The 57,671-nt window shown below is 40.5% G+C and carries 41 protein-coding genes, 2 pseudogenes and 1 riboswitch (1 of these 44 running past the window's edge); of the genes and pseudogenes, 13 read left to right on the top strand and 30 right to left on the bottom strand.

The window, feature by feature from the left end:
* Positions 1 to 802: the 5' portion of an ABC transporter substrate-binding protein gene (locus H6G14_RS08605; RefSeq protein ID WP_190566847.1), read on the bottom strand. Its footprint begins 416 nt before the window's first position; only the first 802 of its 1,218 coding nucleotides appear in the window; its start codon is at positions 800 to 802; the stop codon falls past the left edge of the window.
* A 131-nt stretch (positions 803 to 933) separates the two neighbouring features.
* Here H6G14_RS08605 and H6G14_RS33995 point away from each other — a divergent pair, with 131 nt between their 5' ends.
* Both H6G14_RS33995 and H6G14_RS33525 read left to right on the top strand, forming a co-directional pair.
* Positions 934 to 1,062 carry a hypothetical protein gene (locus tag H6G14_RS33995; protein ID WP_277884307.1) on the top strand — a complete coding sequence of 43 codons (129 nt, stop codon included), beginning with the start codon at positions 934 to 936 and terminating at the stop codon, positions 1,060 to 1,062.
* Positions 1,040 to 1,198, top strand: a complete 159-nt coding sequence (locus H6G14_RS33525; protein ID WP_242053386.1) for a hypothetical protein — start codon at positions 1,040 to 1,042, stop codon at positions 1,196 to 1,198. The genes H6G14_RS33995 and H6G14_RS33525 overlap by 23 nt, the downstream gene beginning before the upstream one ends.
* A 71-nt stretch (positions 1,199 to 1,269) precedes the next feature.
* On the opposite strand, the gene H6G14_RS08595 is transcribed toward H6G14_RS33525, so the two are convergent.
* The 3 genes from H6G14_RS08595 to H6G14_RS08585 all read right to left on the bottom strand — a co-directional run bounded on the left by H6G14_RS08595 (position 1,270) and on the right by H6G14_RS08585 (position 4,990).
* The gene (locus tag H6G14_RS08595) at positions 1,270 to 2,142 is read right to left on the bottom strand and encodes a (2Fe-2S) ferredoxin domain-containing protein (RefSeq protein ID WP_190566844.1); all 873 of its coding nucleotides are present in this window, start codon (positions 2,140 to 2,142) and stop codon (positions 1,270 to 1,272) included.
* Positions 2,143 to 2,215: 73 nt separating this feature from the next.
* The gene (locus tag H6G14_RS08590) at positions 2,216 to 4,345 is read right to left on the bottom strand and encodes a TonB-dependent receptor plug domain-containing protein (protein WP_190566842.1); all 2,130 of its coding nucleotides are present in this window, start codon (positions 4,343 to 4,345) and stop codon (positions 2,216 to 2,218) included.
* A 234-nt stretch (positions 4,346 to 4,579) separates the two neighbouring features.
* On the bottom strand, positions 4,580 to 4,990 hold the full coding sequence (locus tag H6G14_RS08585) for a DUF1636 family protein (protein ID WP_190566840.1): 411 nt from the start codon (positions 4,988 to 4,990) through the stop codon (positions 4,580 to 4,582).
* Positions 4,991 to 5,389: 399 nt separating this feature from the next.
* Positions 5,390 to 5,532, bottom strand: a riboswitch (cobalamin riboswitch).
* Between the two features lie 234 nt (positions 5,533 to 5,766).
* Here H6G14_RS08585 and H6G14_RS08580 point away from each other — a divergent pair.
* Positions 5,767 to 6,915: an endo-1,4-beta-xylanase gene (locus H6G14_RS08580; RefSeq protein ID WP_190566838.1), complete on the top strand. Its 1,149-nt coding sequence runs from the start codon at positions 5,767 to 5,769 to the stop codon at positions 6,913 to 6,915.
* A 329-nt stretch (positions 6,916 to 7,244) separates the two neighbouring features.
* On the opposite strand, the gene H6G14_RS08575 is transcribed toward H6G14_RS08580, so the two are convergent.
* The 11 genes from H6G14_RS08575 to H6G14_RS08525 form a co-directional block, all read right to left on the bottom strand.
* Entirely contained in the window at positions 7,245 to 8,675 is a 1,431-nt protein-coding gene (locus H6G14_RS08575) for a sugar transferase (RefSeq protein ID WP_190566836.1), read from the bottom strand.
* A 255-nt stretch (positions 8,676 to 8,930) separates the two neighbouring features.
* Entirely contained in the window at positions 8,931 to 9,704 is a 774-nt protein-coding gene (locus tag H6G14_RS08570; protein WP_190566834.1) for a WecB/TagA/CpsF family glycosyltransferase, read from the bottom strand.
* Between the two features lie 148 nt (positions 9,705 to 9,852).
* Positions 9,853 to 11,004, bottom strand: coding sequence for a glycosyltransferase family 4 protein (locus H6G14_RS08565; protein ID WP_190566832.1), 1,152 nt, complete (start codon positions 11,002 to 11,004; stop codon positions 9,853 to 9,855).
* Between the two features lie 119 nt (positions 11,005 to 11,123).
* On the bottom strand, positions 11,124 to 12,017 hold the full coding sequence (locus H6G14_RS08560; protein ID WP_190566830.1) for a glycosyltransferase family 2 protein: 894 nt from the start codon (positions 12,015 to 12,017) through the stop codon (positions 11,124 to 11,126).
* Between the two features lie 78 nt (positions 12,018 to 12,095).
* The gene (locus H6G14_RS08555) at positions 12,096 to 13,112 is read right to left on the bottom strand and encodes a hypothetical protein (protein WP_190566828.1); all 1,017 of its coding nucleotides are present in this window, start codon (positions 13,110 to 13,112) and stop codon (positions 12,096 to 12,098) included.
* Positions 13,113 to 13,147: 35 nt separating this feature from the next.
* On the bottom strand, positions 13,148 to 14,401 hold the full coding sequence (locus H6G14_RS08550) for a glycosyltransferase family 4 protein (protein ID WP_190566826.1): 1,254 nt from the start codon (positions 14,399 to 14,401) through the stop codon (positions 13,148 to 13,150).
* Between the two features lie 3 nt (positions 14,402 to 14,404).
* Positions 14,405 to 15,667 carry an O-antigen ligase family protein gene (locus H6G14_RS08545; RefSeq protein ID WP_190566824.1) on the bottom strand — a complete coding sequence of 421 codons (1,263 nt, stop codon included), beginning with the start codon at positions 15,665 to 15,667 and terminating at the stop codon, positions 14,405 to 14,407.
* Positions 15,668 to 15,703: 36 nt separating this feature from the next.
* Positions 15,704 to 16,630 carry a glycosyltransferase family 2 protein gene (locus tag H6G14_RS08540; RefSeq protein ID WP_190566822.1) on the bottom strand — a complete coding sequence of 309 codons (927 nt, stop codon included), beginning with the start codon at positions 16,628 to 16,630 and terminating at the stop codon, positions 15,704 to 15,706.
* 40 nt (positions 16,631 to 16,670) lie between these two features.
* Positions 16,671 to 17,993: a flippase gene (locus H6G14_RS08535; RefSeq protein WP_190566820.1), complete on the bottom strand. Its 1,323-nt coding sequence runs from the start codon at positions 17,991 to 17,993 to the stop codon at positions 16,671 to 16,673.
* Between the two features lie 77 nt (positions 17,994 to 18,070).
* Positions 18,071 to 19,024, bottom strand: a complete 954-nt coding sequence (locus H6G14_RS08530) for a glycosyltransferase family 2 protein (RefSeq protein ID WP_190566818.1) — start codon at positions 19,022 to 19,024, stop codon at positions 18,071 to 18,073.
* 210 nt (positions 19,025 to 19,234) lie between these two features.
* Positions 19,235 to 21,439 (bottom strand): GumC family protein, encoded by a 2,205-nt coding sequence (locus tag H6G14_RS08525; RefSeq protein ID WP_190566816.1) that lies wholly within the window; start codon positions 21,437 to 21,439, stop codon positions 19,235 to 19,237.
* A 1,430-nt stretch (positions 21,440 to 22,869) separates the two neighbouring features.
* Here H6G14_RS08525 and H6G14_RS08520 point away from each other — a divergent pair.
* On the top strand, positions 22,870 to 27,450 hold the full coding sequence (locus H6G14_RS08520; protein WP_190566814.1) for a CARDB domain-containing protein: 4,581 nt from the start codon (positions 22,870 to 22,872) through the stop codon (positions 27,448 to 27,450).
* 101 nt (positions 27,451 to 27,551) lie between these two features.
* The gene (locus tag H6G14_RS08515; RefSeq protein WP_190566812.1) at positions 27,552 to 28,274 is read left to right on the top strand and encodes a PEP-CTERM sorting domain-containing protein; all 723 of its coding nucleotides are present in this window, start codon (positions 27,552 to 27,554) and stop codon (positions 28,272 to 28,274) included.
* A 37-nt stretch (positions 28,275 to 28,311) separates the two neighbouring features.
* Here the strand turns inward: H6G14_RS08515 and H6G14_RS33990 are convergent, their stop codons facing one another.
* From H6G14_RS33990 to H6G14_RS08505, 3 genes are all read right to left on the bottom strand, one after another.
* Positions 28,312 to 28,443: a hypothetical protein gene (locus tag H6G14_RS33990; RefSeq protein WP_277884306.1), complete on the bottom strand. Its 132-nt coding sequence runs from the start codon at positions 28,441 to 28,443 to the stop codon at positions 28,312 to 28,314.
* Between the two features lie 24 nt (positions 28,444 to 28,467).
* Entirely contained in the window at positions 28,468 to 31,569 is a 3,102-nt protein-coding gene (locus tag H6G14_RS08510) for a two-partner secretion domain-containing protein (RefSeq protein WP_190566810.1), read from the bottom strand.
* 483 nt (positions 31,570 to 32,052) lie between these two features.
* Positions 32,053 to 32,841, bottom strand: coding sequence for a DUF1868 domain-containing protein (locus H6G14_RS08505; protein ID WP_190566808.1), 789 nt, complete (start codon positions 32,839 to 32,841; stop codon positions 32,053 to 32,055).
* A gap of 414 nt (positions 32,842 to 33,255) precedes the next feature.
* On the opposite strand from H6G14_RS08505, the gene H6G14_RS08500 reads away from it, so the two are divergent.
* Positions 33,256 to 34,497, top strand: coding sequence for a hypothetical protein (locus H6G14_RS08500; RefSeq protein ID WP_190566805.1), 1,242 nt, complete (start codon positions 33,256 to 33,258; stop codon positions 34,495 to 34,497).
* Between the two features lie 62 nt (positions 34,498 to 34,559).
* Here the strand turns inward: H6G14_RS08500 and H6G14_RS08495 are convergent, their stop codons facing one another.
* The 4 genes and pseudogenes from H6G14_RS08495 to H6G14_RS08480 form a co-directional block, all read right to left on the bottom strand.
* Positions 34,560 to 35,678 (bottom strand): hypothetical protein, encoded by a 1,119-nt coding sequence (locus tag H6G14_RS08495; protein ID WP_190566803.1) that lies wholly within the window; start codon positions 35,676 to 35,678, stop codon positions 34,560 to 34,562.
* 401 nt (positions 35,679 to 36,079) lie between these two features.
* Positions 36,080 to 36,685, bottom strand: coding sequence for a DUF4360 domain-containing protein (locus tag H6G14_RS08490; protein ID WP_190566801.1), 606 nt, complete (start codon positions 36,683 to 36,685; stop codon positions 36,080 to 36,082).
* 838 nt (positions 36,686 to 37,523) lie between these two features.
* A pseudogene (locus H6G14_RS08485) lies at positions 37,524 to 37,895 on the bottom strand (MarR family winged helix-turn-helix transcriptional regulator); the annotation flags it as partial.
* Positions 37,896 to 38,328: 433 nt separating this feature from the next.
* Complete coding sequence (locus H6G14_RS08480; RefSeq protein WP_190566797.1) at positions 38,329 to 38,874, bottom strand: NADPH-dependent FMN reductase; 546 nt, start codon at positions 38,872 to 38,874, stop codon at positions 38,329 to 38,331.
* A 331-nt stretch (positions 38,875 to 39,205) separates the two neighbouring features.
* Here H6G14_RS08480 and ftsH point away from each other — a divergent pair, with 331 nt between their 5' ends.
* Positions 39,206 to 41,107 carry an ATP-dependent zinc metalloprotease FtsH gene (gene ftsH, locus H6G14_RS08475; RefSeq protein ID WP_190567006.1) on the top strand — a complete coding sequence of 634 codons (1,902 nt, stop codon included), beginning with the start codon at positions 39,206 to 39,208 and terminating at the stop codon, positions 41,105 to 41,107.
* A gap of 357 nt (positions 41,108 to 41,464) precedes the next feature.
* Here ftsH and psaK read toward each other — a convergent pair whose 3' ends face one another.
* Complete coding sequence (gene psaK / locus H6G14_RS08470) at positions 41,465 to 41,725, bottom strand: photosystem I reaction center subunit PsaK (RefSeq protein ID WP_011319225.1); 261 nt, start codon at positions 41,723 to 41,725, stop codon at positions 41,465 to 41,467.
* 213 nt (positions 41,726 to 41,938) lie between these two features.
* On the opposite strand from psaK, the gene H6G14_RS08465 reads away from it, so the two are divergent.
* On the top strand, positions 41,939 to 42,862 hold the full coding sequence (locus tag H6G14_RS08465; RefSeq protein WP_190566795.1) for a glutaminase: 924 nt from the start codon (positions 41,939 to 41,941) through the stop codon (positions 42,860 to 42,862).
* On the opposite strand, the gene H6G14_RS08460 is transcribed toward H6G14_RS08465, so the two are convergent.
* The 3 genes from H6G14_RS08460 to H6G14_RS08450 are packed head-to-tail and all read right to left on the bottom strand — an operon-like array spanning position 42,859 to position 46,082.
* Positions 42,859 to 45,198 (bottom strand): glycoside hydrolase family 31 protein, encoded by a 2,340-nt coding sequence (locus tag H6G14_RS08460; protein WP_190566793.1) that lies wholly within the window; start codon positions 45,196 to 45,198, stop codon positions 42,859 to 42,861. The genes H6G14_RS08465 and H6G14_RS08460 overlap by 4 nt on opposite strands.
* 4 nt (positions 45,199 to 45,202) lie before the next feature.
* On the bottom strand, positions 45,203 to 45,784 hold the full coding sequence (locus H6G14_RS08455) for an HdeD family acid-resistance protein (RefSeq protein WP_190566791.1): 582 nt from the start codon (positions 45,782 to 45,784) through the stop codon (positions 45,203 to 45,205).
* Positions 45,785 to 45,839: 55 nt separating this feature from the next.
* Positions 45,840 to 46,082: a hypothetical protein gene (locus H6G14_RS08450; RefSeq protein ID WP_190566789.1), complete on the bottom strand. Its 243-nt coding sequence runs from the start codon at positions 46,080 to 46,082 to the stop codon at positions 45,840 to 45,842.
* A 294-nt stretch (positions 46,083 to 46,376) separates the two neighbouring features.
* On the opposite strand from H6G14_RS08450, the gene H6G14_RS08445 reads away from it, so the two are divergent.
* Together H6G14_RS08445 and H6G14_RS08440 are read left to right on the top strand one after the other, a co-directional pair.
* Positions 46,377 to 47,018, top strand: coding sequence for a bifunctional 4-hydroxy-2-oxoglutarate aldolase/2-dehydro-3-deoxy-phosphogluconate aldolase (locus H6G14_RS08445; protein ID WP_190566787.1), 642 nt, complete (start codon positions 46,377 to 46,379; stop codon positions 47,016 to 47,018).
* Between the two features lie 189 nt (positions 47,019 to 47,207).
* Positions 47,208 to 47,720: a L,D-transpeptidase gene (locus tag H6G14_RS08440; protein ID WP_190566785.1), complete on the top strand. Its 513-nt coding sequence runs from the start codon at positions 47,208 to 47,210 to the stop codon at positions 47,718 to 47,720.
* A gap of 115 nt (positions 47,721 to 47,835) precedes the next feature.
* Here the strand turns inward: H6G14_RS08440 and H6G14_RS33520 are convergent, their stop codons facing one another.
* Positions 47,836 to 48,825 (bottom strand): PEP-CTERM sorting domain-containing protein, encoded by a 990-nt coding sequence (locus H6G14_RS33520; RefSeq protein ID WP_242053385.1) that lies wholly within the window; start codon positions 48,823 to 48,825, stop codon positions 47,836 to 47,838.
* 919 nt (positions 48,826 to 49,744) lie between these two features.
* Between H6G14_RS33520 and H6G14_RS08430 the strand changes: the two genes are divergently transcribed.
* Positions 49,745 to 50,260 carry a L,D-transpeptidase gene (locus H6G14_RS08430; protein WP_190566782.1) on the top strand — a complete coding sequence of 172 codons (516 nt, stop codon included), beginning with the start codon at positions 49,745 to 49,747 and terminating at the stop codon, positions 50,258 to 50,260.
* 208 nt (positions 50,261 to 50,468) lie between these two features.
* Positions 50,469 to 50,960 (top strand): hypothetical protein, encoded by a 492-nt coding sequence (locus H6G14_RS08425; RefSeq protein ID WP_190566780.1) that lies wholly within the window; start codon positions 50,469 to 50,471, stop codon positions 50,958 to 50,960.
* A 448-nt stretch (positions 50,961 to 51,408) separates the two neighbouring features.
* On the opposite strand, the gene H6G14_RS08420 is transcribed toward H6G14_RS08425, so the two are convergent.
* Together H6G14_RS08420 and H6G14_RS08415 are read right to left on the bottom strand one after the other, a co-directional pair.
* Complete coding sequence (locus H6G14_RS08420) at positions 51,409 to 53,724, bottom strand: metallophosphoesterase family protein (RefSeq protein WP_190566778.1); 2,316 nt, start codon at positions 53,722 to 53,724, stop codon at positions 51,409 to 51,411.
* A gap of 507 nt (positions 53,725 to 54,231) precedes the next feature.
* Positions 54,232 to 55,623, bottom strand: a complete 1,392-nt coding sequence (locus H6G14_RS08415; RefSeq protein ID WP_190566776.1) for a malic enzyme-like NAD(P)-binding protein — start codon at positions 55,621 to 55,623, stop codon at positions 54,232 to 54,234.
* Positions 55,624 to 55,957: 334 nt separating this feature from the next.
* Here H6G14_RS08415 and H6G14_RS08410 point away from each other — a divergent pair, with 334 nt between their 5' ends.
* A complete protein-coding gene (locus H6G14_RS08410; RefSeq protein ID WP_190566774.1) occupies positions 55,958 to 57,262 on the top strand; it encodes an agenet domain-containing protein in 1,305 nt (434 codons plus the stop codon).
* A 239-nt stretch (positions 57,263 to 57,501) separates the two neighbouring features.
* Here H6G14_RS08410 and H6G14_RS08405 read toward each other — a convergent pair.
* Positions 57,502 to 57,671 (bottom strand): annotated as a pseudogene (locus H6G14_RS08405) (photosystem II q(b) protein); the annotation flags it as partial.

The raw sequence follows: 57,671 nt of genomic DNA, 5'->3' as shown, positions 1-57,671 counted from the left end.
AACCTACAAATACACTTGGACGGTTTTTCACAGATTGAGCTTTTGCGGCTATTTGTGTATATTTATTCGCAATTTCATTAAATATCTTTTCTGCTTTGGCTTCTTGATTGAAAAACAAAGCCGTAAATTTTAACCATTCACTTCTCCCCAGTGGCGTATCTTCCATATATTCAGCATTTATCCCCACCTTTAACCCAGCCTCTGTGAGTTTGCTATAACTATCAGCTTGGGAATTACCTGTGCCGAAGGTTGTTACTAAGTCGGGATTTAATTCTAATAATTTTTCAATATCTACATTGGAATTATTGCCGATTTGGGTAATATTTGCCGCTTTAATTCTCTCAACTACTTCAGGTGTATTGACTTGTTTAATATTACTCACTCCAATTAATTTATCAACTACACCTAATTTAGCTAAATGGGGTAAATGTGTAGTTGATAAAGAAACTATAGAGTTAATGGGAACTGTAATTACTTGTGCCTGCTTAAATCCTTGGGGTGTGGGAGTTCCGCATTGGACTAAAACATATTGAAACTGAGTTTTAGCATTTTGCCAAGGGTTTTTGATGGTAATTACTTTGTAATGTTTGTGATACTCTACCGCCAAACCTCTGGCATGGGTGATTTTGATTTTATTGGGGAAGTAATCTTGGTTGGGGTTATAGTTTTGAATACAGGCGTTATTATTGGTATTTGTAGGTGTATTAATTACTGTACTATTGCAGGCGATTACTAAAGTCGCAATCAGAAAAAACTGGCATAAAAAAATTATTTTAGAATGAGGCAATTTTACTAAATTCATATTATCTAATTTTTGGTCTATCGGTGGTTAGTGGTGTTCAATAAATTTATTCCTTTTCACCAAATGTTCATTTGTAGGTTGAATGAAGGCTTGCACGCTAAAATAATAGATGTAGTTATCGTTAAAAGCTAATGAATATCAATATTGATATCCCTGATGAGATGCGCGTTTATGTCGAGGCACAATTAATGGCAGGTACTTACTTACAACAGCATCGGCGAGTATTTTCTAGACTTGATGCAGCAAGACAAAAAACGTAAGGCGCAAGCAAAGTTAGAAATGCTGTTACTTCAAGGTATTAACTCGCATACTCAGGAAGTAACACCAAAATATTGGGAAAATTTGCGTTATGCGGTTTTAGATGAAAATATTACAGCAACACAAAGCGACGCATGAGCTATAAGTTAGTTGTCAGAAACCAAGCAACGCAAGCGAATTAGATGAAGATTTTTAACTATAGTTATAATTTAAACAGACTGTGGTGGATAGCAATGTTCAATAACTTTGTTACCGTTCACCAAATGTTCGTTGACGATATTTTCGGCAACGTTGGGGTTAACGCGAGTGTACCAAGTTCTATCATTAGAATAAAAAACTACTGGGCCGAGTTGACATACTTCTAAACAGCCGGATGTTCTAACTTCGATGTCTAAACCTGCTTCTTCTACTGCTGATTTTAAAGCATCAAATGTAGGTTGCCATTTACGGGAAGGTAGACAGCGTGTAGAGGTACAAACTGAAATATAGGAATGTTTGAGAGGATTTTTGCTAAAGGGTATGGGTTTTTTACCTAATACATAAATATCTCGCAAATCTTGATAAAGAGCTAACTTATCTAGATTTGGTTTACCCTCCGGTAATAAATTTTCTCCATCTACCAAAGGATTAGGCAATAAAATCGTCATCAATTGTTCATTCGCACCATTCCAAAACTGAATACCCCAACTTCTAGGATTTCCTTCTGTATTAAACCGCCGATAAAAAGCCGCACGAGAAACTAAACGTTGCTTTCTCACTTCCACAGGAGTTCTGCACAAAGGCCCACCAAAATTAGTATCAATACATAAATGTAAATGCCAACCCTCAGCCGCTACTGTCAAATATCCGTCATAGAGAATACAAAGCTTTGGTGGTACATTAAATTCCAACTCTAAAACACTACCTTGAACAATATGAGCAATTCCCACCTGCTGCCAATTTTGTTCAAACAAAGTATAAACTAACGATGCTAAAACATCACTCCCACAATCAAAATATTCATACTCAACAAACCCCCCCGTAGCTAAATCTTCTTTAACCACCTCATTAACTGGTGTCACCCAACAATTAAACTCAGCCATTCTTAATCCTCCTTTGCGCCTTTGCGCCTACCCTTTAGGTTCCGCTTTAGCGGTATGCGTGAGCTATTTCTTATTAAAATCGAGAACTCAAACCAACCTGAAAAACCCTCCCCCCATCAGGATAACCAGGGAACAACTGATAACGCTGATCGAACATATTATCCAAACTCCCAGTTAAAACCAAACTATCACTAATCGGTACACGCAGCTTGAAATCAAAAGTAGTATACCCCGAAAGAAACTCCGTATTAATATTATTAGTGGGATACCCATTTAAGGAGTTCATCAACACCCCCAAATACCAACCTTGAGGATTTTCATAAGACACACCCAAATTTAATTTATCTGCACCTGCAAACCTTAACTCCTTATCAACCTCCGCCGGATTAGCACTTCTTAAAATACGCGGATCATTCGCCGTATAATTAACAAAAGCATAGACATTCCTCGCCAATTGTAAATTTAACGAAGCTTCAATTCCCGTAGTTTGTACCAACCCAATATTTTCATAAGTTCCCGTATTCCCATTTATAGGAGGTGTGAGTCTTGTAAAGGCGATTGTATCAGAAACTCTGTTGCTAAAAAATGTTAACCTCAGCAAGCCAATATTGCCCAATCTTTGGTCAATTCCCACATCAAAACTATCTCCCTTCTCTGGTTTGAGATCAGGATTCCCGATATTAGTAGGATTATTATTAAATAAATTGACTATAGTAGGCGCGCGGAAGTTTCTGATATAGTTAGTGCGGAGTGTAGTTGAATCTGAAACTGCAAATTTTGCCCCTATAGATGGTGATGTAAATGAGCCATTTACCAAACTACTAAAATCTTGCCGCACTCCTAAATTCATACTAAAGCTAGGAGAAAAGTTAATTTCATATCTGCCAAAAATTGCCCCTTGACCTATAGCATCATCATAATTTTCTGTGGTGATATTTGTACTATACCTAAATGTGGTGTTGCGTACATTGGTATTGCGATAGTCAAAGCCATAAACTAAAGTCTGATTTTTGGCAAATTTCCAGCTATGTGTGGTTTGAATCCCGTAGGAATCTTGTTTAGTATCAAAGCGGTTTTGAGATGTAATTGCACCACTACGATTATCAAAACGAGTGTTGAGAAAATCAGCGTAAACTCTCGCTGTTAACAGTGAATCATCACCGCTTCCTAATTTGGAGTTCCAGGTTAAATCAGTAAGAACTTGGTCTGTGTATTTGCGATTATTATCGGTGAGAGAGTTAAAAAATCCCTGTCCAAATTGGGGTAAAGGAATGGGTACACCTCCAGGTACTCCCTGTTCTTTACCTAAATATAGGGTGGATAGGGTTAAGGTGTTCCGTTTACCTAAATTTGCCTCTAGTTTAACGTTAAAGTTATTAAAGAGTGCGTCATTATTTCTTCTTGTTCCCTCAAAGTTAGCTTCGGGAATAGTAAAGCGATAATTATTTTGTGCTTGAGTCCGGTTGTAACCAACTACCCAAGCAATATCACCTGATTTTCCACTATTCTGAATGCTTTGTTGGTTAAGTCCATAGGAACCGAAATTAACTTTGGTTTCTGTGGTAATTTGCTCTGTAGGACGACGAGTAACAATGTTAATTACCCCACCTATTGCATCTGAACCATAAAGAGTTGAACCACCTCCGGGTAAGACTTCAACTCTTTCAATATTATTAGTGGTAAATTCTGATAAATCGAAACCACCACCACCTAAATTATTAATTGGTCTACCATCCAATAAGATTAAGACTTGACCAGTATTAGAACCGCGAATAAATTGCCCGCTTAAAGCGTTTACTTCTGTCCCAACTGTACCGTCACCTAAAATACCAGGAAGAAATCGCAGTGCTTCTCTGACAGTTCTTGCACCTTGCGCTTCCATTTCTTCGCCGGTAATGACATACACCGGACGGGTGGAATCTTTGACTGTTCCTTCCCGTCGAAAGGGTGAAAACACAGGTTCATTGAGGAGTTTGTCAATAACTGTCAGTTCAATGTCGGGTTCGGTTTCTGTTGTATCTTGAGATCTTACTTCTGCAACTGGTTGTAAGTCTTTGGCGGAACCTTCCTCTTGTGGAAACTGGGATATTTCTAGAACTTCCGTGGCTATAATGCTGGAATTTTCCCACAGCATCCCTGTGGTGATAGTCAAACTAGAAACGATAAGTTGAGTTCCCCATCTGGCAATAAACTGAGTACGCATTGGTAATTGAAGCCACCTGTATAATTAAAAATTTTTCTCAAGTAGAAATTTGAGCTTTTTCGGTAAAAAACTCTCAGCCAGTAGGAAAATTGCTATGTTTAGATAATGATTATTATTATCACACTGATGGTGTAATTTACAAGCTAGTTTTTAAGTTTGTAGTCAGTACTTGAGTGCTGAGAGTTTTGAGGACTAAAGTCCTGACTACGAACTGGATGGACTACTGGTGTTAAATTAACAGCAATTGTGATGGAATTTTGCCCACTTACTTAGGGGTGGAATTTTGGCTAAGATGCCTCTTTTTAAAGCTTCTGGACGTTCTGACCAAGGTAGTAAACCACCAGGGTTGACGTAGTATTGAGTTGCACATTGCAGTATTGCAGATGGACTATCATCAACGGCTAAATTCCCGAATAGATAGGTGAGTTTCGCTTCTGCTTGGAAGGCGACAACGCAAGCATGGTTGCAAGCACTCATACATTCAACGCCTTGAATGGAGAATTGATTTTGCAATTCCCAAGTTTGTGCAAGTGCTTGGAGTTGTTGTAATAGCTGCTGTCCACCACTTTCGCTAACTCGCTTGCCATCTTGCCACACACTGGCGCAGGTCGTGCAGACAAATAAAGTATGTTGTTTTTTGCTCATTGATTTTCAGGCGTTGCTGATTGATAGCATGAATTAGCCTTACGCATTTACCGCTAGGCGTTGTTATACTCCTACACTGTGGGTTCGTGGTAGCGTCTATAAAAGAGAAGCTAACGCAACGAGGAAGCTTAGACGCATTCGCTGTTAAGCGTTTGGTGCAGGTAGGCGTAAAGTTACCTCTAGCTTGGGTAAAGTAAATATGCAAAGCGAAAGATAAAATACAACTATGTTTTCCAGGTTGTATCTATAACCTTCTGTGTAAGTATTGATATCTATAAGGAAATATCTACAATCTCATAGAAATTTGTAGTGTGTGGCGTATATATGACGCTATGAGACAGTGATCCTCTTTAATGGGGAGAGTATTGATTGCTATATTCATCTGTACCTCGCAGATAAGAATTTGTTGTACTTTCGGCGGGCATTCTGACTTTGAGGCATAAGCCCCATTACAGCTGCGGGACAGCGCCGGATTCACACCGGACTTTCCCCGTTACCTCTGATGGCTGACCCCCACCAGAACCGAGTTGTTATTGAGAAAATAGTACCACAGCAATGATGCTGAATTTCAGCCGCTACTTAAAACGTAAAGTAATCCCCAGTGTACCAGAATCAGCAAAAGCTAGGGCGATCGCATAACTAAGTAAAACATTTCATTAATTCCCAGATCATTCTCTGCGTATCTCTACGCTTACCTTTGTGTATTACTGCCCTAAAAACTGTAAAACTTTAATGTGCAATATAATAACTCCTGTATTTTCTATTAGGTATTATTTATGTTCCATCGGAGAAAATTCTTAAAGAGAGCAGGATATACAACTCTATCTGCTTTCTTAACGATGGGGTTTTTACAAAGGGATAAACAGAGGGATATCCGTAGTACTGATATTGCGGCAATTAATACCAATTATCCCTTGAGGCAATTAGCTGCTGCCAAAGGAAAACGCTATGGTGCAGCAGTTGACAGTGAAGCTCTCAAAAAATATCCCGAATACGCAAAATTAATTGCCCGTGAATGCTCAATTGTAACACCCAATGGCGAATTAAAATGGAATGCCACTGAACCGCAGCCTGGATATTTTACTTTTGAAGCAGCTGATGCGATCGCTAACTTCTGCCAAAAGAATAACCTGAAAATGCACGGACATACCCTGTTCTGGAACATGGCAAGACCAGACTGGCTTCCTTACCCTCCTACTCTACCCATGATTGAACGGCACTTTAACGGTGTGATGGGGCATTATCGCAATAGTCAGGTTTTAATATCTTGGGATATCGCTAATGAAATTATTGCCTACAATGAAGACGAAGCTAAGGCCTCTACCTACGGCTTACATAAAGGCGTAAAACCAGAATTAATTCGAGATGTGTTTTTAATCGCCGCCTCGGTGGATAGTAGCAAGAAATTTTACCTCAATGATTTCTCCATTGAAGGTGATACCTGGAGATCCAGGTATTTCCTAAAAATGATTGAGTATCTCAAGAATAATGGCGCAAAGATAGATGGGGCAGGTATCCAGTCCCATATGTGGTTTTCTACCAATTATCCTTTTGATGAAAAAGGATTTGTTGGTGTTTTAAAAAGGCTCAAGGAACTGGAAGTTAAACCAGTAATTACCGAACTAGATATTATTATTGATACCCCTCTACCAGACACTATCGAAAAGCTCGATCAAATGGTGGCAGACTCTTATAAGCGTTATCTTGACTTATGCTTTGCTAACGGAGTCGATACCATCATCACCTGGGGTATTACTGATCGCTATAGCTGGATACGTCACCCTGATTGGATGCCGCAAAAATTTAGAGGAAATCCCAGCTACCATAAGTTTTTGCGTCCACTTCCCTACGACGAGAACCTAAAACCTAAACTTGCTCGTAAAGCGATCGCTCAATCTTTCATCAAGGCCACTTCTTCAAGATGACTCAAATAGGTGCTATCTATTTGCTAGATAATACCCTTCATAAAAGCAGCCTCTTCAAGTCTATTCATATAGGTACTGCATATTTGCTAGATACTAGTAGTCTGCCAAGTCAACTCTGCAAGGTTAATAGGGGCAAAAAAATCGCCTTCTCCGCCTTCTCCCCCTGCTTCCCCTGCTTCCCCTGCTCACCTTAGCCTAGCAATTTTGGGTTGGTGAACTACTAGCCGTCATATTCCTGTTTCCTGCTAGAGCTATAAACCCAAATTTGAGAAGGGTGTAAGCGTTTTAACACCTACACCCCTTATTCAAAACCTTGATGTTGATTCAAATCAATGTGCGCCTGTCTTCTGAATCACAACTTTAAAGGTTTGTAACAATATTCTCCAATCCAGCCAGATAGACCAATTTTCGATATAGTCCATATCTAGTTTGAACGCGTCATCAAAATTATCAATGTTGGAACGTCCAGAAACTTGCCACAAACCAGTGATACCAGGAAGAACTTCTTGGCGAATAAAATGATTATTCTGAAACTTCTGGACATCACGCATAGGTAAAGGACGAGGCCCGACAAGGCTCATTTCTCCCAAGAACACATTAAATAATTGCGGTAATTCATCCAAACTATAACGGCGTAAGAATTTCCCGACTCTTGTGATGCGAGGGTCGTCTTTCATTTTGAAAAACACACCATCTTTCATTTCGTTTTTAGCTTCTAAAGAGGCTTGAATTTTTTCCGCATTGGTCACCATTGTCCGGAATTTCCAAATCTTAAAGGTTTGGCGATGTAAGCCAACACGTTCTTGCTTGAAAAATACCGGGCCAGGAGAATCAAATTTGATCACCAAGGCGATCGCCACATATACGGGTAAAAGTAAGATGATGAGGATGGAGGAAAAGCAGAGATCGAAAAATCGCTTCATCCAAAAATCACCGCCAACAATCAAAGGTGCAGGGATTGTGGGGTAAAAGACCTCTCCAATCATATCGAACGTAGATTTAGGGAGAGAAAATTCACTCATTGTTGGCAACAAACGCAAGGTAATTCCAGCATTGTAAAAATACCAGCAAAGGAACAACCGATTTTTGATAGTATCCCAAGCAATAAAAACTTCATCTACATTTTGAGCGCGAAGATATGCAAAAGTTCTTTCTCTATTAGCTAAATCTAAACATTTAGAGTTAGCATAACCTTGAATTGCAAAGTAATTCTCTCGTTCTAGCAGCTTTACATGATAAGGCTCTTTTTCTTCACCATCAGCAATAATAAAAATCCGGTGACGTACTGCGCCTTTTTGACGGATGGAATTGGTAAAGAAGTTAAATAAATAACGAAAAGTGCAAATGAAACTGATGGACAATAACCAATACACTAAAAAAGTTGTATAGGAAATATAAGTGTTTTGCCCATAGAGAACCTCTACAAATAACAACAATACAGATGATAAAGAAATGGCTTTAACTACCCCTGCATAGTTTCGCCTGTGAATACCTGCTTTATAAAGCCCTGTTGTTTGAAATATAGCGATCGCCAAGCTCAAACTGAGCAGCATAAATGATATGTTATGGCTCGAAATTAATTCAATAGGATTACTAGATAAAACTGCTAGATTCCAGGCGGAGGCTATAAATATTGCGTCCAGAAATACCAGAATTACTACACGCATTAATCTAATAAACAATCCCCTCTGAATTCTAGGACTGTTAGCAGAGCGTAAGTCTGGTTTTAAACTTTCTATGGAAATATTGCCAGAAACCATGAGTATATTATTCCTCCATCTTATATCAGTATTGACAACAAAAAAATATCAGCTATGACTGCAAGATTTATGCAAAATCAATCTTCCTAAAAGTTTTCATAACATCCGTTTATTCTTTGAATAAATCAAATAATCATGTTTTTACTGTTATTTATTTAGGAAAATATTGTAATCATTAGTATTTAAAAACACAGAATTGAATCAACTTTACGTATTGATTACACGAATATCAAAGTCTGGCAAATTAGCGGCAGCTTATTTTGATTGACTAGATAAACTCCAAATTTCTCGTAAGAAGAGAGTGCCTAAAAACCACGGCTCAAGTAAGTAACGTCTCCACAATCTAGTTGGTTCGGTCAACAACCTATACAACCATTCCAGCCCCATTCTTCCCATCCAACGAGGTGGTGTGGGTATCGCTCCTGCCACATAGTCTAGGCAAGCTCCACTGGTCAAAATAGCATTGGGTTGAATACGCTCTAAATTTTGGGAAATCCAATGTTCTTGGCGTGGCATCCCCATCCCCACCATTAATACATGGGGTTTGTATTCATTGATGGTCTTAATAACAGTCAGATTTTCTTCGCTCTCTTCACTAGTATCAAAGTAGCCATGAGAGCAAGTAATTTGTAACCCAGGAAACTTTCGGCGCAAAATACCTGCCCCTTGTTCAGCAACGCCTGGTTTAGAACCTAGATAAAATATCCGCCAACCCTTATTGGCTGCTTCCTCCATGAGAGGCCATACCCAGTCCGCATAGGTTACTCTCTGTTCCCTCTTCATAGGAAAACCTAGAAGCTTGCCAATGAAAACTATAGGCATACTATCAATATGGATGTATTCTGCCTTAGCATAAAAGGCTTGCATTTCTAAGTCTTTGTGAAACAGATAAAGACTGTGCAGGTTGTGATTAGCGATAATCCATTTTTTTCCCTGCTCAATAGACTCTCCAATTAAACAATTTAATTCAGGGATAGAAAGAGCATCTACGCTTACCCCAAGAAGTTTATAAGAAGGCCGCTTCTTCATGACTTATAGCTATTTTGTAACTCTAAGAGTCTGGAACACAAAAAAACCAAGGTTTTTATAATTAATTGGTTAAGTCTATATTATCATTTACCTACGTAAATACACTAAGTTTTTTGGTTAAATATTTTGTGAAGAGAGATATATATTGTTAAGATTCTATGGTCTTCATCAGTATTTCTGCTGTATGTTTAGCCTTGGCACTCCACGAGTATTTTTCTCTAATCAAAAAATATGCTTGTTGGACAAGCTCTTGAGATTCATCAATATTTTTAGTAGCTTCCACAATCGTATTAGCGACTTCTTCGCAGGAGTATCCAGATATTAAAAGATGCTCCTTGTGTTGAAAGTCTTCTAAACCTCGCAAGCCTTCTGGTGTTGAGACAACTAACTTTTTACTGGCAAAAAAATCTAAGGCTTTATTGCGAGCGCCACCCGCTACTGCTTGCTTAGGAAATGGCAGCAAGGCAAGGTCTGCGTATTGAAGATGGTCAAGGAAATCTTCACGTTTAGGTAGAAACCCTAAGAAAGAAATATTAGAGGGAATGGGTTCTGCAATATCGCTACTATCCCTACCAATAACAATAAAATGAATGTTTTGCTGATGACTCTCAAGGGATTTTGCCACCTCCATAGTCATGGATACAGACATATCATTAGTAGGAAACTGAAATGTTTTAGGAGCGATGACGACTACTATTTTGGCTGGTCTCAATGCTTGGTAAGGGTCTTGACCTAAACGAGATTCGTTATTCAGTAAGTCTTCAGCTACTCCATTACCTATACAATAAATATTTTGATGACTCTTACCATACCACTGGGAAATTAATTGAGGTGTTGATTCACCCGCCGCAATTATCGGGCATCCAGATAAAACTAATAGTCCTTGAGCGATATATGTTTTAATTAATTGGGTAAATTCCTTAAAAGGATTGGCTACAGAAAATAAGCGTGTCCAATATTCATACGGAGAAAAAGTATGAAAATCTAATACCAGGGAAAAATTATTATTTTTCCTTAAATTTTTTGCAATGAGAGCAGCTAAACCAGGTAACGTTTCTTGAGCATAGACAATATCTGGTTCAAATTCATCAATACACTTTTGAATATTTTGAATGTACGACTTCAGACTGCGTGAGCCAATAGAAAGAGAAGGGGCATAGTCTACAGCCGAACAGTCTAGACCCAACTGAAAAACTTGAAAGTATTCAGTAAGATTCTGTCCTAAGTAAAAAGGTCTAGTAAAAGCGCCAAATGGCTGGCTAGAATCAAGATTAGAAACAATTAGTAAGCGTTTACCCATAACAAAATTAAGATATTTTTTCTAATTCAAGGCAGGTATTTTGGCAAATTAGTTTAATTATGGAATAAAAGTAATATCGCTAATTCAACTATATTTTATAAATACCTCTACAGGCGTAATTAAACTTCTGATTTCGTTGATTCTGTGTCTTCGGAAAAGGTAGGAGAAGCTGCCAAATTCTTGTAACCAATGATTGCTCTGATATAAGGCAAAAACCAATAAAATATCCAGAATGGCCCAGAGTGTCTGCTACAAAATGTAGTCCAGGGTTTCAACGGAAATCCTTTAATTTGTAGAATTTTTTGCAAGCGTTCTAATACAGTAAGATTTGTATCTACCCAGCTATTACGGACGGAATTTTTATTACAAGTCCCTATATATCCGGGTGCTACCCATACATGACAACCTAGTTTACGCGCTCTGAGAGCGTAATCTAAATCTCCCAAACTGTGAATAAAAGCAGTATCAATATTACCAACTTTCAGGGTGACACTATGAGGAATGAGAACGCAGTTACCGTACATAGCATCACATTTTTGTACATCTAAAGTTGGTTCTAAAAATTCAAATTTGTTAGAATACCACTTTTTCGATTTCACGGCCCCGCCATAAGTGGCTTGCTTCGTAATCGGGTCTTGAGTCGAACCCACTACAATTGATTCTTCATAACCTTTGGCTGCCAAATTTTGATGAACTTGGAATAACTGCTCTAAAGCATCAGCTTCGAGAAATGTGTCGTCATTCAACCACAGGTAGTAATCGTATTGATTTTTGATAGCTTCACCAAAGGCTAGGTGCATTCCCCCAACCCAGAATAAATTGCCATCACCCTGAAGAATTTTCACATTTGGATATTCTGCTGTAATAAACTCTGCTGTACCATCAGTGCTACCGTCATCAGTTAAATAAACATCAAAATGTTTTTTTTGCTGATATAGAGCTTGTAAACAAGCAAGAGTGGTATTACGTCGGTTGTGGCAAGTCATAATTACGGCTAGGGTTGGCTGCTCCATCTCATTTACCTCATATAATTTTTCTGAAAACAATCTTTAAACATAGGAAAACTTCCTTTATTTTGGCAGATTGAATTTTTAGAATTTAGCTGTCTTCTCTATCAAACTACTCAAATTAATTTTTATATTGAATTTCTGTAGTTTTTGCTCTATTCTTCTGATTGCTAACATATATCTATGTAGAACTGATGTGCGAGACATATTAAGTCTGACAACTTCTTGAGATAACCACTGATACTTATCAGAGGTAATATTGAATTTTTTCAATTTTCTAATCTGTGTATTCCAGTCGTTATAAAAAAACAAATTGAAATAATGAATGGATGTAATGTCATCCCAATCCTGCAACCGTAGTTCTGGTGATAAGCGATTGTGTAAAGGTAGAGGATAACTGTAGTTATGAGAGAAATGTTCTACATTATCTGTTAAGGCACATAGTGTCACAGACAAGACGGACTGTTCGACAAAGTAAATGCCTTGAGGAGGAGTTATATCCAGGTGCATTACTTTGGTGAAATTTTCTTTCCAAGCTGTAAATATACCTGCACTTCTTCTCACAGCAACTAAACCAGAATTCCAATAGGCTCTAATTCTTTTATTGCCGATGGGTGTGTTAACAAATATCTCACGCTTGACCCCCAACACTTGGTATAATTTCTGCCAGTACCATTCTTGAGGGTCTTGCGAACCTGTCGAGCCGATTCCTTGACCATACTCAGGACGCACCCGCACGTTACAATTTTCCGGCAGTAAAAATTCTGTTGGTTCTGCAAAAAAGCATTTATCGCTATCTAAAAAAACTAATATTTCTGCATCAATATTCTGTTCTGCATAGGCACAAACTAAGGGTTTATTTGCTAAGTAATATTCATGAAATTCTTGGTTAATCGGAATTTGTTGGTGAATGACCTGTAATGAAACAAAGGCTTCTTGGGTTTGCTGGGATATTGGCTCACCAACTCTAGGGTGAAAACTATATATGGGTGTATCTTTTAAATTGCCACAGAACTTACGAATACTGGTAGCCAGCATTAAGGATTGGGCTTCTAATCGACCAGGTTCTGTACAAATTATAAAAGCTAAAGGTATTGACATAATAATTACTTATAAAATTTAGTTACCAGTAAAAACTAATTTTTGATATCCAATATTTCCTGAAAAAGCGCTGAATAGCGACGGGCTTGAAGTTCTAAGGTAAATTCTCGTTCAGCTTTTTCTCTGGCGTAAAATGATAGTTTTTGCAGTCTCTGTTCATTTTCTAGTACCCAGTTAATTCCTTGAGCAAAATCTTCGGCTTCGTAAGGTTTAGCCAGATAGCCGTTTTGCTGATGGTCAATAATATCTTTTAAGCCAGTGGCGTTAAATGCTACAACCGGAGTACCACAAGCGAGTGATTCAGAGGCTGTCTGTCCAAAAGACTCTTGCAGAGATGGTACTAACATGACATCTGCTGCTGAGTATACGGTTGCTAAGGAGATATCGTCGTGCAAGTGTCCTAAGTAGTGGGTTTTGAAGCCTAAATCAATTGGTTTTTCGGGTCGGGATGCGCCAAAAATAACTATTTCTAAGTTATCGCCCCAAGCAGACTGGCTCAGTTGCTGTAAAGCTGGTTGCAACAGATGAAACCCTTTGTTTCTATCACTGGTTGCTTGTATCGCTCCGAACAGTACCAGTTTTTTATCTTGGGGTAGATTGAGTATCTCCCGCGCAGAATGTTGACTAATAGGACGGTATTTTTGCGTATCTAGTCCGTGAGGAATCACTTCTATTCGTAAATTTTGAAACAAAGGACTAGAACGAGCGCACTCTGCTAACCAATGACTGGGTGAAACCAAGGTGATATTCAGGTTTTTCCAAGCTTTGGCTTTACGTTGCCATATCCAGCGTGATATGTCTTGTTCATGATCACTATTAAGTTGAGGACAGGCTCCGCAGGAAACTTGATAGCGATCGCATTCTCCAATAACGTGACATCCTCCAGTAAAGTCCCCCGTGTCATGAATAGTCCAAACTAGAGGTTGTTTCAGCTTTGCGACGGTTTCTATTTGCATAAATCCTCCTCGAATCCAGTGCAGATGGATAATATCAGGAGCGATTTTGGCCACTTTAGAAGCTACTGTATCAGGCAACCACTGAACCGAATATGGGTTATTACTCCGCTTGGGATAAAACTTTAATGGTAAGGCATCAAATGTGAGTTTTGCTCTAGCGATTCCTTGAAATAGTCTAATTTCGGGTGCAATCACTGTTTTGTCATTAGTTAGTTTCTCTTGCACCAGCATCTGTGAGTTGACACCAATATACCGTAGTCCACAATGCAATCTATAGGCAGCACGAGCTGCACCACCATCAATATCAGATTTATTGATTAGTAAAACATTCATTATTTACTCCCTTACAGTTATTCGACTCGACGGCATAAATCCTTCTTTGATACCCATGCGTATTCGTTGATAGCTAAGACTTAAGGATAAGGAAGTTGTGATATACATTAACCAATTCCAACTCGGAGTTAGTAATCTGGCTTCGGAAAAATTGACGATAACAATGATAATCAACATTTGCATCGGCCAATAATCTTCTGGCTTTTTAGCCATTGAAATAATTCGACCTAGTGCTAGGACAAAAAATCTCATAAATCCGGCTACAAATACCAAGAAGCCTAAAAATCCTATGTCTAATAACATTTCCAAGAAGCCATTATGGGAGTTACTTGCCCATTCGTAGGTCGCTCTAACATTAGCTGCTTCAGGACTATTCCAAAACCCGTAATATCCATAACCAAACCAAGGTCTTTCCCAAACTTTAGAAATTATTGGTTCCCAGAGGTCAACACGCCCATTAAAAGTTAAATCTTTACCTGAAGTACCCACTATGTTCTCAATATTAGTCATCAGTAATATCGTAGACAGTGTGAGTAATATTAAGGCTAAACCAATCATAATAACTTGTAATTTATAATTGGTTTTTTTGAAAAATCTGTAAAAAGGTAACAGCAGGATTATTGTTAATAAAATTGTCAAAGATGTTGTAGAGCGAGAAAGGATAATGAGGGATGTAGCTGCACCACATAATGTCCACATCAACCAAGTATATTGATAATTACTTAAGGCTAGGTGCAGAAAAATTCCTGCACTCCACGCCATCATGTATCCCAATTCATTTTTATGACCATAAATTCCACTCCACATTCCTGCTAATTCAGGCGCTTTGTGAATATAATCTGGCAGTAATGCGGAGAAAAACAAAGATAATAACGTGGCTACGCCAAGAGCTAAAGCTATGAGTCTTATTTGCTCTCTCATGGAATAGCGCATGGCTAAATATATTGCTAACAAATATACTCTTATTAGCCCTCTTGTATAGTTAAGCGCAGTCCTAATATCTTCTGACCATAAGAGAGATAATATAACTATTCCCAATAAAATGAACTGTAAAGGATCTTTGGTAATGACATATAAAAAACCTTTCCAGTAAGAGATGATGAAAAAGAAGAGAATTAAATATGAAACTATATTGAATAAAGTATCTAGCTTGTCACCACCTAAAGGAGACGTTGAGATTTCTTGTGCAGGATGTATTGTTAATGCTCCTACAGCAATTAATAATAGTAATATGGTTAATATTTTTTCCGGTAGCTTGACATTCATAGTGCTATTTTAATCGTTGTAGTAATTTACAGAGCATTATTTATAGGATTTTGAATAATTAATTTTTTTCTTCAGTTCTTCTTTAAAAATATCTAAAGCCGTTGCTTTATAAACTGTTTTTTGTGTAAGAGTATCCGCTTCTACGTTACGAATAATGTATGGTGGATGCTTTAAGGGAAATTCCATTGCTTGGGTTGGTAGATTGATAAAAGAAAATTCTTTATTAGATGTAAAATGAGTTGCATCTACACCAACACCCACATTAGCCACTAAATTAACGTTGGGTGTAATGCTTAAACTACCCTGCATCCAACAAGCAAAAGTCCATTGGTAATCCCAAGTGATGCCGGTAGGATTGTCGTAAATAGTTTGAAAAGTTCTACGCCAATAATTGACTGCTTTGGAGTCGAGCAGAATGTCATATAAAAGATTTTGTGCTTGCACTTCTTGCCAGAGTTTGATGTTTAAATCATAATGCTGCCAAGCACGTTTCCAAGTTGCCCAACCCCAACAGTGACTATAGCGAGAAAAGTAATAACTATAATTTGTGCGTTTATTGCCAGTTTGGACATTTTGTGCGGAAATACTAGAAATCCTAGTATCATTTTGATATTTTTCTAGTAATTCTTCACTAAATCGGAAAAAGCTATTATGTGGTATGCAGTCATCTTCCAAAATGATTGTCTGTTCTACCTGACTGAATACCCAATCTAAGCCGCTAGAAACTCTCTTCGCACAACCTAAATTAGTATCTGCATAATTTTTGATAACTTCGCATTCCCAATCTACTCTGTCAATAATAGCCCTGGTTGCTTCGCACTTTTCGGCTTCACCTGGGCGGTCATTCCGAGGGCCATCGGCAATGACGAAAAGTTTTTTTGGTTTGACTTGTCGAATCGCTTGGAAAACTTTTTCCGTTGTTTGTGGGCGTTTAAAAATAATAAAAGTTACTGGTGTTTTCATATTGAGTATGAGTTAGTATTTTTAGTTAGTTTTAAACAGGCTAATATTTATAGAACAGCAGAAGTGACTGCAATTGAATCTTAAATATTTTTTGTGTTCTTCTATCGAAGGCATTGCAGAGGAAAGCTGCCGCAGCTTGGGATATAATTGTGGCGATCGCCGCACCGAGTCCTGAATATTGGGGAATTAGCAAAAAATTGAGAATAATGTTCAATATAGCCCCAAATACAGTCTTACCTAGAGTTACATGATTTAACCCTTCGGCAATAAACCAAGGTGATGACGCAAAACCAAGGAATACAAATATAGAAGTCCAAATATGTACGGCGAGTATTGCGCCAGCGCCTGCGTATCCATTACCAAACAACACCATAATTATTTTGTCAGAAAGGAAAGTCATTGGCACAGCGATCGCCAAAGCTATACAAGTTAGCAGCCGAAACAACTGTCCTAGACGCTGATAGTAAACCCCCTCTGACTGATCCTTCGCTGCATAAATTGATGGAGCCACAGAAGGGACAATCGCACCTGGAATAAAGTACCAAACTTCCGATATCCGCACAGCCGCAGAATAAACCCCTACCTCCTTATCCCCAATCATTTGACCCAACATGATCTGGTCAATTTTCATAAAAATCATGATGGCGAAGCCGGAAAAAATCAAAGGTAAACTCTCTTTGAGGAGTGTTTTCGCAACCTGAAAATTCCAACGCCATGACCAAAATGAAAATCCTTTAGACTGGTAAACAATAGCTAAACCAACTGCATTCATGGCAAATTCCGCCAAGGTAACCCAAGCAAATGCTAATAATGGTGCTTTTGTTAAAATCAGGGCTACTTTAATGAGCGTATTTAATAAAAAAGCTATATTTTTAGCAATAACAGCATATTTTGACTGCACCTGGGACTGGAACCATAACTCAATAGTGTCCGCCGCCCTAAAAATTCCCGCTATTGCTAAAATAGCCACTAAGGATATCTTCAAAAATTCCCGTTCACCTAAAAATATCGTAATACCAACTGCTAATAATACAGAGGCAATCCCTCCCAGAAATTTTAGCCAAAATGTGGTTCCTAAAATCTCCTCTTTATTTGATGATTCACGCACCACATGGCGAACCACTATTTCATCTAGACCTAAAGTCAAAACAGGAGTAAATAAAGTTACAAAGGCTAGTGCATAGTTAAACAGACCATACTGTTGCGCCCCTAAATAGCGGGCTATCCATACTCCCACCACCAAGCTAGCACCCATACGCAGGATGCGATCGGCAAATAACCAACCAGTATTAGCAATGATGGCACGCAAGCGAGAATGAGATTTTAATTTAGATAAGTTTGAAAGCCTTAATTTACTTAGCATTTTCAACTAGATTTTTTGCTATTTGTCAAAATTCATGATATTTAAAGAAAATAATCTGTGTTTTATTTGATTAATACTTACCTTATTTGTAGCTTCCCACTCATCAAAACTTTGCCAAGATAATTAAATAATAAAAATATGCCCTTAATTTTCCAATACAGGTTCTTTTCAAATAGAAATATGATTTTTAAATACGATATGAAATCTTGAGTATTAGGACATGGTATTGTTTTTAGCTCATTCAGCGATGTAAAAGCTAATAACAAAGGTAACTCTAAATTATTTTTTTGCAGAATGTAATTAAATAATGAATTGCGCTTCCAAAATCTCTTATATTCGTAATCTTTATCTGTATTTACGAATTTACTATTATGAAATTGATTGTTTTGATGTATTCTGTACCTTACTAAAGGTTGAGACAAATAAAATTTCTTTGCTCCTACTAAAGAAGCCCCCCAAACCAAACAATCATCAGCCCTAACCCGCCAATCTTCTGTATTGGGAATAGGTAAAACTTTCCTCAGGATGTCTCTACGCATTGACAATGTTGAAGTTATAGAGCCAATCCATTCTCCATTACATAAAGTTCTAATGACTGAATAGCCCAAATCTACATCTATTTCATAATCTTGAAATGTGCCTTCTACTGCTCCAAATTTTTTGTAGGCACAAAATACAAAATCACATTCACTACGTCTATTATAAAAATTCAGAATAGTTTCTAAATATTCAGGTTCATAAGCATCATCAGCATCTAAAAAAAAGATGATCTCTCCAGAGGCATTTAAAAAAGCTTCATTGAATGAAGATAGTTGACCTTGATTTTTTTCTTTTAATATATATTTAATATCTGATTGTTGAGCAAACTTAGCTATCACTTCAGAAGAATTATCTGTAGATGCGTCATCAACAATAATAATTTCATCAAATTTAATTGTCTGCTGTAAAGCACTAGCAACTGCTTCTGACAGAAAGTGTGCGTAATTATAATTATTAATTAAGCAAGACGTTTGAATTTTTTTTGTGTTCATGGGAAAGAGTCTGACAAGGGAACAAAAAACAAGAATGTTGGTTGATAAAAACCAATTTTTCCTGAACTCACAAAAAGATTTTTATTATAGTGTATTTAGTTGTAAGCGATTATTCCCATAATTTATTTGTGATATTTTTCGGAAAAAATAAATGGAATAATCGCTTCAAAAAACGTTCGCTGATATCCTCTACAATATCCTCATACTCAATCAACGTTTTCTAGACAACTTGCTTAAGCTACTAGATAGCGAATCTGGTTCAATTTGTCTGTATTTTGAGGAATAAATGTAACCGTTAGGTTCATTTTTAATATTCACTCCATTGATGACTATGCCTAAAACCTTTTGACCTGACTGAGTTAAAAACTCTTTAGCTGCATTAGCACTGTTAAAATCAACTACCCCCGGACGAACAACTAATAAAATGCCATCGGTCAGGGTACTTAATACAGCCGCATCTGCTATGCCTGTTAGGGGTGGTGTATCAAAGATAATAAAGTCGTAATCTCTAGCAAAGTTACTCATCAATGTGGCCATGCGTTGAGAATCTAACATGGCTACAGGATTAGGTGGTAAAATTCCGCACGGAAGTACCTCTAAATTTGGCATTACTTCTTGTACTGCTTCATCTAAAGTTACTTGACCAATCAGGACGTTGGTTAGCCCGATCGCATTAGATAGATCCCAAATATGATGTTGTATGGGGTGGCGCATATCTGCATCTACCAACAACACCCGACGACCCGCTTGAGCCATAGTTACAGCTAAATTTGCCGATACTTCTGATTTGCCTTCTTTAGGGACGGAACTGGTGACTACAATACTTTTGAGCGGTTTATCGGAACAGAGGAACTTTAAATTAACTTGCAGTATCTGATATGCGTCTCCCAGAGGGAAGTAAGGAATATCTCTACCAATGATTTTGGGAACAGCTCTATCAAGTCCTGGTATGGGTGTGTCATCCTTACCGCTTCTACCTAATGTAGGAATAACTCCTAAAACCGTGTATCTCAGGACTTCTTTAGCTTCCTTAACAGTCTTCACTGAGCGATCGATTAGGTCTATACTGAAGGCGGCAATGATACCTAAGAAAATACCAGCTACTCCACCACCAATAATAAATATAATTTTGCGGGGACCCTCTGGGAAATCGGGAACTAAAGCATAGGAAATGACCCGCGCATTGGGAATCTTTTGGTTTTGGGCGATGTCAATTTCTTGGCGTTTTTTCAGGAGAGTTTCGTAAGTTCCTTGTGCGGCTTGTAGCCTCCGTTCTAACTCTCGTTGGTTTTGTTCGAGTTTTGGTAAATAGTTGGCTCGTTTAATATATGCTTCTCGTTGTTGCAAGAGCGTACTGATTTGTCTTTCTAAACCAACGCGTTGTGATTCTGCACGAGTAATATCTGCTATGAGGCTTTGCTTCAGTTGCCCGACTTGCAAGCTTCCTTGGGTAACCTGCGCGTTACCTGCTACTTGTCCTGTGCGATCTTTAAGCAAGTTCTTCAGAACTACAATTTTTTCTTCTAAGCTAGTAATTGCGGGGTGTTCGGCTTCAAAGCGAGTACGTTCAACCGCCAATTTGCTTTCTGTTTCTTGCAGTTCCGCTAGCACTTTCTGCACTCCCGGCGCTTGGCTCAATTCAGATGCGATGACACCTTGTTGTGAATCAACTTGAGCTTGTGCGCGTAACTGTTCTAAACGACCTTTAACGTCGTTGAGTTGTGCTTGTGCTTCAGAGATGCGGTTGCTAAGTTTAGAAACGGTATCAACCGCTACGGTTGCTTCCTGTTCTAAAGCAATAATTTTATTGATTTCTTTAAATATCCGCAGTTCTGACTCGGCTTTTTTGACGCTTGTCTCAGCCTTAGGTATTTCCGCGATGAGGACTTGTTTAGCTGTTAGTGCTTCGTCTTGATTGGCTTTAATATTTAAGGCTATGTAACTGTCAATAACTTTATTGACAACTTTGGCAGCTAGTGCAGGATCATTACTCTTGTAAGAAAGCTGGACAACATCCGTGCCTTTGATTCCTTCTATATTTAGTTGTTTGGCGAAAATTCTAATTGATAGCGGTTTGCCATCTTTATCTTTAAGGTTAAGTGCTTTAATCGTTTGCTGAAGTACTGGATTTGAGCCAATAATTCTCACTTGAGTTTCCAAGGGATTGTCATTCACATTCAACGGTTCTAAACGACCAATATCCTGTGGTAAACCAGTAAGTGAGGAAGTGCGATTAGTTTTAATCATCACACTTCCTTCTGCTTTATATGAAGGCTTTTGTGAAAAGGCATACACACACCCAAGGGTTAGCGATAGTCCAAAAATTCCTACTACAGCTAACCAACGTCGTTGAAGAACTTCTACGTATTTGTGAATATCTACTTCTTCAAAACCTTGTAAAGAGTCCATTGTCATATATACAAACTTTTATAAAAAAGACTGTCGAAAGCAGATTATACCAGTGCTTATGCACCATTAACACTGTAATCTACTTAACAATTTTCATGTTTTCTGTTTACTATCAGGAAACAATTTTTAGTTGAATTCACTCATCAGTTAATATGAACTAATGAATTTTTTGCAAAGTGTACTATTTGGGTTTAACCCACACACAGAACAGAATACAGTACACAATCTTGAATCTTTCGAGTGATGAAAGCACCTTCAACACAGACAACTCATGCTCTTGTATTTGTTTAAAGTTCTACAAACAAAGTGACTTTAAAAAAAACCGAGCTAAAAGACTATCAATACTTAAACCCCAAAGCACCCAAAAAATTTTTTAGTTGTAATAAACACCTAATTGGTGCTAAATTACCGATAATCGGCAATCTTTCCCTAAAATATAACTAAGGAATACTAGTGGGTTTGTTGATTGATAAGTAAGTTGTTATTCACCAAAGATATTCCCTGATATATATGCTTAATCAGTCATATCATACCATGTTTATGTAAAAACACTTAATGAAACAAGTTTACGGAAAATTCATAGATTTCGTATTCTACTAGTAATCTCATAAGGCATTGTATTTCCCTACTTGTAATCATTCCGAGGGCTTCAGCCTGAGACAGCAAAGTATTGTGAAAAGTTCATATATAGAACAAAAGTAAAATTATTTAACGAGAGAATTATTTTTCGCCATGCTTGTAGACTGAGGAAAAGTTTTTATACTGTGGCTATCTCATAGGATTTACGTGAACAAGCTCGTCAATTAGCCGACCTATCAAATCAAGTTATGGCGATCGCTTTTTGTCTTCTCTTCACTAACAGATTAACCGATTGCAGACGTATTGAAAGATAAATTGTTCCCAAGGTGATTCCGCCCAAACGCAACCGTAGCAATTCCCCTACTTAACTGCTGCCTATCTACGCCAAATTTATCAAGCTCAATTTTAGATCAGTACGGCAGTGGACTGAAACTGAACTAGAACACGTAATAATAGTCAGTGATATATTAAACACATTCTTCAAGCACTACGAAAAAGATTATGAAGCGTTTAATCTCAACTGCTTTTGCTACTTCTAGGTATTGATCTGCCATCGTCTCAATTATGTAGCGGCAAGATAGTCTGGGTTAGTTTTTAAATTAGCCCTCTCCCGATGAAAAATTAAATTTGCACAGATAAAAAAGCGAATGATCGGAAGTCTAAATACTCAAGAAATTGCCATTGCGATCGCACTGTGTGAGGACGAATAGATCGATAAAACCAAACACCATACAAGTTGGATTTTGTAAAGCAGGGAGGCTGTTCAAAAATTCTACTGGAGAGTTACCCAAATTTGCGAAATGATTGGTGTTTGTGTTGGATACAGCAGCATCTATTAAACAATTGGGAGATTATTTATGAACGATATTGACTTGATAGTGTCTTCTGTGGTGACTCCACTATATGTCATCTTGGGTGAAACGATTCCCGTGTCTTGGACAGTAAAAAACCAAGGTACAGTTTCTGCCTTGGCAAACTACTGGTATGACTCTATTTACATTTCCAATGACCAGTTTTTAGACGACAGCGATACTTTTCTCTTCTATAAATATGGAGAACAGAATACGCCTTTAGCATCTGGGGAGAGTTATACAGTAACCGAGAACATTTCTATTCCCAACTCCGTAGCACGAGGTAATATCAGCCGTTACCTGTTATTTGTTACTGATGGATACAACAACCAGGATGAAACCGATGAAACCAACAATGTATTCGCCCAAGCCATCACTATAAATGCTCCAGATTTGGTCGTGACAGCAGCTAACGTCCCAAGCACTGCTGTATTGGGTGAGACGATTTCTGTATCTTGGACTGTTAAAAACCAAGGTACAGTTTCTGCTTTCATTGATTGGTATGACGCAGTTTACATTTCCGATGACCAATTCTTCGACTACAGCGATATCCTACTAGTCAACCGCAACACAGGAGAGGATACGCCTCTAGCATCTGGGGAGAGTTATACAGCTACTCAGGATATTTATATTCCTGGCGATGTCTACAACGGGCTACGCCAACAGTATCTATTATTTGTCGCTGATGGAGGATACTTCGGTGACAACCAAGGTGAAACCGATGAAACTAACAATGTATTCGCCCAAGCAATTACCATAAATGCCCCAGATTTGGTGATTACGGCTGCCAATGCCCCAACCTCTGCTGCATTAAATGAGACGATTTCTGTATCTTGGACTGTTAAAAACCAAGGTACAGTTTCTGCTTTCACTGATTGGTATGACGCAGTTTACATTTCCGATGACCAATTCTTCGACTACAGCGATATCCAACTAGCCAACCGCTACACAGGAGAGGATACGCCTCTAGCGTCTGGGGAGAGTTATACAGCTACTCAGGATATTTATATTCCTGGCTATGTAACAACTGGCGATGTCTACGACGGGCTACGCCAACGCTATCTGTTATTTGTTACTGATGAATACAACAACCAGGGTGAAACCGATGAAACTAACAATGTATTTGCCCAAGCCATCACCCTTGCTGCCCCAGATTTGGTGATTACTGCTGCCAATGCCCCAACTACGACTGTATTAAATGAGACGATTTCTGTATCTTGGACTGTTAAAAACCAAGGTACAGTTTCTGCTTTCGCTGATTGGTATGACAGTATTTTCATTTCCAATGACCAATTCTTCGACTACAGCGATATCCTACTAGCCATCCGCAACACAGGAGAGGATACGCCTCTAGCATCTGGGGAGAGTTATACAGCTACTCAGGATATTTATATTCCTGGCTATGTAGCAACTGGCGATATCTACGACGGGCTACGCCAACGCTACTTGTTATTTGTCGCGGATGGAGGATACTTCGGCAATAACCAGGGTGAAACCAATGACACTAACAATGTATTCGCCCAAGCCATCACCATAAATGCCCCAGATTTGGTGATTACTGCTGCCAATGCCCCAACCTCTGCTGCATTAAATGAGACGATTTCTGTATCTTGGACTGTTAAAAACCAAAGTACGGTTTCTGCTTTCGCTGACTGGTATGACGCAGTTTACATTTCCGATGACCAATTCTTCGACTCTAGCGATATCCTACTAGCCAACCGCTATACAGGAGAGGATACGCCTCTAGCGTCTGGGGAGAGTTATACAGCTACTCAGGATATTTATATTCCTGGCTATGTAGCAACTGGCGATATCTACGACGGGCTACGCCAACGCTACCTATTATTTGTTACTGATGAATACAACGACCAGGGTGAAACCGATGAAACTAATAATGTATTTGCCCAAGCAATTACCATAAATGCCCCAGATTTGGTGATTACTGCTGCCAATGCCCCAACTTCTGCTGCATTAAATGAGACGATTTCTGTATCTTGGACAGTTAAAAACCAAGGTACAGTTTCTGCTTTCGCTGATTGGTATGACAGTATTTTCATTTCCAGTGACCAGTTCTTTGACAACAGCGATACCTATATCACCGGCTACGATGCAGGAGAGAATACGCCTTTAGCATCTGGGGGTAGTTATACAGCTACTCAGGATATTTATATTTCCAACTATGTAGGAACAGGCGATGTCTACGACGGGCTACGCCAACGCTACCTGTTATTTGTTACTGATGGAGGAAACAGGCAGGTTGAAACTAATAAAACTAACAATGTATTTGCCCAAGCCATCACCATAAATGCCCCAGATTTGGTGATTACTGCTGCCAATGCCCCAACTACGGCTGCATTAAATGAGACGATTTCTGTATCTTGGACTGTTAAAAATCAAGGTACAGTTTCTGCTTTCGCTGATTGGTCTGACTATATTTACATTTCCGATGACCAATTCTTAGACTACAGCGATATCCAACTAGCCAGCCGCTATGCAGGAGAGGACACGCCTCTAGCGTCTGGGGAGAGTTATACAGCTACTCAGGATATTTATATTCCTGGCTATGTCTACGACGGGCTACGCCAACGCTACTTGTTATTTGTCGCTGATGGAGGATACTTCGGCAATAACCAGGGTGAAACCAATGAAACTAATAATGTATTTGCCCAAGCAATTACGATAAATGCCCCAGATTTGGTGATTACTGCCGCCAATGCCCCAACTACGGCTGCATTAAATGAGACGATTTCCGTATCTTGGACAGTTAAAAACCAAGGTACAGTTTCTGCTTTCACTGATTGGTATGACGCAGTTTACATTTCCGATGACCAATTATTCGACTACAGCGATATCCAACTAGCCAGTCGCTACACAGGAGAGGATACGCCTCTAGCGTCTGGGGAGAGTTATACAGCTACTCAGGATATTTATATTCCTGGCTATGTAGCAACTAGCGATGTCTACGACGGGCTACGCCAACGCTACCTATTATTTGTCGCTGATAAAGAATACTTCGGCAATAACCAGGGTGAAACCGATGAAACTAACAATGTATTTGCCCAAGCAATTACCATAAATGCCCCAGATTTGGTGATTACTGCTGCCAATGCCCCAACTACAGCTGCTTTAGGTGAGACGATTTCCGTATCTTGGACAGTTAAAAACCAAGGTACGGTTTCTGCTTTCGCTGATTGGTCTGACCATGTTTACATTTCTGATGACCAATTCTTCGACTCTAGCGATACTTATCTCACCGAGCGTTATACAGGAGAAGATACGCCTTTAGCATCTGGGGGTAGTTATACAGTAACCCAGGATATTTCTATTAACAACTTCGTAGCAACTGGCGATCATTATCTGTTATTTGTCGCTGATAAAGAATACTTCAGCAACTACCAGGGTGAAAGCGATGAAACTAACAATGTATTCGCCCAAGCCATTACCATTGCTGCCCCAGATTTGGTGATTACTGCCGCCAATGCCCCAACTACGGCTGTATTGGGTGAGACGATTTCTGTATCTTGGACTGTTAAAAACCAAGGTACGGTTTCTGCTTTCGCTGACTGGCCTGACACAGTTTACGTTTCTGATGACCAATTCTTCGACTCTAGCGATACCTATCTCACCGGGCGTTATACAGGAGAATATACGCCTCTAGCATCTGGGGAGAGTTATACAGCAACCCAGGACATTATTTATATTAATAATTCCGTAGCAACTGGCGATCGCTATCTGTTATTTGTCGCTGATGAATACAACAACCAGGGTGAAACCAATGAAACTAACAATGTATTTGCCCAAGCAATTACCATAAATGCCCCAGACTTGGTGATTACTGATACCAATGACCCAACCTCTGCTGCATTGGGTGAGACGATTTCTGTGTCTTGGACAGTTAAAAACCAAGGTATTGTTTCTGCTTTCGGTGACTGGTCTGACCGTGTTTACATTTCCAATGACCAATTCTTCGACTTTAGTGATACCTATCTCACCGAGCTTTATACAGGAGAAAATACGCCTCTAGCATCTGGCAGTAGTTATACAGTCACTGAGGACATTTATATTCCCGACTACCTATCAGCAGGCGAACACTACCTGTTATTTGTCGCTGATATATATAACAGCCAGGGTGAAACCAACGAGAACAATAACGTTCAGGCGGTAGCAATTAGCCTGTATGGCCAAGACCAAATTTTCAACGGCACATCTGGACGCGACACCCTAACTGGTAATGATAGCAACAACCTGATCACTGGTTTACAAGGGGCAGATACCCTTACAGGTGGTGCTGGTAGCGATCGCTTTGTCTATACCAGTATCCGGGATGCGGGAGATACAATTACTGATTTTGTGGTTGGTACTGACAAAATTGACTTGAGCCGATTATTCCAGAGCTTGAGTTTGGAAAGCCTCGACTATGAGAGTGCAACCAGCCAAGGCTACTTGAGTTTTGGGATTCAGCAAACTAATACTACTGTCTTGATTGACCTAGATGGCACAACAGGTCGCGCTCGTCCAACACCGTTATTAACTGTCAACAGTGTATCTCAAAGCACCCTAGCTCAGTCTGATAACTTCGTGTTCTAAGTTGCAGTGACCGGAAGCATCATTAGTCATTTGTTCTTCCCCTCGAATTGAATCAAGTTTGTCAGAACTCTTAAATCCTACCTATTCAACAAATAAATCTCATGAACATTTCCACATTTATCAAAAATCCAACTTTCAAAGTCGGTCTTGCCAGCCTTGGCAGCTTGGGAAGTTTAGCAATCACTACCTCTGCCCTAGCTGCCCAATTAGACTTTAGCAGTTGGCAAAAATTTGGCGATGTCATTACCCCAGAAGGCGGAGCTAATCTGTCCACTGCCAGTTTACAATTTCAAGATGATGCCCCCGCTAGTGCTGGTGCTTTCAACTATTCCGGTATACCCGCAGGTGATGCAGGTTTTTATCCAGACTTGCAAAATTTTCTCGCTTTAGCTGATCTCTCTGACTTGGATATTGGAGGATTTGTATTTGAGGGGTCTGCAATCAAAAATACACTTACTTTAGCGGCTGGTGATACTTTAAGCTTTGATTGGAACTTCCGCACTAACGAGACACTGAACAAGGACTTCGCCTTTCTGTTGGTGAACGGTACACTGATTAAGTTGGCTGACTTCACTGATGCAACCCAAGCTGACAGTCCCTTTCTTCAAAAAACAGGGATTCGTTCTTATACCTTTAGTACTCCTGGAACCTACACCTTCGCCTTGGGAGTAGTAGATGTAGATGATTATGGGACTACATCGGCTTTGGAGATTAGTAACGCCAAGTTAGAGAGAGTTCTAGTTCCTGAACCAAGTACTATCTTGGGTTTATTTACCGCACTGGGTTGCAGCGTCATAAGGCGGTTAAGGAAAAAATCCACTTAAATACTAAGAGCCAAAAGGCTTTGAATAACAACTGCCATTATCCTATCGGTTTGATTCCACAGACAGTAATCAAGCGTCCCAGCAGTGTGTGCAGTCCAAAACGACTGTCATCTTGAGCAAAGTAGCAAATCGGGCGTTGTTTATCTTTGACACTGACAACTGACGACACTCTATCTCATTGTGGGTGGAGTGTTCATCCCTTATTTACCCGGCAGAAATCGGTTGTCAGTCCCGAACTATGGCGTGTTATTTTAGTTGCTGCGGCAGTCAAGACCAAGTTTCCCTGGGCATCATAAACCCAGCCTTGAGCCTCAACAATAGTATCAGCAGCAGTGTTTTCCTCTTTGGGTAAATTAGTTTCTATGTGAGCAACAGTATTGACATCATTAACAGTTACCCAATCCGTAATTACCGCCGTGTTATCTAAGATTTCGTAGGGATTTGTCGGTATACCACCGCGTCCAGTAATAATAAACTGATTTTGTCTTTGTGCCGTCGCTTCATCAATCCGGCATTCTTGAGAGATTTGATTAGACACATCAACAGCCTCTGATGGAAGTTGGCTTAAACTTTGACTAGGGTCTACATCAGGGCTAGTAATTTCCACTGCACCGCTTAACTCAGGACTAGCACCAGTAGCAGTAATATCGCTATTGGCGGTGCGTTGATTGCGAAATTTGGTTCCGAAAATATTTTGAGCATTGATGTTGATTCGACCACCGCGAAAATCAGCAGAATTAGCACTAATATCACTATTTTGAATAGCAACTAGAGTGTTAGTGTCAATGTTTATATTGCCACCAATGACATTATTGCCTGTGGCGTTAGTGGTGAAGCTACTGTCACGAGATAGAATGAGATTGTGCGATCGCAGATTGATATTTGCTTGCGATCGCTTAGAGTCACTCCCATTATCACGAGTATCAGCACTGATAAAAGCTTGATCATCCAATCTGATTCTACGAGCATTAATATTTAAGTTGCCTGCACTCCCCTTACCACTACTCTGCACTGCTACTCCTGCTCCCTGCTGAACATCCAATACATCCGCGTTCACTGTGAGTTTACCAGCGCTACCAGTAGAGTTTGCCGTTGCTACAGTAAACAAGCCACTAGAGAACGAAGCATCAGCAGCAGTACCGATTAGTTTGATCTCAGAAGCTTGGACAAACAAATCTCCACCTTTACCCGCCCCGAAAGTGCTAGCACTAACTTGTGCGCCATCACGTACCACTAAGGTGGAGGTATCAATCTTTAAACTACCAGCATCTCCTGTTGCATAACGATTAGCTTGGGCAAACAAGCCACTGGTAATATTCCTCTGAGGAACACCAATTAGTTTTATCCCCTCAGCAGCCTGCACAAATAAATTACCACCCTGAGCCGTACCAAAAGTACTAACACTGACTTGCGCCCCATCTCGTACTAATAAATTACCAGTGACAATTGTCAAAGATCCCGCATTTCCTGTAGCTGAAGAACCCGTTCTCGTGAACAAACCACTAGCAACCCCATTAACAGCAGTACCAATCAATTCCACCTTATCAGTAGCATTGATGATTAAATCTCCCCCTTTACCTGCTGAAAAAGTATCAGCACTAATTCGCCCTCCATTTTGTGCTGTTAACTCACCAGTGTTAATTGTGATCATGCCAGCATCACCGGAAGAAACTGAGTCAGTAAATATACCACTAGGTAAACTATCTCTGCGTAACACCCCTGTGATTAACAACTCTTTTAAGGGGCCAACAGTTCTAGGTACTTGCTCATCTAGCTCTGAATCGTTAGGCCAGTTCCCAGGAATTGCACCTTTGGGAGAAGTACCAATTATTAGCACCTTATCAGAAGCATTTACAGTCAAGTTGCCGCTTTTACCAGCACTCAAATTTCTAGCAATTACTTGCGCCCCATCTTCAATTCGCAACACACGAGTATTAATCGTCAGGTCTCCAGCCTTAGCATCACCATCAGTTTGGCTAAACACACCACTAGAATATACTTCGTCAAATGAACTACCCCGCAAAGTCACTGAATCTGAGGCATTGATAGTTAAAATAGCTTTTTTTGACATATTACGGACAATAATGCCGGAAAATGCACTAGAAGAATTAGTGATAATTTGTGAGCCATTCTCGACTAATACATCTCTCGTATTAATTGTTAAATTTCCGTTGGCTACGTCACCATCCGAAGCTGTGGCATAGATACGGCTAGGAGTACCTTTGAGATCACTTGTCAGTTCCACCGCATCTGAGGCATTCACCTCCAGATTACCGCCGTTTATACCGATGAAAGATTGATTATTCAGTAATAATTTACGAGTATTAATAGTATGATTTCCTGGCAAATTATGGGAACTTCTAGTATCAATTGCACTGCTATCCATTAACTGAACACTCTCTTGTGCATTGACCGTTAGATTACTAAACACATTCAAAGACGCATCTTGAATGACAATATTTTTTCCTGTGAGATTGAGATCACCTAAACTATTAATATTAGTGCCTGAAGATAGTTGAATATCACCAAATTCAGATACCTCGTCAAATTTAAACAAGAAGCCTGAATTGACTGATTCAATGCCCACTAAACCTGCTGATGCAACACTGCCTATTTCTATCCGTCCTTCGGACTTTATAGTACTAAGATGAGCATTTTCTAAAATAACATTTCCACCAATTAACGCTAAAGTTTGACTGCCTTCAACTTGCAGCGTACTAGGCTGATATATTGATTTTCCTTGTAACTGAATGCTGCCAGAATTAGCCCCATATTGCAAACCAATAGGAATTGTGACATTGAGTAAGGGTGTAACACTTGAAGGTTTAGCCAGAAACTCTCCACCCTCAGCAAATCTGACACTATCAGCAGTACTAGCAACGAAAGAACCCTGAATATTTATCTGAGCATTAGCCCCAAAAATGATTCCATTGGGATTAATGAGAAATAAATTAACCCTGCTTCTAGATGTGATTAAGCCATCAATATTGGATACTTCTCCACCAGTAACCCGACTAAAGATATTTAGAATATTTTCAGTACTATTAAAGTAAGCATTTTGACCTTTGAGTAAGGAGAATTTGCTAAAACTATGAAATAGATTGTTGCCTATTGCTGTTCCGCCATCAATGATGAAGCTAGTATCACCATCTTTACCAGAAGTAACAGTAACATTAGTGTTTTTAGGTAGTGTACTATCTTGAATAATTCCAGCGTTGCTAGGATGCTCAATGCCAGTTATTGCACCTACGCCTAACATGATAGAGATACATATTTTGATGCAATGACGGCTCATCTTTGCTCGTATTCGTAAGCGGTTAATAAGAAATTAGTATACTCCTATATAGGGGTGGAATTTAATTTTTGCAAAAAATAAAGCATTTTTGGAGTAAATAGAATGGAGATGAAATACTCACTCAAGTATTGGATGAGTATTAACTAAGCACCTACACATATTTTAAAAATCTATGGTTTAAGCTAATGTACAGCTAAATTGTATAACTAATAACAAGGGCTGTTAACTGTTAACTATTGACAGTCAACGGTTAACAGTTAACAGCCCTCAAGATGGATTGTGCAACTTGAAAGCAAAATAGCTTAATGTGTATTAAATAATAAACGTAACTGCACATTTCTGGCTTTTGGTGTAATACGAAAAATCCTCACCAACAAGGAGGTGAGGATTTTGTTAATTACACAATGATTGACTATTAATGTACAACTAATGACTCGCCAAAGTGAGTGATAATTTTCTCAAAGCCTCAGGCTCAAAGCAAAATTAAAAATTCAAGCTTGGCCAGTCTGGCTGACGATAATAGCGTGTCATATCGTCAAACTTTCGCAATTCTACACGGCTAATCAAAAATTCTGGCGCACTTAACAGCCATTTTTGACTTAATTCAGATAGCGTATCACTGAATTTTGTCCTGTCTAAATCTGATGAAACATCCCCAAAATAACCTAATGTTATATGAGCAGTAAGATGATAATGTTGTTCAATCCCCAAGGCTATTAATTTGGGATTCTGGTAAATTGTGCGACGGAATTTAATGACCTGCTCATAACAACGTTCATCTTTTGGTACTAAACAAACAGCAACAGCCCTTGGCATGAGAATCAATCCCAACATCTGCCAATAAATCGGATCACTCCCTGATGTTAGAGATTCTTGATATTGCTGTAATGTGTCGCCTATGCAAGAGCGTAGTTGTTGCTCAAAGTCAGGATTTTTTTCACAAGCATCACGGTAAGCACTGTCCCAAATCAAATCTGCCAAAGTTAAATGGAAGCTTGGGGGAGGTACAGGAACTATCAAACCATTGTTGATAGGTAACTGTAACAGTTCGTCTTGATAAGCTTGCACCTGAGTATAAAAACCAGAATTTTCCGAATCTTCTGCCGCCGATGGAGTAATTAGCGTGTACCCAGGAAAAGGTACTGCTTGCCTAGATCCCGAAGAAGGCTGAAACTTATATGATTCCTGAATATGCTGGGCTTGGGATCTCAACGCTTCTGGTAGTGTCAGTCTTGCTACCCGATTTAGGTAAGTTTGATAGTTATCGTCCAATCTTCATTGCCTCGCATTCTCACTTGATAGATTTTAAGAAAAATCACACAACTTAACAGACTGATTTAAAAAGTAGTTAGTTTTTTTCTTAAAGTCATGTTATCAGTAGAGGTCACGAATTCCCCACCCTTCCATCCTCTCATAACAATTTTGCTTTGCTCAACTACTAAAAACTTTGGTACTTCCTATGCTAAGTATAATTACAAACACGACTATGTAACTCTACTTAACGGTTAATATAGGATTCCTGTTTGTTTTTGAACATTTACGTCAGAAATTTTCCATCACAACCCTAAAAGGGCCGGCACTGTCTACCCCAAGATTGAAGCATAAATATAAGGGAGACTACGCTATGGAGAATCAAACTAGCTTGCTATAACAGTTGTTTAATTTGAATATTCATCAACAGCCAATATGTTTGCCAAAATCCGCCGTCTTGTCAATCAATTTTTTAGTAAGTCAAGAAAGATCAACAATGAACCTCTGAATAGAGTGAGTTTGATTGTCATTATTTTGATTGATATTTTTATCTTAGTTAATATTTTTACAGGTTTAGATGATATTAGTAGATGGCATCTCAGCCCTTCACAAGCTTATCCATGTTATTCCCAATGGCAGACTTATCGCACACAAACTAATAAAGATAAAGATTATGAAATTATTAGGCGATCGCTGCTAGATAATATTAGTAATCTACCCAGTCAAAAACAAACTTATCAACAAAATGAGGTAGACAGTTTGGGTAAGGTTTCTTCTACTTGCTTGCAGTATGGAGAATACATCGATGAAATTAAAACTCCTCAAAATCAGCAATTTATCAAAGGAATTGACCAGCGACAAGCACAAATAAGTAATCTTAAACAATCTAATAACCGGATTCGCTCCCAGTATGACTCTACACTCTTAGACAAACTTGCCGGACAAGCTCCTGGCCAATCGATTAATCAAGTTCCAGCAGAAAAAGCTAAACAGGAGTTAGATAAAAATAATGTTAGAATTGCTCAGTTGGAACAGGAAATATCTAATCTTAAAAATCAACTATTGACTCAAGCAGAAAGTAAAAGTTTTATTACCTTTCTGCAAAATAGGGGAGAATTTGCCACGGTTGAGCAAGGTTATAAACAAGCATCTTTTTGGTATCCCAGTATTCAACTTGCTTTTCAATCTCTGTTTTTGTTACCACTGATATTTGCAGCTTTATTGGTTCATCAATTTTCTCAGCGTCGGGGTTATGGACTCATTGCTCTGATTAGCTGGCACTTATTAGTGATCTTTTTTATCCCGTTAGTTCTGAAAATATTTGAATTTTTACAAGTAGGGGCAATATTTCAATTTGTCTTTGATATTATTAGTGCTGTTTTTGGTAGTTTACTGTTTCTGGTCAGCTATGTTTATATATTATTGATTCCCTTGATTGGTTTTGGGATTATCAAGTTTTTCCAGAAAATTGTTCTTAATCCTAAACTACAAGCAGTTAATAGAATTCAAAAATCACGGTGTGTGAAGTGTGCAAAAAAAATTCGGGCTAACGATGCCTACTGCCCACACTGCGGTTATTATCAATACGTTGAATGTCACAATTGTCACAACCTAACTTACAAACATTTACCACACTGTAAGCATTGCGGCACTTTACAAGATGTTGATGATTTGTAGTAGATGGGTGACTGTTGATGGGTAAGATGGGCTGTAGAAGTTCATCCTGAAGATTTTGAAGTTTACCGCTTTCGGCGGACGTAGCTCACCCCATCAAGCCAAATCGCACTCTTAGGATCTTTCGGATCGGTAATTAGGATGCGGCTTTCACTAGAGCCATCATCATAAGTGATATGTAGCGTCAGCCCTTGGACACGATAACGACCACGGCGATTTGGTGCTATGTTGCTGGTGGCGATCGCTGTGTCACCAGCCTCTGCACTTCCACCAGCGCCGTTACCACGCACAACTCGACCATCAGCCGAGAACCGATAGTCTTGCCAGACAGCTAGGGATTGGCTACCCCCGATCGCCACCGTCCCTGTACCAGAGAGGGAGCGAAAGAGTCCGTTGAGCTTGAAATTATCCGGCAATTTCGGATAGGTCGTCCGAAAAGATAACGCCTTCCAACCGCCCTTTTGTGCAAGTTGCAATTCGCCACCCTGACGACGCCAACGAGTCCAGTTGCCGGGTTTTACTCGTTTGTAGGCTTCGAGTCCACCTTTGAATGAAAGTCCTTCGACATTAGTGAGGGCATCACCGTTGCGAAAAAGGACGACAGGATAGATATCGATGGTGACAAAACCACCGATACCTATTTTTGGGCGCGAATTAAAACCAAAACTATCGATCTGAGCCGCAATTTTGGCATCAGGTGCAGAAGTAACACTCACAGGAGCGCTAACAGACCTCTGGGCGCTCCTGTGAGGTTTTTTGGGTGGACTACTCGTCGGTGCGAGCAGTTGGGGAGATACGGTAGCAAACTGTGAGTCAGGCAGTTTCGATATAGACAGTGCTACGGTACAAGCATCGATATTGCTATTCTGAGATGTTACTTTTTCAGTGATCTGTGCAAAAGCCTGGTTGATTTGCCGCTTTTGGGAAGGGTAGCGATCGAGGTCGCGCATTCTGAGGCGAATCTGATTGACACCGTTGGCGGTTTGCCATGCCTCAATCTTGGCAGAGTCGGCAGCAACGAAGCCGCGACCCTGCTTGCATCTCGTAGCGAAGTAGTCGAAAGTCATCACAGTTAGCGCTGCCCGCATAAATGGCTGACCTGTGATGGCAGTGTCTTGGGCGTATGCACTCTGCACAACAGTCAGTGAGACCAACAGAGTCATTGCCATAGCATTTACTCGCATATACGCTCCCTTATCCTCAAACTGACAATTAAATTTTGGAGTTGAGGGGTCTGATTGAATACAGTCCTCTTTTTGGCAAAAGCTGAGAGAAGAACTACCTAATTTCATCTGCCAATATGAAATTTCCCAAACTCCAAGAATTTAGTCAAGTCGCTTTTCTAGGTTCGCCCAGGATCTGTGTTCAACGAAAGGGAGAGGCTTGGAAACACAGTTGTCTTTGTTCTCTGATTGTTTAAGCTTATCCCACCCCTAAAAGGCTATGGGATTTGACGTTGACGGTTGACGGTTAACAGTCATCAGTCAGCAGTTAACGGTGGCGGGGCGGCTATCCCTCCCACCCCTTGAAGGGAGTGGGAGGGATAGCCGCCTTCGATGAAACTACCCTGCTACCACGAAAAGACCTAACGACACTGGCGATATTTGATGTGATAAACCAAACCACGGTGAGCAAGGTCAAAAGAGTCCACGGTGGCCATACCTTGACCACTGGCAGTCATGGCGGCGTTCACCCGCATATTTACACTATCACCACAGCGTGACCAGACATCAGCTAAGGTCACTAATTTATCTCGGACATTGTAATCTGTTTCGCCTCTAAATGTCCGAGAAAAAACAGGGCCGCGCTGACCAGCAAAAAAGTACTCTGCCCTGAGTCTCCCCGTTGTACCGGGAGCAACATAGCCTCGATAATCAGCATCGTAGAGGGAGATTTGAAAGCCTTGGGGTACTTTGATGGGAATGCTCAAATTACAACTTTTGCGGGTTTCTCCTGACTTATTACCCACAGCTATAAAGTTATCGAAGAGGATGCTTAGTTCTTGACCATCAGGGCTGACACTGACGCTGGCAGATCCATCAGGGCAACCATTACCGCCATATTCTGCGCCTAAAATTTCAACTTTGTCGCTAGCAAGAGCGGGGCCAACAGAAGCTGTAATTAATGTAGCCGCAGTCAGAAAAGCTTGAACAAAATTGATAGATGTTTTCTTGATGTTGGGATTATTCATGATTCAACTGACTTGAGTAATTTGAATAGTCTTAGATCCAAATATGATGTATGCAATTCCAGAAAAATTATTTCGGAAATTCCACATAAATCATATTCTTTTGTAGATTAAAGCTTGTATATAACATTATTGACAGCCTAGTTTGTGGCATGGATTATACTTATGAATTCAGCAAATTCCAGCCAAATTATTAACTTATTAATCAATGAGCTAAATACAAGTTTTTGAATCCACATTGTATAGATAATTAATTATTAAATTAGTCAGCAAAGAATAGCAACGGATAGCATTATTAACAATTTCGATACTCATAGTTATCGATGAATCTGCTAATCATGACTACTGAAGCTACATTTGCCTACTGCATTTAAGCTAACTAAAGTTGAACTGAATAGCTGATTTAGGTATCTAAACAGAATTCAGATTTCTTAGTCAGAAGAAGTTTTTGCTCGTAACGTCGTTGGATAAATTAACGACATTATTAGAGATGCTAAATCCAATATTTAGCAGAGTATAATTAGTAAGATTTTTTCCACTAATTAATTCTGATTTCTAGCTTCCGACTCCTTAGTCAAGCTTTTAATATTTAATCTATACTCGCTCAATGACTAAGAATTTTGTCTTGTGTTCCCGTAAAATTAGCTAAGTAATCATATTGATCATTCAGTATTGATCGCCTACACTGGCCGGAACGCCATCGCCTAGATTTTTATGGCATTGTGTGGATCTGAATAAACCATGTTTCGTAACATTACTCAATATCCTGGCTTATGAAACCACATTGGGATTACATAATTAGGGCAGCCTACCGCAGATATAGAGATATTGTTCTTGACTGCTACTCCTCAAACGAAACTAAAAGTTTACGAAGCAAATGAGTTAGGGCTTGACGCTCTGATTCTTCTAAAGCACTAAGGATACGATGTAAATTCGCAACGTGAGCTTTAACAGCTTTCTCAATCAAGTTAAAGCCTTTATTCGTTAACTCAATTAGCACACCTCGGCGATCGCTTGAATCGGGAACGCGCTTCACTAGTTCCGCTTGCTCTAAGCGATCAATGCGATAGGTCATTGTCCCAGATGAACAATCAACACCCTTTCTTGTGGCAGCAATTTGTTGGTAGGCAGGAATGTAGAGTCCATCATCTGCTTGTTCTCCAGATACTACCTGGGTGACAAGGGGCATCCCCAATGGGTCAATCATCCCCAATTTTTTTCATCACCTCTAGCAGCACAACCACATCGTCGATTCGTTCTGAGATTATTTGTTGGGGTAAATGTGCCATTTCTCACACTTACCATTAAACCGTTACACCCTACACAACTTTCTTTTTGGTATCAGGGATGCCGAAAACGATCACCTACGGTGGGCGGAACGCCATCGCCTGCTCTAATACTCTCTCTTATTTCATCTATTTCACCAAACTCATCCTCGATTGCGCGAACAGTGAGGTATCAAGCAACAATTCCATTATTCTGCTATACCAAATTCAGAAATAATATCGCTTGATGTTTCATAAAAATCATCTGAAATTTCTACCTGTCCTTTCCAAATACCTAAAGGTCTAGGAGAGTTTTTATCTGCTTTATTCCTTAGAGAGAAAAGCCTTAACTAGGAAAATATTTTTCCTAGTATCCTGTTTCTAATTTACTCCGCGTAGCTTGCGAGTATTTTCTACTAAACTTTGGGCAAATTGATCAAATCGTTGGGAGAGTTTTTCATCAAGTAGCTTTCCTTCAGGACTAAAAGCACTGTAGGCTTGTCCAATGGCAATTTGCTCTGGAATTACCCAACCATGTACCCAACGAACAATCAGCCTGAGGTCGTTTAAGGCGTTGCTGTTTGATTGACCACCCAAAACGCTAATCAGTCCTGTTACTTTACCAGACAGTTCATCAAAGCTCATCAAATCAAGGGCATTTTTGATTACACCACTAACGCCGCCATGATATTCAGGTGTAGCTAAAATTAGTCCATCAGCATTACTAACGGTGTCACGTAAGCGCTGAACATCTGGATAATCTGAGTAGTCTTTACCACCATTGCAAAATGGTAATTGCCACTCCCGCAAATCGATAATTTCAACTTCCGCACCTAAAGCTTCTAGGCGTTGTGCTGCTACCCGCAAAGCTAACTGAGTGTAAGAGTTCGGTCTTAAGCTACCAGCAATACCTACAATTTTCACCATAATGCACCTAACCTTAAGAATTTGTAAAAATACGAAGTCATTACGAATTTGTATATAATCTTAACGATTTATTTTCCTGTAGTCAAATTACCGCTAGACCACGGAAAATCGAGCTTTCGGTAGATATCAAGAATAGAACAGGAAATAAATCCGCAACAGTCCTGATATTTTTTACCCGTTCCTTCTTAACTGTTGCCTATTATCTGCCCTCCTGCCTCTTCTGAGAGTTAGACTAGATTAGATAAAGTGATGTCCAGTTATGGCAATTTTTGCTAGAAGAATAGGCTTAAATCAGCACTCAGCCTATGGCAGCAGACAAAGGGTAATTGTTATGAAAAATTTTGGGAAAAAGGCATTGATAAAACAGCAATCACCAAAGCGCGTTGCTTGGACTGGTGCTTTGGCAGCCAGTTTGATTATGTTACCAACGATGTTTGGCGGTAATCCTGTCTTAGCGCAGAAAGCAGAGCGTGAGTCTCTGTCATACGGAGAGTTGATTCAAAAAGTTAATCAAGAGCAAGTCAAAAGAGTAGAACTGGACGAAACTGAACAGATAGCCAAAGTTTATTTAAAAGGGCAAAAACCAGACGCGCCACCAATACAGGTGAGGTTGTTGGAGCAGAACAACGAGTTAATTAACAGACTTAAAGAAAAAAATGTTGATTTTGGTGAAATTTCCTCTGCCAATAGTAGAGCGGCTGTAGGGTTATTAATTAACCTGATGTGGATTTTGCCATTGGTGGCTTTAATGCTGCTATTCTTGCGTCGTTCTACGAATGCTTCTAGCCAAGCCATGAACTTTGGCAAATCTAGAGCGCGTTTCCAAATGGAAGCCAAGACTGGGGTGAAGTTTGACGACGTAGCGGGTATCGAAGAAGCAAAGGAAGAATTACAAGAAGTCGTGACATTCCTCAAGCAGCCAGAAAGATTTACGGCTGTGGGGGCGCGGATACCTAAAGGTGTGTTGTTGGTAGGGCCTCCAGGTACTGGTAAAACTTTACTAGCAAAAGCGATCGCTGGGGAAGCGGCTGTGCCATTTTTCAGTATCTCTGGTTCGGAATTTGTGGAAATGTTCGTGGGTGTGGGCGCTTCCCGTGTCCGTGATTTGTTTAAGAAAGCTAAAGACAATGCGCCTTGTCTGATATTTATCGATGAAATCGATGCAGTTGGGAGACAACGGGGTACAGGTATTGGTGGCGGTAACGACGAGAGAGAACAAACTCTCAACCAGTTACTCACGGAGATGGATGGTTTTGAAGGTAACACAGGTATCATTATTATTGCTGCCACTAACCGTCCCGACGTATTAGATTCAGCTTTGTTACGTCCTGGTCGTTTCGACAGACAAGTAATCGTTGATGCACCAGACTTGAAAGGACGCTTAGAGATTCTGCAAGTCCATTCGCGCAATAAGAAAGTTGACCCCAGTGTATCACTAGAGGCGATCGCTCGTCGCACACCCGGATTCACCGGTGCAGACTTAGCTAACTTACTCAATGAAGCCGCTATCCTCACAGCACGTAGGCGCAAAGAAGCAATCACGATTTTAGAAATCGATGATGCTGTTGATAGAGTTGTTGCTGGGATGGAAGGGACACCCCTGGTAGACAGCAAGAGTAAGCGCTTAATTGCTTACCATGAAGTTGGACATGGTTTAGTCGGGACGTTATTAAAAGACCATGACCCAGTGCAGAAAGTCACCCTGATTCCTAGAGGACAAGCCCAAGGTTTGACTTGGTTTACTCCCAACGAAGAACAAGGGTTAATTTCTCGTTCCCAACTCAAAGCCAGAATTACTTCTACTTTGGCTGGTCGTGCTGCTGAGGAAATTGTCTTTGGTAAGCCAGAAGTGACCACAGGTGCAGGTGATGACCTGCAAAAAGTCACATCAATGGCACGGCAAATGGTGACAAGATTTGGTATGTCTGAATTAGGCCCCTTATCTCTGGAAAATCAAAGTGGCGAGGTATTTTTAGGACGCGACTGGATGAATAAATCCGACTATTCTGAAGAAATCGCTGCCAAGATAGATTCTCAAGTCCGAGAAATTATCAACACTTGCTACCAAACATCAAAAGAACTTTTGCAAACTAACCGTGTAGTTATGGAACGGCTAGTAGATTTGTTGACAGAACAAGAAACTATTGATGGTGATTTGTTCCGTAAAATTGTTAGCGAAAGTCAAAATCCGGTGGTTGATGAGCAATTGTCGATGGTAATGGGTAACGGGTAATTGTGGTGAAATAAACTTAGGATTTACGTACCCAGATTTTTTGTTGAGACCGGGTGTAAGGGTGTAAGGGTGTAAGGGTGTAAGGGTTTCAATCATTTATACCCCTATACCCTTAATTTTTTGTTTTCATGCTTAAGTCCTAAATCACATCAATCAGATTTCTATAGAAATTTATATGTAAAAAAAACCAGAGAAATTACTCTCTGGCCGATTACAGACACAACAAAAATCTACTGAAAATTAACTTCGGTAATCACCTATGACAGCATGGTATACGTTAAAAATACCATCTTTGGGAAATAGTAAATAGCCTACACAATGAGTAATTATCTGTGTTAACTATTGACTGTTTCTTAATTAGAATCTGCCTAGATTATGTAATCCCAAAATAATACCTACTCCCAGAATATGACCGAAAGCAGTGGTCGCAAGTAACGCAGGCGCACCAAAACCACCAAAGAATTTGGCTGAAGGTAAAGCTGGTTCTGCACTAGGATACTTGATGGTCTGCCTGCCGAAAGTAATGGCAATCACATTGGCAATAACCATAATAATCCCGATTGTAGGACTCCATTCCAGGGGGGTGGTTGCAGCAGCGAGTAAGGTTGAAGTTAACACCTGATTAGCTCCTGAAATTTATTAATGATTGACAATATAATCAGGATATTTCTCAACTAAATTCAAGAAGAATCCCTATTTTGCATTATTATTTAACATTACGTTTCATTCCTTAATAAAAAATATTTTGTTTTTAAGAGATGGAGAGAAGAAAAAAGAGGGTTTAGGGGAAAAATAGGATGACTACGATAAATCTTTGGGGCTGTATCTATTGTGAAGGGATTTGATAGACTAGACACCGTGGATTTGTCTACTTGGGTAACATTGGCAAAAACTAAGACAAATTGTGGACGAGTAGTTGAGCGCATCCCAAGATTAGCTGTGGCTGACACCGCTTGGTTTGCTGTCCATATCTGTTGTCAATCAGGAAAATTCTACAGTGAAGGAGATACACATTGTGTATTTCCTCTAATGAGCATGATTAAGCCTTTTACTTTCCTGTATCTGTTGGAACACATGGGAATGGAGAAGGTTTTAAGCTGGGTTGGCGTGAAACCATCAGATGCGCCTTTTAATTCCTTAGAACAACTGGTGGCTGATGGTGGATATCCACGGAACCCGATGATTAATAGTGGGGCTATTACTCTCGCTGATAAATTACCAGGAGAGGATGCAAACCATCGCACGCGCTCTTTCTGCGAATGGCTAAACCAATTGGCAGGTAGTCAGATTCAGTTAGATGAATCTATGCTGGCTTCTGTCAGATTATCTCGCTCTCCGGCTAATCAAGCGATCGCTAATTATCTGGCAGAAAAAGGTTATTTAGAAAATCTTGATGTAGCACTTGATACTTATGAGCAGATATGCTGTCTCTCTGGGAAGGTTGAGGATTTAGCCTTACTAGGGAAACTCTTGGCTTTAGAAAGTAGCTCAATATCACCGCAGCATCAACAGATTGTTAACTCTGTTATGCTTACCTGTGGTTTATATGAAGCTTCTGCTGAGTATGCTGTCACAATTGGTTTACCGATGAAATCTGGGATTGGAGGGGGTTTACTCGCCATAGTACCAGGGGAAGGAGCGATCGCCTGTTATAGTCCAGCTTTAGATAGAATTGGTAATCCCGTAGGGGCGATCGCTTTTGTTGAGGTTTTATCTCGTTCTCTAGGTCTGTGCGGGAGATTTTCCCACCTTTAGCCAAAAACTAACTCTTTGGCTGACCCATCATCAACGAAGCGCTGTTCACCAACACCAACTAATTCCACAATCATTTCCCGTTCTGCGGGGGAAAACTCGCCCTCCCGCGCGCCAATTTCCACTATGGTTTGTTCTTTTTGAGTATAAATACGGTAATGTGTTGTGCAGAAAACACCCGTTTTATACTCAAAACTCCGACCATCATCTTCATAAAGCGTAAACTCACCTATACCTATCCACACCCGAATGGTTAGCTGAGTTAGGGGATACTCATCTACATATTGCATCACTGGAGCCATCGGTATAATCGCACCAGCACGCACATATAGGGGCATTCTTTCTAGGGGGGCGTGGGCTAAAATATGGGTCGGGCCTGTAAAAGCTTCACCAGTCCACCAATCATACCAGCAACCTTCAGGTAAGTAGACTGCCCGATATTCCACACCAGGGCGGTAGATAGGGGCTGCGAGTAAGGAAGCACCAAGCATGACTTGATCAGCCATATTGAAAGTTTGGCGATCGCTGGGGAAGTGATAAAGTAAAGGGCGGAGAATCGGCGCACCAGTGGTTGCAGCTTCCCAAAACAGCGTGTAGATGTAAGGTAGCAGTTGGTAACGCAATTGAATATATTCGCGGCAAATTTTCTCAGTGCGATCGCCAAATACCCAGGGTTCGTGTCTCGCTGTACTCAGTGCTGAGTGTCCCCGCATCAAAGGATATAGCATTCCCACCTGCATCCAACGGGCAAATAGTTCTGCGGTAGCATTACCCGCAAAACCACCAATATCAGCCCCTACAAAAGCTACACCTGATAAGCCTAAGTTACACAACATTGCTAAAGACATTTCCAGGTGTTCCCAGAGAGATTGATTATCTCCCGTCCAAACTGCTGACCAGCGTTGAATCCCGGCGTAACCAGAGCGTGTCAAAATAAATGAGCGTTCCACCGGACGCAACTTTTGCATTGCTTGGAAAGATGCTTGCGCCATCATCAAACCATACAAATTATGGGTTTCCGCATGGTTACTCATTTCATCTGCTGGTCCTTGGGGAGCATCAAGCGGGAAAGAAATTTTGTTACCAGGGTCGCCAAAGGGACGGTCATCTAATGCTGGTTCGTTCATGTCATTCCAGATACCAGCCACACCCATACTTATAAGACTTTTGTGCCAACTTCCCCACCAATCTCTAACTTCTGGGCGCAAAAAATCAGGAAACACAGCTTTGTCAGGCCACACATACCCATGAAATAATTGACCATTGGTTTTTCTGACAAAATAATCCTTCTGTAATCCCTCATCAAAGACTGGATAATCGGCTTCAGGCTCGTACTTCACACCAGGGTCAACAATCGTCACCGCCTGAAAACCATCTTGCTTGAGGTCATCTATCAAAGCTTTTGGCTCACTAAACCGCTTGGGGTTCCAGGTAAACACCCGATACCCGTTCATATAATCAATATCGAAATGGATGACATCACAAGGAATTTGACGCTGACGAAATTCCTTAGCTAGTTGACGGACTATATCCTGTGATTCGTAACTCCAGCGACACTGATGATAACCCAGTGACCATTTTGGTGGTAGTGACATTCGTCCGGTTAGCTGGGTATAAGTAGCCAGGATTTTTGCTGGTTCGGGGCCGTAAATAATGTAATAGTCTAGTTCGTCTCCTTGGGTTTCCATCCGCCAAACGCCGGGTTCTTGGACACCGAGATCAAACTGACTCCAAAAAGTAGTGTTAAAGAAAATACCGTAACCCAACCCTGGACGCAACGCCATAAAGAAGGGAATTGCCTGATACATATTGTCTGTGAGAACATCATAATCAAGGGCATCACAAGCCCAGTTGGTTCTGATGGTAGCTATTTGGTCAAGTAAGCCTGTACGTTCTCCAAAACCATAAAAATGTTCATCAGCTGCGATTTTTTTCCATCCAGCGATCGCACCAGTCCGCCAGCCTACACTTGGGTTAATATCCTCAGCAAAGGGGTTTCCTGCTAAGTCAAAACACTCAATCCGACACGGATTTTTATGTAATACCAACCTGAGCGACTGTGTTGTAATTTCGATAATATCTGCTTGTTCTTTTACCTCAAATTCCACCGCCGGCCATTGTTCATCTTCCTGTGTAACCGCCCATGATCGGCGTTTTTGAAACTCGCCCGTTGGTGTAACTCTGACGCGAATTAGGTTTGACCCTAGAATACTAATTTTTACCAAGGCATCGCCACAATTGCACAGCAAATGACGATCGCTTTGTTCTATCGCTTGTACATTTCCCAGAGTAGTCCAAGATGGCTCGGTAGTATGCAGTTGTCCGAAGTATTGGGGCATAAGATTAGTTTGTCATTAACTTTGAATTTTTCCGTCCCCAACCACGTAACTGGAAGCCTAGAATTAAAAGTAGTGTACCAAACAGGATGGTATAAGCAGCGATTAACCACACAATAGCCGAAGCCTCAGTGATTGGCCAGGCGATCAATATGATACCGAAGATGAGAGAAAGAATTCCAGCTACTGCGGGAAGCCACTCATTTTCTAGTGTTTGTCGCAGTTGCAAAGATGTCAGAATCTCGAATATACCAGTACAAATTGCCCAAGCAGCAATCAAGTAAAGTAATACAAATGCAGCGATCCCAGGGTAAATAAAAGCGATCGCTCCTACTCCAATACCGATGATTCCCTCTAGTAACAATAATCTACTGTGATTGTCATGCAAACGCTCTTGAAATGCGGCGATCGCCAATAATATTCCCCCCATCGACCAAAAGCCAGCAAACAGGTATACCAATAAATCTAAGGTCAAAGTCGGCCTGCATAGAGCCACTAAACCAAAAATAATGGCGATCGCTCCTCGTGCTACCACTGTCCACCAATTGCGAGTTAGTCGTTTTCTCACACCCAGGGATTTATTTCTCATGATTTGAGTAATACCAATTTGAAAAAAGAATGCGACAAATGAATCAATTCAAAATTCAAAATAAACCATCTGTAGAGACGCGATTTATGAGCCAGCGCGTTGCGGCAGTTCCCCTCGTTGTAGCGACTGGCATCGCGTCTTCACCCAAGGATGTGTTGCAATCATTAATTAAATTGGTATAAGTTATTCCCGACACACCTTGGGGATTATTTTCTTTACCAAGAAGCAATACACAGTTGTTCAACCAACTTATACCAATTTGAGAAAAGAATGGGACAGATACATACTCAACAATCATGATTCTGCTTGGCTTCCTTAATTTTGAATTTTGAATTTTGAATTGGTATTAGTATTGCTCGTCTAATATTTGTTACTGCCTTGTTAAACTCAGCTTAAATACTTCCTACTGGCCTTCCATCTGACTAAGGGTGCATGGTAAGTATCCATCTGGTGGAAGAAGCGGGCAAAGAAACTTCCAGACCCCTACACCCCTATACCCTTCTCCAAACCCTTGATCTTTCGTTTCCATGCGTAAGTCCTATATGTATGTCAGTCTGGTAATTGAGAATCGAACGCCTCCGCCTCCGTTACAATGTCTACTCAAGATTGGTTATCACAGTTGCAAAAACAGCGAGCGATCGCAGTCGTCCGCGCCCCGAAACTAGAATTAGGGCTGGAAATGGCTCTGGCTGCTGCTGCTGGGGGGATGCAGCTAATTGAAATTACCTGGAATAGCGATCGCCCAGGGGAATTAATCACCCGATTACGTGAGCAGTTACCAGAATGTATTATTGGTACTGGCACATTATTTAATTTGCAGCAACTAGAAGAAGCGATCGCTTGTGGGGCAGAATTTCTATTTACGCCTCATGTTGACTCAGCCATGATCAAAGCATCTGTCACCAAAAATATACCCATCATTCCCGGCGCACTCACCCCCACGGAAATTGTTAATGCTTGGGCTGATGGTGCAAGTTGTGTCAAAGTATTCCCCGTACAAGCTTTAGGGGGGGCTGATTATATTAAGAGTCTGCAAGGGCCTTTAGGTCATATTCCCTTAATTCCCACCGGGGGAGTAACCCTAGAAAATGCCAAAGGACTAATTCAAGCAGGTGCGATCGCCGTTGCTCTAGGTGGAGAGTTATTTCCTCAGCAACTAGTGAAAGCGGAAAATTGGCAAGCAATCGCTCAATTAGCCAGGAACTTAACTCAAGGACTAAGCAGTATAACCTAAAGCTTGGTAATAAGGATCGAAAATAAGTTTCACTCTCAAACAAAAAAGATGCCTTTCACCTACACCCTTAAACCCCTACACCCTTAAATTTTGAATTAGCGTAATTTTCAGGATGAAATTATTTAAAACCCACTGTTATAGTTGATTTCTCAAAATCTGCTTTAACTCCATGATTGACGTGTTTCAACTATGAAATCGCTGATTTATCTCGACTGGAAACGTGGTTTAAAAATGTTTGCTGCTAGTGCAGCATTGTCCTTGACTTTCATAAATACTGGGTTTGGTGAAGCATTAGCACTGTCCACCTCACAAAAAGTTGAAAATACAATTGAGACTTTGCAAAAATCCGATCAACGTTGGATTCAAATTAATCTTGCCAATCAAAGATTAACCGCTTGGGAAGGTGGAAAACCTGTGTATGCGATCGTCATTTCCTCTGGTAAAAGATCGACACCCACCCGTATTGGTGCTTTCAAGATTCAATCAAAGCATAAGTCTACGCGGATGCGTGGTAGAAACTATGATGTCCCCAACGTTCCCTACGCCATGTTTTATAGTGGTAATTACGGTATTCATGGTGCATATTGGCATAAAAAATTTGGGAGACCCGTAAGTAATGGCTGTGTAAACCTCGCCCCCAATCATGCTAAATGGCTATTCAATTGGGCATCTTTAGGAACACCAGTTGTCATTCAAAAGTGAATAAAAATCAAAAATCGTTACAGGTTATAGCCCGTAACGATTTAAAGTTTTCAACCCACCATATCTAACAAAAATTTTGTGTGCGATTAGTGAAATTGATCAAAGATAAAAGAAATTAGATTGAACGACGACGGCGAATTTTTATCATTCCAGTTGCTAATAAACCAAGACCTAACAGAGAAGCAGGTTCAGGTAGAGGAGTAGGAGGAGGGGGAGTATTTCTTTTTATATTAGAGACGAATAATGAGGCGTGAGATAAAGCTTTCCCTGCGTTTCCACTACCATCTAAAGCGACACCAATAGTATTGAGGATTCCCGTTAAACCTTGAGTGAAATCATAATCTTTGAATAGGTAAGCGCTATAACCATTACCTGCTTTAAGACTTACTACAAACGTGTTACTGGACAATGTTGATCCTAAACCCCATGCACCTGTACTAATTTCTCCATCATCTGTTGTAATCGCAAAGGGATTTGTGTCATCAGATTTACCAGCTAAAGTCCATTGCACACCAGTACCAACAAAGCTGCTAAAGAGATCATCATCATTTAATTTAGAGAGCAAAGTACCTGCGTTACCCGTGTCATTGCCAGCATTTGGGCCGTCACAAGCTGTAGCTGAAACACCTCCAAGTGAAATATCAGTAATCTTACATATTGCTGAAGAAGTTTGACCACCACTGGCTTGACCTTGACCTTGGGTCTGACTTTGACCTTGACCTTGACCTTGGGTCTGACTTTGACCTTGACCTTGACCTTGGGTCTGACTTTGACCTTGACCTTGACCTTGGGTCTGACTTTGACCTTGACCTTGACCCTGGGTCTGACTTTGACCTTGACCTTGACCTTGGGTCTGACTTTGACCTTGACCTTGACCTTGGGTCTGACTTTGACCTTGGCCTTGACCTTGACCCTGGGTCTGACTTTGACCTTGACCTTGACCTTGGGTCTGACTTTGACCTTGGCCTTGACCTTGGGTCTGACTTTGACCTTGGCCTTGACCTTGACCACCACCTCTAGCATACGCTGGTGCAACAATTGAGGCAGAAAGAAGTCCAGTAACCAATAAGGTCGATGCTGATATACGAGAAAATTTTCGTTTCATATGTGGCTAGAATTTACATCTCCAGAAATTGGTATTGCTATTCGAGGAGTTTAGTTAAAAAATGTTCTACTAAACAGTTTTACGCCCCGTCATAGTTTGAATTTTAATAGAAATTTCCAATGTTAGTAATCGATTATTCTCTTGCTTCATCATATTTTTAGAAAACCAAACTTAAACTTATTACTAGATGAAAATATGACTGTATTTTCCGTACAAGTTGCGCCCATCTTTACATGATGAATATATAGATAATTAGTATTATTACCAATGTTTTTTCACTAAATAAAATCTTCATTAAAAGGTGAGATGTTTATTTTTTGTCAACCGTTAACTTACTGGTTGTTAGTTAAGAGGCAATCTATAAAGTAAATTTTAATTAGGGTGTGTTACGACTATGAAAGTGACAAGCCTAAAATGTAGGCTGGGTCAAGTATTTGCGTAACCCAATACCCCGATATATGTTTGGTGGTGCTACGCTCAACCCAATCTATGACTGAAATGATGCAACAGATTTGGAATGTGAGTAAACGCAGATAAATAATCTCTGAGCGATCGCTGCTCATTGCTAGCTCATCAATACAAGTTTATTCTCAAATAACTATCAGTCTCAGCTTTTGAGGAAAATAATCTCTAAAAATGTCTACAAAGCAAGATAATTATATTTATTTTATAAAAAGTGTCTACTGTAAATTTCCGGAATGTGCATTGTTGAATATGAAATAAATTATAGAAGAGGAAAATCTCAGAATCTGCCTCAAGGGAATTAGCGTAAATCCAGACTTTCGTTAAACTTTAATTCAAAAGCTCCTAGAAGTACAATCGCTACAAAATGCCAAGATTTTTGTGATGAATCTTGGATATTGGGAACTTCAAAATCTAGGAATTGATGATGTTTGCATAATCAAGAAGGTGATGGGATATGCAAAGCTGGATTCTTAATATTTGGATACGTCGCTCAGGAAATTTGTTGACAGGTGCGATAGTTATGATGGTGGTTTTGCTTTCTGGGTTGCTACCCACGACAGCTGACCCCACTTCTGGGATATATAGAACCGCCGTAGTTGAGCAGAACAGTATTACTCAACCTCGGAAAATTGAAATCGATTTATCAGATCAACGCTTATTTGCGTGGGAAGGTAAAAAACTGGTGTATTCTTTCCGAATTTCCACAGGTAAGCGCTCCACTCCTACACCTGTAGGTCAATTTAAGATTAATTCCAAATATCGCACTAATCGGATGCGAGGGCCTGGCTATGACATTCCTAATGTTCCTTATGCCATGTATTTCCATCAAGGTTATGCTATTCACGGTGCTTACTGGCATAACCGTTTTGGGACTCCAGTCAGTCACGGTTGCGTAAATTTACCAGTCAAGTTGGCACGTAAGTTATACAATTGGACAACGCCAGGGACATTGGTAATAGTCCGGCGATGAAGAGTAATAAGCTATTGTGCTTTTAAGTTGCATAATCTCATCGTGAAGGCTGTTGACCGTTAACAGTCAACCGTTAACAGTCAACGGTCAACAGCCCTTATTCGTAGTTATGCTTTTTTAGCGCGCATTACCTTAAATCGGATGTTCTTGCTCTGTTGCTTACTTTCATCTATTACTATTTAGTAGATGTTGTCAGGTTGATTGAGATATGAGAGATTACCTTTTGCGATCGCTACTTGTGAGTGGAGTCGTCATTGGCTGCGGATTTTCTCCCTTGTATGCTCAAGCACAGCAACAACAACCTACTGATGTTCAAGTTGCTGCACTGGTGGAAGCATTAAGACAAGCTGCACCACAAACTGGTAAAGCCAACGATGGACTTTATAGTGCTTGGCAAGTTAAGCCGGAAACTCTCAAAGGTTGGTCAAAATATTGTCTGAAAAAAGAAGTTACACCCACACAATTTGACAATAACCCTGCGTTAGCGCGTGAGGTAGTTTCTTGTATTACTCGCCGTGAGTTAAATAATCAATTCAGTGCTACTCGAAACAATGAAACTGCGTCTGTACGTGGTGTGGCTTGTTGGTGGATGACTGGGGCATATACAGGCTGCAATACTGGTTTCACTGCTGCTTATGTCCAGAAGGTTATAGGATTTTACCAGCAGCAACGAGCTAATCCATCAGGGCGATCGCGTTAATCAACGTGAATTCGATAAGTCTTTTTTGACCTCTCCCCCAGCCCCTCTCCGACGCGGAGAGGGGCGTAAAGAGATAACATATCAAGGAAAAATGGTATTTTAAAGCCTCTCTCCTTGCAGGCTATGGTGTACACACAAGTCTAATAACCTAGCCCCATAACGTTTTGATCCCCCCTAGCCCCCCTTAAAAAAGGGGGAACAAGAATCAAAGTCCCCCTTTTTAAGGGGGATTTAGGGGGATCGAACGACATTTTGCATCCAGCAAAAAGATGTGTGTACACCGTAGCTCCTTGCAGGGGAGAGGTTTGGAGAGGGGTTTTTTTATTCGTCGAACTCGCGTTAATCAGGAGTTCCAAATCTACCTTACACAACATGGGTGGGCATTTTGCCCACACCAAATTTCTTTCCATTTGGATTGTGTAAGTGTTAGACAAGCAGTCGGCTACTTTTAATCGTCAATTGATTGACTCCCTACAATTAAAAATTCATTTAACAAGTACTGATTTGGTTGCAAATTAGTAGCGAAACGGCTGTAAACAATTTGAGTTGATGATGTAGAAGAAAACCAATAAGTATCCTGAATGACTTGATAAGAATTAGTGTTATCTGATAGCTCAAAGTGAACTAATGCTAAATTGTTCAACCCAACTACTTCTCGCCCATCTTGAAACCAAGGAGATTGCCAAATTTTCAAGGTTTGTAACCATTGCCAGCGTGAATTTTGGCGGTTTCTGGGGGTAACAAAAGTAGACATATCCAATCGGCGATAAAAATTCTGGGTGGGCTGTCGCGGTATCCACTCCAGTACACAATGCCAATCAGGATTAGTTAGTGCTTGGCGACGGTGTAGCCGCTTTGTGGTAACTTCCAGCATATTGGGTGGTTGATTCCAGCCCAGCCAACGGCGAATTTTTTCTGGCAATAGCCATTGTTTGAGGCGTGTATGGATTATTTTAGTCAGGGTCTCTTCATTTTTCAAAGCACTGGCGGTTAACTGGACTATGACAGATTGCTGTGGTGAATGGGGAATTGCTCCATAAGAGAAGCGGGCGGCACAACTGTAATGAATATCACCGGAAAGAATGATGACTTTTTGACGTTGCTCACATAAAGTTGTCAGGAGTTTTGCCAAAGCTTCAAAATGAATGTTCCAAGAATCTCCCACATCTGTAGAAAAGACTTTTTCGCGCTTTAACTGCCAATGATGAATCCAATCAATAACTTGCAATCCAAATACATTGGTAGGTGCAATCACGAAGGTAGTGAGATTTTGGTGATCTGCATTTTTTTGTAATGGTTGTAGTAGTTGTTGCTTCATCGCTCCGGGAGATAGCAGCATCGGTGGGGCGATTGGTTTTTTGTCGGCTGGGTAGCCCCGCCATGTGCGTGTGTCTAATACTATGACTTCATGGCAATTGCTGGTGATTGTGTAGTTCCAAGTTAGTGTTTCGGGGTGGCGTTCTAAGATAAATACGCCATCTTCTAAAACAAAATTTGGTAGTCCTGTGTTGGGGTTACAGCTTGGCATCCCTAGATAACGAGCGATCGCCTGATCAGCTTCCATATCCTTCCCGGCTGATGCTGACCAATTTTCCGCCGCCGCCAGTAATTTTTCCCCAGATTGACCAGATGTAAATTGTTCTGGTGTATTTCCCCAAGCTTGAAAGACGCTGTATGCTAACAAAGCATTTTGTACAGTCCGCCGTCCCAGAGGATTACCCAAAACCCGCAAACACCATGCTTGATTTAAGTTCCAATCGTCGCTGACATCATGGTCATCAAAGATGGTGTACATGGGAATATTCGCCAGCGCCCGCCGCACCCGTCCCAGTGTATAAATTAATTGTCGTAAATCAGCCACCGATTGATCCCACATTTTCAGGGCTTGGCGATCGCTTGTTACCCATTTTCCTGGGGGAAAGGCCTCCGGCCAGCACACAGGCGACCAAGCCAGTAAATAAGCGGCGTAATATTCCCCCAAACTGAACAAATGACTGGAAACTTTCTCTGATTTATTATGTAATCCTGCCGTCAATTTGGCTTCTTCTGTCGCCACTTCCGCCCGTTCTCCTGGGGCTAGTTCCTTGGGAGTGCGATAACCTTGACCTACAGGAAGTTTTTCTTCCCAACCAAGCAGAGAATCGCCAAGATGACTGGCGACCCATAAAAATGGATCTGCCACATCGTCACCATAGATTTGATCACCTGTGAGGAATAACTGATGAGGACGGCTACGGGGTTGGTTGGCGGCTAATGCTATGAGAGCATCGAGTAAGGGTAAGGCATCTATTCCGTGTCCGTGGGGTTTGCGACAAGAAGCATGGATAATATGCAAATCTGCCAAGGAATCTGGAGGAAGCACAAAAGTAGGTTTTTGATGCTCAAAGTAGCTAATACTGACTTGAGGAAAGCGATTTGAAGATAATGCTTGTTCTAGATTCAGCAAAGTTTGATCAGCACAGGTGAACTGGAGGTCATAAGCATAAATGCACTCATTAGTTAAACTAGCCCCCACAGGAGACACGGCTGTAATCGCTACAATGTGCAGATACTTGCCCAAAGCTACAGTCAAGCGTTGTCCTTCTAATAAACAATTTCCTAACCTTTCACCATTATTTGTTGTTGCGTAAACTTTGAGTTCTACCTGACAAGATTGTTGGAGTACAACTAGTACGGTGACTGATTTTGCCTCAGTATGTTGTAGCAATGGCCCCGCTAAAATTAACGGTAGTTCCTCGAAAAAGTCCCCAGCTTGGTTATTCATGACCAAAAGTTACAGGTTTGAGAAATTGTTTGGATAATTCAGGTGAAATAGTATAAGTCCTATAATTTAAAACTAATTCATGAGTGTTAGAACTTGGTTGACGAGTGTTTAAGACTCGTGGACGAGTGTTTAAGACTCGTGGACAAGTGTTTGAGACTCGTGGACGAGTGTTGTAACTTGGTTGACGAGTGTTTAAGACTCATGGACGAGTGTTGGAACTTGCTTGACGAGTGTTTAAGACTCATGGACGAGTGTTTAAGACTCGTGGACGAGTATTCGAGACTCGTGGACGAGTATTTGAGACTCGTGAATGAGTGTTAGAACTTGGTTGACGAGTGTTTAAGACTCGTGAATGAGCATTGGAACTCCAACGAGTCCCAAATTAACCTACTTTAATTTTGATTTCTACCTTTAACTGAACCCATTAAAATATAAAGGATGGACGAATCGCCCATCCTTAATCAAAAGAACTTTTAAAGTTAACACCGAACCTAGTCGAAGTGTTAATTAACCCCGTGCAATCCCCTCTTCTCGCGCTGCACGTTGTACAGCAGCAGCGACGGCGGTAACGACACGTTCATCAAAGACGGAGGGAATAATATGTTCCCGATTCAAGTCTGAGGGATTAACCAAAGAAGCGATCGCACTGGCTGCTTCTAAATACATGGTGGTGGTAATTGTTTGCGCGCGACAATCCAACGCCCCACGGAACACCCCAGGAAAGGCTAACACATTATTAATTTGGTTGGGGTAGTCACTGCGACCAGTAGCAATGACAGCTACATCTTTGCTAATTAATTCCGGCTGAATTTCGGGTATGGGATTAGCCATAGCAAAGACAATCGGGTCTTTAGCCATAGACTTGACCATTTCTGGTGTTAAGACTCCAGGCGCACTCACACCAATAAATACATCTGCCCCTTGGACTGCACCGGCTAGTGTACCCTGAGCTTTGACAGCAAACTCTTGTTTTTCTTCATTGAGGTCGGTGCGAGTGGTGGAGATAATGCCTTTAGAGTCGCACATCCAGATTTTTTCTGCCCCAGCTTTCCGCAGTAACCGAGCGATCGCCACGCCAGCCGCACCAGCACCATTAATCACAATGCGGATATCAGTGATTGACTTCTGCACCAGTTTCAAGGAGTTAAATAAAGCTGCCAAAGTGACAATTGCTGTACCATGTTGGTCATCGTGAAAAACGGGAATATCTAATTCCTGTCGCAATCTCTGCTCAATTTCAAAACAACGGGGTGCGGCGATATCCTCTAAATTCACACCGCCAAAAACCGGGGCAATATTTTTGACTGCTTGGATAATCTCTTCTGTATCTTGGGTAGCCAAGCAAATAGGAAAAGCATCAAGTCCGGCGAATTCCTTAAATAACATGGCTTTACCTTCCATTACTGGTAAAGCTGCATGGGGGCCAAGATTACCCAACCCCAAAACTGCACTACCATCAGTGACAATGGCGACAGTATTTTGTTTGATAGTTAAATTGTATACTTGCGATGGGTCTTGAGCGATCGCCGTACAAACCCGACCTACACCAGGGGTATAAGCCATTGCTAGGTCGGAGACACTCTTGAGAGGAATCCGGCTGGTGATGCTGATTTTGCCGCCACGATGTAAATTAAAGGTGCGATCGTAAACGCTGACTAACTTAATATCTGGTATGGCTTTGACTGCTTGCACAATAGTTTCTGCGTGTTCAGTACTAGCAGCATCAACAGTTAAGTCACGGAGAGAAACTTGGCGCGTTTGCTCGATTAAATCGATTTGACCGAGATTACCACCACTAGATGCGATCGCCTGAGTAACAGATGCTAGCATTCCCACACGATTGGGAATCTGTAACCGGAGAGTAACACTAAAACTGGAATTAGGAGTTAAGTCTGCCATCTTAATTGGGGATTTTAGATTTTAGATTTTATATTGAATTGTTACAGTAAATTCCATTTTTACGATAAAACCTACACACCCAAATTATTTGCAGGATAAATTAAGACTTTCTCCCAGGGCTAAAGGCAGATTCTTTTCCCTTGCAGGATAAGCATGAAACTGATGAATTCTAACACTCTAGACCCTCGCTAACGTGTTAAAGTTACTTTTTTCTCAATCTTGGGAACTCTATGAATACTGTCCAGTGAATAGAAAGCGAAGCAGGTAGAGGTTATCTGCATCGGCTGATCTGAATTGTTGTGTCAGTATTTCCCAAGATTGTGAGGTCTGCTTTATGGATAAATCCATTATTCAGTTGATTGATGAATTACCGAACGATAATATTACCGTCAAAGTTCTCAACGCGCTGGATTATGTCGCCCCTGGCCAGTGGCAGAATTTAGTAGGTTTCGATAATAGTATCCGTGCGATTACCGGAGAAACTGACGCTAAGGTAATTCAAAGAATCCGCGATCGCGCCACCTCTTTGTATCATGATCCTCAACAAGGCTACCAAGCAGCCATCAAACTTTACCAAACCATAGATAAAGCTGACACTGCAATGGCGACTGCGGCTTTAGCTAATAAAGTAGGTGAGAAAATTGGCTTTCTATCTTTTTTAAGCAACATTACGCCCAAAGCCGACCTCACTCAAACAATTGACCTAGTACTGAAAATTGCAGTCGAAATTATCGTTTTTTGCAAACTCAACGGTATTCCCCAGCCAAACCCCCAAGAATTTGCCAATTCTCTGGCTAACAACTATCAAGATGCTTCTTTAATCCGCATGGTAGCCCTAGTTTGCCTAGATGGCATCCTACCATTAGGCCCCGACTTCCTCAGCAAAATTCAGGGAATCATTAGCGGTGCTGACTCCAACAGCATCACTCAAAATCCTGTTTTCTTAGCCGTCAATAGCTCCTTACCAGGAAATAATCCCACCGATAAACTAGGCTTTATCAATCAGGGTTTCAATGCTGTTCAAGGCTGGATGAATAACTTAGTCACCAAGACAGGTATCACCCCACAATCTATTTCTAGTCATCTTGGTAGTTTTATTCAAATTGCTGATGATAATTTAGATTTTGTCGCTGCATTCCTAGACCAAACTACCAATTACTTTGAGCATACAGGTATTCAATCAGTAGCTCGCAGATTGATTTTGCAAGCCCATACCTTAGTTAAAGAAGAAATAAAACAAGAGACAGCACAGCCTATTCAAAATGCCTCATCTGCTGTGAAATCAGATACTAGCCAGTATGCAATCAACAAAAAAATAGAAGTCTGGGATGAAGAAGAAGAAGACTGGTATCAAGCCACAATTGAGAAGGTTCAAGATGACCAGTTCTTTATAAACTACATTGGCTATGGTTCATCCCATAATGAGTGGGTTGGCAAAGATGACATTCGCACTACTGATTATGCCTCATCTGATGCCAATGGATATGCAGTGGGTAAAAAGGTTAAATGTTGGAGTGACGAAGAAGAAACCTGGTACACTGCAACCATTGAGAAGATCCAAGGAAATCAATATTTTATTCACTACACAGGTTACGATTCATCTTATGACGAATGGGTGAATTCAGATGATATCTGCTAACCATTGTTTGTAGTAATAACTTTAGTTTAGGGATTTGCAGATAAAAAAATATCCAAAATTTAGGGTGCGTCAGTGCAAAAAAACCTAGCTGTAACAAGAAATTATTCATACTGACGCACCCTACTAACCGCCAATTTGGAATAATTGATTTTTTGGTGTTCCCTTAGTCCTGAATTGCAAAAAGCAAAAAAGCGCCCCCTTTTCAGGAGACGCTTTTTTATTGAATTAAGACTTGAGAATTAACCGTTGATAGCAGGAGCGCTGATAGCAACAGGAGCAACTTCACCAGCAGCCAAGTCTAAGGGGAAGTTGTGAGCGTTACGCTCGTGCATTACTTCCATACCCAAGTTAGCGCGGTTGATGATGTCAGCCCAGGTATTGATTACACGACCTTGTGAGTCGATGATGG

Origin of the sequence: Nostoc parmelioides FACHB-3921, assembly GCF_014696625.1 — a bacterium.
Lineage (GTDB): Bacteria > Cyanobacteriota > Cyanobacteriia > Cyanobacteriales > Nostocaceae > Trichormus > Trichormus parmelioides.
This window is presented reverse-complemented; position numbering and strand designations above follow the sequence as displayed.

Bases quoted from the DNA above. Each gene is read 5' to 3' on its own strand.
- H6G14_RS33995 (WP_277884307.1), top strand. From the start codon at position 934: ATGAATATCAATATTGATATCCCTGATGAGATGCGCGTTTATGTCGAG.
- H6G14_RS33525 (WP_242053386.1), top strand. From the start codon at position 1,040: ATGCAGCAAGACAAAAAACGTAAGGCGCAAGCAAAGTTAGAAATGCTG.
- H6G14_RS08595 (WP_190566844.1), bottom strand. From the start codon at position 2,142: ATGGCTGAGTTTAATTGTTGGGTGACACCAGTTAATGAGGTGGTTAAA.
- H6G14_RS08590 (WP_190566842.1), bottom strand. From the start codon at position 4,345: ATGCGTACTCAGTTTATTGCCAGATGGGGAACTCAACTTATCGTTTCT.
- H6G14_RS08585 (WP_190566840.1), bottom strand. From the start codon at position 4,990: ATGAGCAAAAAACAACATACTTTATTTGTCTGCACGACCTGCGCCAGT.
- H6G14_RS08580 (WP_190566838.1), top strand. From the start codon at position 5,767: ATGTTCCATCGGAGAAAATTCTTAAAGAGAGCAGGATATACAACTCTA.
- H6G14_RS08575 (WP_190566836.1), bottom strand. From the start codon at position 8,675: ATGGTTTCTGGCAATATTTCCATAGAAAGTTTAAAACCAGACTTACGC.
- H6G14_RS08570 (WP_190566834.1), bottom strand. From the start codon at position 9,704: ATGAAGAAGCGGCCTTCTTATAAACTTCTTGGGGTAAGCGTAGATGCT.
- H6G14_RS08565 (WP_190566832.1), bottom strand. From the start codon at position 11,004: ATGGGTAAACGCTTACTAATTGTTTCTAATCTTGATTCTAGCCAGCCA.
- H6G14_RS08560 (WP_190566830.1), bottom strand. From the start codon at position 12,017: ATGGAGCAGCCAACCCTAGCCGTAATTATGACTTGCCACAACCGACGT.
- H6G14_RS08555 (WP_190566828.1), bottom strand. From the start codon at position 13,112: ATGTCAATACCTTTAGCTTTTATAATTTGTACAGAACCTGGTCGATTA.
- H6G14_RS08550 (WP_190566826.1), bottom strand. From the start codon at position 14,401: ATGAATGTTTTACTAATCAATAAATCTGATATTGATGGTGGTGCAGCT.
- H6G14_RS08545 (WP_190566824.1), bottom strand. From the start codon at position 15,667: ATGAATGTCAAGCTACCGGAAAAAATATTAACCATATTACTATTATTA.
- H6G14_RS08540 (WP_190566822.1), bottom strand. From the start codon at position 16,630: ATGAAAACACCAGTAACTTTTATTATTTTTAAACGCCCACAAACAACG.
- H6G14_RS08535 (WP_190566820.1), bottom strand. From the start codon at position 17,993: ATGCTAAGTAAATTAAGGCTTTCAAACTTATCTAAATTAAAATCTCAT.
- H6G14_RS08530 (WP_190566818.1), bottom strand. From the start codon at position 19,024: ATGAACACAAAAAAAATTCAAACGTCTTGCTTAATTAATAATTATAAT.
- H6G14_RS08525 (WP_190566816.1), bottom strand. From the start codon at position 21,439: ATGACAATGGACTCTTTACAAGGTTTTGAAGAAGTAGATATTCACAAA.
- H6G14_RS08520 (WP_190566814.1), top strand. From the start codon at position 22,870: ATGAACGATATTGACTTGATAGTGTCTTCTGTGGTGACTCCACTATAT.
- H6G14_RS08515 (WP_190566812.1), top strand. From the start codon at position 27,552: ATGAACATTTCCACATTTATCAAAAATCCAACTTTCAAAGTCGGTCTT.
- H6G14_RS08510 (WP_190566810.1), bottom strand. From the start codon at position 31,569: ATGAGCCGTCATTGCATCAAAATATGTATCTCTATCATGTTAGGCGTA.
- H6G14_RS08500 (WP_190566805.1), top strand. From the start codon at position 33,256: ATGTTTGCCAAAATCCGCCGTCTTGTCAATCAATTTTTTAGTAAGTCA.
- H6G14_RS08495 (WP_190566803.1), bottom strand. From the start codon at position 35,678: ATGCGAGTAAATGCTATGGCAATGACTCTGTTGGTCTCACTGACTGTT.
- H6G14_RS08490 (WP_190566801.1), bottom strand. From the start codon at position 36,685: ATGAATAATCCCAACATCAAGAAAACATCTATCAATTTTGTTCAAGCT.
- H6G14_RS08480 (WP_190566797.1), bottom strand. From the start codon at position 38,874: ATGGTGAAAATTGTAGGTATTGCTGGTAGCTTAAGACCGAACTCTTAC.
- ftsH (WP_190567006.1), top strand. From the start codon at position 39,206: ATGAAAAATTTTGGGAAAAAGGCATTGATAAAACAGCAATCACCAAAG.
- H6G14_RS08460 (WP_190566793.1), bottom strand. From the start codon at position 45,198: ATGCCCCAATACTTCGGACAACTGCATACTACCGAGCCATCTTGGACT.
- H6G14_RS08455 (WP_190566791.1), bottom strand. From the start codon at position 45,784: ATGAGAAATAAATCCCTGGGTGTGAGAAAACGACTAACTCGCAATTGG.
- H6G14_RS08450 (WP_190566789.1), bottom strand. From the start codon at position 46,082: ATGATTGTTGAGTATGTATCTGTCCCATTCTTTTCTCAAATTGGTATA.
- H6G14_RS08445 (WP_190566787.1), top strand. From the start codon at position 46,377: ATGTCTACTCAAGATTGGTTATCACAGTTGCAAAAACAGCGAGCGATC.
- H6G14_RS08440 (WP_190566785.1), top strand. From the start codon at position 47,208: ATGAAATCGCTGATTTATCTCGACTGGAAACGTGGTTTAAAAATGTTT.
- H6G14_RS33520 (WP_242053385.1), bottom strand. From the start codon at position 48,825: ATGAAACGAAAATTTTCTCGTATATCAGCATCGACCTTATTGGTTACT.
- H6G14_RS08430 (WP_190566782.1), top strand. From the start codon at position 49,745: ATGCAAAGCTGGATTCTTAATATTTGGATACGTCGCTCAGGAAATTTG.
- H6G14_RS08425 (WP_190566780.1), top strand. From the start codon at position 50,469: ATGAGAGATTACCTTTTGCGATCGCTACTTGTGAGTGGAGTCGTCATT.
- H6G14_RS08420 (WP_190566778.1), bottom strand. From the start codon at position 53,724: ATGAATAACCAAGCTGGGGACTTTTTCGAGGAACTACCGTTAATTTTA.
- H6G14_RS08415 (WP_190566776.1), bottom strand. From the start codon at position 55,623: ATGGCAGACTTAACTCCTAATTCCAGTTTTAGTGTTACTCTCCGGTTA.
- H6G14_RS08410 (WP_190566774.1), top strand. From the start codon at position 55,958: ATGGATAAATCCATTATTCAGTTGATTGATGAATTACCGAACGATAAT.